The sequence below is a fragment of the Mesorhizobium sp. BR1-1-13 genome (genome assembly GCF_020165515.1).
In the GTDB taxonomy this organism is placed as follows: domain Bacteria; phylum Pseudomonadota; class Alphaproteobacteria; order Rhizobiales; family Rhizobiaceae; genus Mesorhizobium.
Map to the genome: position 1 here is coordinate 112215 of NZ_JAIUIH010000005.1, position 56670 is coordinate 168884.

The 56670-nt window shown below is 61.6% G+C and carries 58 protein-coding genes and 4 pseudogenes (2 of these 62 running past the window's edge); 25 read left to right on the forward strand and 37 right to left on the reverse strand.

The annotated features are described in order from the left end of the window. The 9 genes from xth to LB533_RS14150 all read left to right on the forward strand — a co-directional run. Positions 1 to 501 carry the 3' portion of an exodeoxyribonuclease III gene (gene xth, locus LB533_RS14110; RefSeq protein ID WP_224677647.1) on the forward strand. 276 nt of this gene lie to the left of the window's left edge, so only the last 501 of its 777 coding nucleotides appear in the window; its start codon lies off the left edge, out of view; it ends in the stop codon at positions 499 to 501. 34 nt (positions 502 to 535) lie between these two features. Continuing rightward, complete coding sequence (locus tag LB533_RS14115) at positions 536 to 1054, forward strand: inorganic diphosphatase (RefSeq protein WP_224677405.1); 519 nt, start codon at positions 536 to 538, stop codon at positions 1052 to 1054. Between the two features lie 5 nt (positions 1055 to 1059). After that, complete coding sequence (locus tag LB533_RS14120; RefSeq protein ID WP_224557416.1) at positions 1060 to 1674, forward strand: cysteine hydrolase family protein; 615 nt, start codon at positions 1060 to 1062, stop codon at positions 1672 to 1674. Between the two features lie 18 nt (positions 1675 to 1692). Then, positions 1693 to 2526, forward strand: coding sequence for an ammonia-dependent NAD(+) synthetase (nadE, locus tag LB533_RS14125; protein ID WP_224677406.1), 834 nt, complete (start codon positions 1693 to 1695; stop codon positions 2524 to 2526). A gap of 141 nt (positions 2527 to 2667) precedes the next feature. Next, positions 2668 to 3174: a ferritin-like domain-containing protein gene (locus tag LB533_RS14130; RefSeq protein ID WP_140642380.1), complete on the forward strand. Its 507-nt coding sequence runs from the start codon at positions 2668 to 2670 to the stop codon at positions 3172 to 3174. Between the two features lie 25 nt (positions 3175 to 3199). Continuing rightward, the gene (locus tag LB533_RS14135) at positions 3200 to 4753 is read left to right on the forward strand and encodes an FAD-dependent oxidoreductase (RefSeq protein ID WP_224677407.1); all 1554 of its coding nucleotides are present in this window, start codon (positions 3200 to 3202) and stop codon (positions 4751 to 4753) included. Further along, complete coding sequence (locus tag LB533_RS14140; protein ID WP_224677408.1) at positions 4753 to 5358, forward strand: cupin; 606 nt, start codon at positions 4753 to 4755, stop codon at positions 5356 to 5358. Before LB533_RS14135 ends, LB533_RS14140 begins: the two co-directional genes overlap by 1 nt. A 13-nt stretch (positions 5359 to 5371) precedes the next feature. Further along, entirely contained in the window at positions 5372 to 6376 is a 1005-nt protein-coding gene (locus LB533_RS14145; protein ID WP_224677409.1) for an ATP-dependent DNA ligase, read from the forward strand. 52 nt (positions 6377 to 6428) lie between these two features. Next, positions 6429 to 7379 carry a DUF72 domain-containing protein gene (locus LB533_RS14150; RefSeq protein WP_224677410.1) on the forward strand — a complete coding sequence of 317 codons (951 nt, stop codon included), beginning with the start codon at positions 6429 to 6431 and terminating at the stop codon, positions 7377 to 7379. A gap of 2 nt (positions 7380 to 7381) precedes the next feature. On the opposite strand, the gene LB533_RS14155 is transcribed toward LB533_RS14150, so the two are convergent. From LB533_RS14155 to LB533_RS14160, 3 genes are all read right to left on the reverse strand, one after another. Next, entirely contained in the window at positions 7382 to 8152 is a 771-nt protein-coding gene (locus LB533_RS14155) for a M20/M25/M40 family metallo-hydrolase (RefSeq protein WP_318012441.1), read from the reverse strand. After that, a complete protein-coding gene (locus tag LB533_RS29875) occupies positions 8044 to 8496 on the reverse strand; it encodes a hypothetical protein (RefSeq protein WP_263487510.1) in 453 nt (150 codons plus the stop codon). The genes LB533_RS14155 and LB533_RS29875 overlap by 109 nt, the downstream gene beginning before the upstream one ends. 72 nt (positions 8497 to 8568) lie before the next feature. After that, on the reverse strand, positions 8569 to 11949 hold the full coding sequence (locus tag LB533_RS14160; protein ID WP_224677411.1) for a DEAD/DEAH box helicase: 3381 nt from the start codon (positions 11947 to 11949) through the stop codon (positions 8569 to 8571). Between the two features lie 141 nt (positions 11950 to 12090). Here LB533_RS14160 and LB533_RS14165 point away from each other — a divergent pair, with 141 nt between their 5' ends. From LB533_RS14165 to LB533_RS14180, 4 genes are all read left to right on the forward strand, one after another. After that, the gene (locus LB533_RS14165; RefSeq protein ID WP_263487511.1) at positions 12091 to 12480 is read left to right on the forward strand and encodes a PAS domain-containing protein; all 390 of its coding nucleotides are present in this window, start codon (positions 12091 to 12093) and stop codon (positions 12478 to 12480) included. A 10-nt stretch (positions 12481 to 12490) separates the two neighbouring features. Further along, positions 12491 to 13723: an alpha/beta fold hydrolase gene (locus LB533_RS14170; RefSeq protein ID WP_224677412.1), complete on the forward strand. Its 1233-nt coding sequence runs from the start codon at positions 12491 to 12493 to the stop codon at positions 13721 to 13723. A gap of 381 nt (positions 13724 to 14104) precedes the next feature. Then, positions 14105 to 16207: an FAD-dependent oxidoreductase gene (locus LB533_RS14175; protein ID WP_224677413.1), complete on the forward strand. Its 2103-nt coding sequence runs from the start codon at positions 14105 to 14107 to the stop codon at positions 16205 to 16207. 70 nt (positions 16208 to 16277) lie between these two features. Next, a complete protein-coding gene (locus tag LB533_RS14180; protein ID WP_224677414.1) occupies positions 16278 to 17816 on the forward strand; it encodes a trimethylamine methyltransferase family protein in 1539 nt (512 codons plus the stop codon). Between the two features lie 67 nt (positions 17817 to 17883). On the opposite strand, the gene LB533_RS14185 is transcribed toward LB533_RS14180, so the two are convergent. The 3 genes from LB533_RS14185 to LB533_RS14195 form a co-directional block, all read right to left on the reverse strand. Then, positions 17884 to 18507, reverse strand: coding sequence for an HD domain-containing protein (locus tag LB533_RS14185; RefSeq protein WP_224677415.1), 624 nt, complete (start codon positions 18505 to 18507; stop codon positions 17884 to 17886). Between the two features lie 33 nt (positions 18508 to 18540). After that, positions 18541 to 18705, reverse strand: a complete 165-nt coding sequence (locus tag LB533_RS14190) for a Rieske (2Fe-2S) protein (RefSeq protein ID WP_224677416.1) — start codon at positions 18703 to 18705, stop codon at positions 18541 to 18543. A 211-nt stretch (positions 18706 to 18916) separates the two neighbouring features. Continuing rightward, positions 18917 to 20002 carry an amidohydrolase family protein gene (locus LB533_RS14195; protein ID WP_224677417.1) on the reverse strand — a complete coding sequence of 362 codons (1086 nt, stop codon included), beginning with the start codon at positions 20000 to 20002 and terminating at the stop codon, positions 18917 to 18919. Between the two features lie 167 nt (positions 20003 to 20169). Between LB533_RS14195 and LB533_RS14200 the strand changes: the two genes are divergently transcribed. Beyond that, the gene (locus LB533_RS14200; RefSeq protein WP_224677418.1) at positions 20170 to 21015 is read left to right on the forward strand and encodes a LysR family transcriptional regulator; all 846 of its coding nucleotides are present in this window, start codon (positions 20170 to 20172) and stop codon (positions 21013 to 21015) included. A gap of 72 nt (positions 21016 to 21087) precedes the next feature. On the opposite strand, the gene LB533_RS14205 is transcribed toward LB533_RS14200, so the two are convergent. The 11 genes from LB533_RS14205 to LB533_RS14255 all read right to left on the reverse strand — a co-directional run bounded on the left by LB533_RS14205 (position 21088) and on the right by LB533_RS14255 (position 32015). Continuing rightward, complete coding sequence (locus LB533_RS14205; protein ID WP_224677419.1) at positions 21088 to 21765, reverse strand: TetR/AcrR family transcriptional regulator; 678 nt, start codon at positions 21763 to 21765, stop codon at positions 21088 to 21090. Positions 21766 to 21808: 43 nt separating this feature from the next. Then, positions 21809 to 23356, reverse strand: coding sequence for an ABC transporter substrate-binding protein (locus LB533_RS14210; RefSeq protein ID WP_224677420.1), 1548 nt, complete (start codon positions 23354 to 23356; stop codon positions 21809 to 21811). Between the two features lie 16 nt (positions 23357 to 23372). Continuing rightward, entirely contained in the window at positions 23373 to 24401 is a 1029-nt protein-coding gene (locus LB533_RS14215) for an ABC transporter ATP-binding protein (protein ID WP_224677421.1), read from the reverse strand. Beyond that, a complete protein-coding gene (locus tag LB533_RS14220) occupies positions 24398 to 25363 on the reverse strand; it encodes an ABC transporter ATP-binding protein (RefSeq protein ID WP_224677422.1) in 966 nt (321 codons plus the stop codon). Before LB533_RS14220 ends, LB533_RS14215 begins: the two co-directional genes overlap by 4 nt. Then, entirely contained in the window at positions 25360 to 26247 is an 888-nt protein-coding gene (locus LB533_RS14225; RefSeq protein WP_411970886.1) for an ABC transporter permease, read from the reverse strand. The genes LB533_RS14220 and LB533_RS14225 overlap by 4 nt, the downstream gene beginning before the upstream one ends. Beyond that, entirely contained in the window at positions 26231 to 27181 is a 951-nt protein-coding gene (locus LB533_RS14230) for an ABC transporter permease (protein WP_224677424.1), read from the reverse strand. Before LB533_RS14230 ends, LB533_RS14225 begins: the two co-directional genes overlap by 17 nt. A 13-nt stretch (positions 27182 to 27194) precedes the next feature. Next, complete coding sequence (locus LB533_RS14235; protein ID WP_224677425.1) at positions 27195 to 29204, reverse strand: CocE/NonD family hydrolase; 2010 nt, start codon at positions 29202 to 29204, stop codon at positions 27195 to 27197. 826 nt (positions 29205 to 30030) lie between these two features. After that, positions 30031 to 30390, reverse strand: a complete 360-nt coding sequence (locus LB533_RS14240; protein ID WP_224677426.1) for a response regulator — start codon at positions 30388 to 30390, stop codon at positions 30031 to 30033. Further along, positions 30372 to 30545 carry a low affinity iron permease family protein gene (locus LB533_RS30135; protein ID WP_224677427.1) on the reverse strand — a complete coding sequence of 58 codons (174 nt, stop codon included), beginning with the start codon at positions 30543 to 30545 and terminating at the stop codon, positions 30372 to 30374. Before LB533_RS30135 ends, LB533_RS14240 begins: the two co-directional genes overlap by 19 nt. A gap of 5 nt (positions 30546 to 30550) precedes the next feature. Beyond that, positions 30551 to 30769, reverse strand: a complete 219-nt coding sequence (locus LB533_RS14250; protein WP_224677428.1) for a hypothetical protein — start codon at positions 30767 to 30769, stop codon at positions 30551 to 30553. 352 nt (positions 30770 to 31121) lie between these two features. Continuing rightward, positions 31122 to 32015, reverse strand: a complete 894-nt coding sequence (locus tag LB533_RS14255) for an NAD(P)/FAD-dependent oxidoreductase (protein WP_224677429.1) — start codon at positions 32013 to 32015, stop codon at positions 31122 to 31124. Positions 32016 to 32122: 107 nt separating this feature from the next. On the opposite strand from LB533_RS14255, the gene LB533_RS14260 reads away from it, so the two are divergent. Continuing rightward, positions 32123 to 32800, forward strand: a complete 678-nt coding sequence (locus LB533_RS14260) for a TetR/AcrR family transcriptional regulator (protein ID WP_224677430.1) — start codon at positions 32123 to 32125, stop codon at positions 32798 to 32800. A gap of 12 nt (positions 32801 to 32812) precedes the next feature. Here LB533_RS14260 and LB533_RS14265 read toward each other — a convergent pair. The 11 genes and pseudogenes from LB533_RS14265 to LB533_RS14315 form a co-directional block, all read right to left on the reverse strand. Beyond that, a pseudogene (locus LB533_RS14265) lies at positions 32813 to 33724 on the reverse strand (IS630 family transposase). Next, a complete protein-coding gene (locus tag LB533_RS14270) occupies positions 33639 to 34259 on the reverse strand; it encodes a hypothetical protein (RefSeq protein WP_224677431.1) in 621 nt (206 codons plus the stop codon). The pseudogene LB533_RS14265 and the gene LB533_RS14270 overlap by 86 nt, the downstream one beginning before the upstream one ends. Positions 34260 to 34264: 5 nt before the next feature. Next, on the reverse strand, positions 34265 to 35536 hold the full coding sequence (locus LB533_RS14275; protein ID WP_224677432.1) for an acetamidase/formamidase family protein: 1272 nt from the start codon (positions 35534 to 35536) through the stop codon (positions 34265 to 34267). Positions 35537 to 35931: 395 nt separating this feature from the next. Further along, complete coding sequence (locus LB533_RS14280; RefSeq protein ID WP_224677433.1) at positions 35932 to 36945, reverse strand: nitrilase-related carbon-nitrogen hydrolase; 1014 nt, start codon at positions 36943 to 36945, stop codon at positions 35932 to 35934. Positions 36946 to 37030: 85 nt separating this feature from the next. Beyond that, on the reverse strand, positions 37031 to 37459 hold the full coding sequence (locus LB533_RS14285) for a MarR family winged helix-turn-helix transcriptional regulator (RefSeq protein WP_224677434.1): 429 nt from the start codon (positions 37457 to 37459) through the stop codon (positions 37031 to 37033). Between the two features lie 106 nt (positions 37460 to 37565). Further along, complete coding sequence (locus LB533_RS14290) at positions 37566 to 38369, reverse strand: XdhC family protein (RefSeq protein WP_224677435.1); 804 nt, start codon at positions 38367 to 38369, stop codon at positions 37566 to 37568. A gap of 56 nt (positions 38370 to 38425) precedes the next feature. After that, positions 38426 to 38581: pseudogene (locus tag LB533_RS30140) on the reverse strand (XdhC family protein); the annotation flags it as partial. A 59-nt stretch (positions 38582 to 38640) separates the two neighbouring features. Next, entirely contained in the window at positions 38641 to 39882 is a 1242-nt protein-coding gene (locus LB533_RS14300; RefSeq protein ID WP_224677436.1) for an MFS transporter, read from the reverse strand. A gap of 216 nt (positions 39883 to 40098) precedes the next feature. Further along, positions 40099 to 40293 (reverse strand): hypothetical protein, encoded by a 195-nt coding sequence (locus LB533_RS14305; protein ID WP_224677437.1) that lies wholly within the window; start codon positions 40291 to 40293, stop codon positions 40099 to 40101. A 52-nt stretch (positions 40294 to 40345) separates the two neighbouring features. After that, complete coding sequence (locus LB533_RS14310) at positions 40346 to 40978, reverse strand: FAD binding domain-containing protein (RefSeq protein WP_224677438.1); 633 nt, start codon at positions 40976 to 40978, stop codon at positions 40346 to 40348. A 402-nt stretch (positions 40979 to 41380) separates the two neighbouring features. Continuing rightward, the gene (locus LB533_RS14315) at positions 41381 to 41989 is read right to left on the reverse strand and encodes an FMN-dependent NADH-azoreductase (RefSeq protein ID WP_263487513.1); all 609 of its coding nucleotides are present in this window, start codon (positions 41987 to 41989) and stop codon (positions 41381 to 41383) included. Positions 41990 to 42528: 539 nt separating this feature from the next. On the opposite strand from LB533_RS14315, the gene LB533_RS14320 reads away from it, so the two are divergent. From LB533_RS14320 to LB533_RS14350, 8 genes are all read left to right on the forward strand, one after another. Then, entirely contained in the window at positions 42529 to 43944 is a 1416-nt protein-coding gene (locus tag LB533_RS14320; RefSeq protein ID WP_140640826.1) for a PLP-dependent aminotransferase family protein, read from the forward strand. 114 nt (positions 43945 to 44058) lie between these two features. Continuing rightward, on the forward strand, positions 44059 to 44544 hold the full coding sequence (locus tag LB533_RS14325; RefSeq protein ID WP_263487545.1) for a GNAT family N-acetyltransferase: 486 nt from the start codon (positions 44059 to 44061) through the stop codon (positions 44542 to 44544). A gap of 244 nt (positions 44545 to 44788) precedes the next feature. Continuing rightward, positions 44789 to 45241 carry a carboxymuconolactone decarboxylase family protein gene (locus LB533_RS14330; RefSeq protein WP_140640825.1) on the forward strand — a complete coding sequence of 151 codons (453 nt, stop codon included), beginning with the start codon at positions 44789 to 44791 and terminating at the stop codon, positions 45239 to 45241. A gap of 74 nt (positions 45242 to 45315) precedes the next feature. Then, a complete protein-coding gene (locus LB533_RS14335) occupies positions 45316 to 45636 on the forward strand; it encodes a DMT family transporter (RefSeq protein ID WP_140640823.1) in 321 nt (106 codons plus the stop codon). Positions 45637 to 45770: 134 nt separating this feature from the next. Continuing rightward, positions 45771 to 46163 carry a mismatch-specific DNA-glycosylase gene (locus tag LB533_RS14340; protein WP_224677441.1) on the forward strand — a complete coding sequence of 131 codons (393 nt, stop codon included), beginning with the start codon at positions 45771 to 45773 and terminating at the stop codon, positions 46161 to 46163. Further along, positions 46082 to 46267 carry a hypothetical protein gene (locus LB533_RS30145; RefSeq protein WP_411970890.1) on the forward strand — a complete coding sequence of 62 codons (186 nt, stop codon included), beginning with the start codon at positions 46082 to 46084 and terminating at the stop codon, positions 46265 to 46267. Before LB533_RS14340 ends, LB533_RS30145 begins: the two co-directional genes overlap by 82 nt. Positions 46268 to 47373: 1106 nt before the next feature. Continuing rightward, the gene (locus LB533_RS14345; RefSeq protein WP_224677442.1) at positions 47374 to 47781 is read left to right on the forward strand and encodes a GIY-YIG nuclease family protein; all 408 of its coding nucleotides are present in this window, start codon (positions 47374 to 47376) and stop codon (positions 47779 to 47781) included. A gap of 318 nt (positions 47782 to 48099) precedes the next feature. Next, on the forward strand, positions 48100 to 48555 hold the full coding sequence (locus LB533_RS14350) for a hypothetical protein (protein ID WP_224677443.1): 456 nt from the start codon (positions 48100 to 48102) through the stop codon (positions 48553 to 48555). Between the two features lie 41 nt (positions 48556 to 48596). Here the strand turns inward: LB533_RS14350 and LB533_RS14355 are convergent, their stop codons facing one another. After that, positions 48597 to 48890, reverse strand: a complete 294-nt coding sequence (locus LB533_RS14355) for a hypothetical protein (protein ID WP_224677444.1) — start codon at positions 48888 to 48890, stop codon at positions 48597 to 48599. A gap of 126 nt (positions 48891 to 49016) precedes the next feature. Here LB533_RS14355 and LB533_RS14360 point away from each other — a divergent pair, with 126 nt between their 5' ends. Further along, entirely contained in the window at positions 49017 to 49529 is a 513-nt protein-coding gene (locus LB533_RS14360; RefSeq protein ID WP_140640813.1) for a ferritin-like domain-containing protein, read from the forward strand. Between the two features lie 76 nt (positions 49530 to 49605). On the opposite strand, the pseudogene LB533_RS14365 reads toward LB533_RS14360, so the two are convergent. The 7 genes and pseudogenes from LB533_RS14365 to LB533_RS14395 form a co-directional block, all read right to left on the reverse strand. Continuing rightward, positions 49606 to 50318 (reverse strand): annotated as a pseudogene (locus LB533_RS14365) (SOS response-associated peptidase). An 80-nt stretch (positions 50319 to 50398) separates the two neighbouring features. Beyond that, positions 50399 to 50620 carry a hypothetical protein gene (locus tag LB533_RS14370; RefSeq protein WP_224677445.1) on the reverse strand — a complete coding sequence of 74 codons (222 nt, stop codon included), beginning with the start codon at positions 50618 to 50620 and terminating at the stop codon, positions 50399 to 50401. Next, positions 50617 to 50799, reverse strand: coding sequence for a hypothetical protein (locus LB533_RS14375; RefSeq protein ID WP_224677446.1), 183 nt, complete (start codon positions 50797 to 50799; stop codon positions 50617 to 50619). The genes LB533_RS14370 and LB533_RS14375 overlap by 4 nt, the downstream gene beginning before the upstream one ends. A gap of 79 nt (positions 50800 to 50878) precedes the next feature. Continuing rightward, a complete protein-coding gene (locus LB533_RS14380) occupies positions 50879 to 51121 on the reverse strand; it encodes a hypothetical protein (RefSeq protein ID WP_224677447.1) in 243 nt (80 codons plus the stop codon). Next, a pseudogene (locus tag LB533_RS14385) lies at positions 51118 to 51952 on the reverse strand (ATP-dependent DNA ligase). Before LB533_RS14385 ends, LB533_RS14380 begins: the two are co-directional and overlap by 4 nt. Before the next feature lie 513 nt (positions 51953 to 52465). Next, positions 52466 to 52648 carry a hypothetical protein gene (locus LB533_RS14390; protein WP_224677448.1) on the reverse strand — a complete coding sequence of 61 codons (183 nt, stop codon included), beginning with the start codon at positions 52646 to 52648 and terminating at the stop codon, positions 52466 to 52468. A 700-nt stretch (positions 52649 to 53348) separates the two neighbouring features. Next, positions 53349 to 53705, reverse strand: coding sequence for a hypothetical protein (locus tag LB533_RS14395; protein WP_140640805.1), 357 nt, complete (start codon positions 53703 to 53705; stop codon positions 53349 to 53351). A gap of 895 nt (positions 53706 to 54600) precedes the next feature. Between LB533_RS14395 and LB533_RS14400 the strand changes: the two genes are divergently transcribed. Further along, positions 54601 to 55662, forward strand: coding sequence for an aromatic ring-hydroxylating oxygenase subunit alpha (locus LB533_RS14400; RefSeq protein ID WP_224677449.1), 1062 nt, complete (start codon positions 54601 to 54603; stop codon positions 55660 to 55662). Positions 55663 to 56295: 633 nt separating this feature from the next. On the opposite strand, the gene LB533_RS14405 is transcribed toward LB533_RS14400, so the two are convergent. Then, on the reverse strand, positions 56296 to 56670 hold the final stretch of the coding sequence (locus LB533_RS14405; protein WP_224677450.1) for a thiamine pyrophosphate-binding protein. It continues 1470 nt past the right edge of the window; only the last 375 of its 1845 coding nucleotides appear in the window; the start codon falls outside the window, past its right edge — the gene reads right to left on this strand; its stop codon occupies positions 56296 to 56298.

Below are 56670 nucleotides of genomic sequence, written 5' to 3' on the forward strand. Positions count from 1 at the left end.
ATCGAGGCCGAGATAGACGGGTTGATCATCGGATGCCTTTACCTGCCGAACGGGAACCCGGCGCCCGGCCCGAAGTTCGACTACAAGCTGCGCTGGTTCGAGCGGCTGATCAGCTATAGCAAGGCCCTGCTTTCAGACGGCGCACCGACCGTTCTTTGCGGTGACTACAACGTCGTGCCAACCCCCATCGACGCGATGGTTCCGAGGCGTTGGTTGGGGGATGCCGTCTACTTCCCGGAAAGCCGGGGAGCGTATGCGACGATGATGCAGGATGGCTGGATCGACGCCATCAGGCGCATTCATCCCGAAAAGGGAATCTACACCTATTGGAATTTCTCCTACCGCGGCGGCTACGATCGCAGCTCCGGACTGCGGATGGACCATCTGCTGCTCAACCCATCGCTTTCGGGCCAACTCCGAGGCGCGGGCGTGGATGTCGAGACGCGCGGATGGGAGAAGCCGAGCGACCACGCTCCCGCCTGGATCGATATCGAGCCATGATGAACACGGGGCCTCGATCGGAGTTATGTGCGAAATGACAATCGAAATCGACAAGATCTCGCTGCATGCGCCTGACGGCTACAACGTCGTCGTGGAAACTCCAAAGGGCAGCCGTAGCAAATTCGCCTTCGACCCCGAGACCGGCTTGTTTCGAGCGAAGAAGTTGCTCGCCATGGGTTTCGCCTTTCCATTCCCGTTTGGCTTCTTTCCTTCGACGAAGGCGGAGGATGCCGATCCGCTGGACGTATTGCTGGTGACCGACGCTGATCTTCCCACGGGCTCGCTAGTTCGATGCCGGCTTCTCGGTGGCATTGCGATGGAGGAGACGAAAGAGGGCAAAGCCGTCCGCAACGACCGCTTGCTTGCTGTGCCGCTTCTACTGCACCAGGATCGCCCGCCCTTTGAACTGTCGGATATGCCGGCGGCTGAGCTGAAAGACATCGAGGATTTTCTCGTCGCCTATCAAACTGCCGACGGCAAGCAAGCAAAGGTCGTCGGTCGTCTGGACAGGACCGAGGCGGAGAGTGTGGTCAGAAAGGCTGCCCAACCTTGACGAAATTGGAGGAAGGCCTGCGCTTTGGACCGCTTCGAGGGCGCTGGGTTCACCTTTGCATCGACATGCAACGGATGTTCGCGGAGCCGACGGAATGGCACACTCCCTGGATGGAGCGCGTCTTGCCCAACGTCATCGCCGTCGTCGAAGTTGACCCAGCACGGACAATCTTCACCCGCTTTATTCCTCCACGATCTTCGGACGATATCGGCGGCGCCTGGCGCCGGTATTGGCGCAAATGGGATTCGATGACGCGTACCCGGCTCGACCCAGGACTCATTGATCTAGTCCCCGACCTGTCCCGCTTCGTGCCGCCAGCCAGGATCGAGGACAAATCTGTTATGTCGGCATGGCACGGATCTCTGCATGCGCGGCTTCAGTCGGCTGGCGTCGATACGCTTATAGTGTCCGGCGCCGAGACGGAGGTTTGCGTGCTCGCCACCGTCATGGGCGCCATCGACCTCGGCTACCGCGTCATCATAGTCGCGGACGCGATCTGTTCGGGGGCAGACTCTACCCATGACGCCATGATCGAAATCTATGAAAGTCGCTTTGGCATGCAGGTCGAAACGGTGACCGCCGCCGACCTCGTGGCGGCGCGGATAGATGGAATGCTTTAACGTCAGGAGCGCAGCCGCATGACCCAACAGAAACTGATTGTCGATGCCTTGGGCGTGGCTCCAAGCTTCGACGTCAAACGGGAAGCGCATCGGCGTATCGAATTTCTCGCTGCCTATCTGCGGGCGTCGGGTCTTTGCAGTTATGTGCTTGGGATCAGCGGCGGAGTCGATTCCCTAGCTGCTGCGCTTCTTGCTCAACGCGCTGTCGATAGGTTGCGAGCGACGGGATACGAGGCAAAGTTCTTGGCCATTCGGCTGCCCTACGGCGCCCAAGCCGACGAGAGCGACGCGCAGCGGGCCTTGGACACGATACAGGCCGACGAAGTGCGCCGTGTCGACATCAAGCCGGCCACCGACGCCATGCTGGGTTCGATCAAGCGATCCGGCACGGATCTCGGTGACGCGGGACGCGAGGATTTCCTGCTCGGCAACATCAAGGCGCGTCAGCGTATGATCGCCCAGTTCGCACTCGCCGGCGCGAACCGGGGGCTGGTCATCGGCACCGACCACGCCGCCGAGGCATTGATGGGCTTTTTCACGAAATTTGGCGACGGGGCCGCCGACATCCTTCCTCTTTCAGGGCTCAACAAACGCAGAGTTCGCGCCTTGGCCGCGCATTTGGGTGCTCCGCCGGATCTCGTCGCCAAGGTGCCGACGGCAGATCTCGAAAACCTAGTCCCGCTTCGTCCAGATGAAGATGCCTATGGTGTTACGTACGATCAGATCGACGATTTCCTGGAAGGCCGACAGGTCGACGACGCAGCTTACAGACGGATACTTCACATGTATTCGAGCACCGCGCACAAGCGCGCGCTTCCGGTCGCGCCTATCGACCTGCCTTCTTCCGCCTGATCAAAGCCGAAACCCGCATACCTTTATCGCAAGAAGACGGCAGGGCCGACACTCATTCGTCGGATCGAAGGGGACCGGAACGGCTGGTAGATTCGCGCGTTCTTAACAGATCTTCCAGAAACGCAAAACAAGGAGCGCGCCGTGGGGCTGTTCACGAAAGACATTAAGACGATGGACGATCTGTTCCTGCACGTCTTGCAGGACATCTATTATGCGGAGAAGCAGATTTTGAAGGCACTGCCCGACATGGCGGAAAAAGCGACCAACCGGGACCTGACAGACGCTTTCAAAACGCACCTGACCGAGACCGAAAAACACGTCAAGCGCCTTGAGCAGGCCTTCGAGCTGATCGGCGAAAAGCCCAAGGGAACGACCTGCCCTGCGATCGACGGCATCATCAAGGAAGCAAATGAGATTGCCAGCAACGTTGCGGAGGAAAAGGTGCTCGACGCGGCCTTGATCACTGCGGCGCAAGCAGTCGAACACTACGAGATCACCCGCTACGGAACCTTGATCGCCTGGGCGCAGGAGAGCGGCAATGAGGCTGTCGCACGGCTTCTCACCACGACACTCAGCGAGGAGAAGGCGGCCGACAAGAAGCTGACCACGATCGCCGAACGAAAGGTCAACCAGAAGGCGTCCGGTTGACCGGCAGTGGTCCGAAGGTATCGGCATGAACGCGCTTGACGAACAAACCCGATCGCTCTGGATGAAGGTCGACGTCTATCGTGATGCGCCGCGATTCAGCGGCAAAGAGAGCTGCGACACCGTCATCATCGGGTCCGGGATCGCCGGGTTGTCAGTGGCCTACGAGCTTGCCAGCGTCGGTCAAAAGGTGATGGTCATCGATCGCGGCCCGATCGCCGGCGGCATGACATCGCGGACCACGGCGCACTTGGCGCCAATTTGCGACGACGGCCTGAGCGCGCTGATCAACTTGCGCGGCGAAGAGACGGCGACACTATTTCAGAAAAGCCAGGAGGCAGCGGTAGCGCGCATCGAGCAGAACGTTGCCGAGTTGGGGATAGATTGCAATTTCCGCAGGCTGGACGCCTTTCTGTTTCCGGCGATGGGGGTGGACCCCAAGGAGGCCCGCGATCAGCGACAGGAGGAATTCGAGGCCGCCCAAAAGGTTGGCGCGGCCGCGGAACTGGTCACCGGCGTGCCGCTCAAAGGTTTCGAAAAGGCGCCTGTGCTTCGTTACGCCAATCAGGCGACCTTCCATCCGCTGCGATATCTCCGGGGATTGTCCACGGCAATCCGCGACAAAGGCGGACGCATCTTCGCCAACAGCCCCGTGATCTCGGTTGAAGAATTGCCGGAGGGCGGAGTGCGCGTCTCGACCGAAAACGGTGGTGTGATTGAAGCGGCGACTGCCGTTGTCGCCACAAACTCGCCGATCAACGATCGCTTCGAACTGCACACCAAAATGTCGCCCTATCGCACTTATGCGATGGCCTTCGCCTTACCGCGCGGCGATCTGCCCGATGCGCTGTTCTGGGATACCGGCGACCCCTATCACTACGTACGGATCAATCCCGGTCCGGGCTCAGTCGATTATCTGATCGCCGGTGGCGCCGATCACAAATCCGGCGAAGCCGACGATGGCGACATACGTTTCGAGGCGGTCGAGGCATGGATCCGTGCCCTCATTCCGACCCTCGGCAAAAAGGTGAACCGCTGGTCGGGGCAGGTCCTCGACACGATCGACTACTGCGCCTTCATCGGGCTCAATCCCGACAGCAAGTCAGTCTATGTTGTCACCGGCGACTCCGGGCAGGGCATGACGCATGGCGCGCTTTCCGGCCTGCTCGTCAGGGACCTAATCTTGGGTAACGAGAACCCGTGGACGTCGGTTTATGCGCCATCGCGCAAAACGCCCTCCGGCGTACTTAACTATGTTCGGGAAAACCTGTCCGCAGTCAAAAATCTCGGCCGCTATCTGCTGCCGGGCGAATTGAAGTCACCGGACGAGCTGGCGTCTGGACAAGGGGGGATTCTTCGCGAAGGCCTCCACAAAATCGCCGCTTGCCGCGACATGGGCGGAAAGCTTCATCTTCATTCAGCCGTCTGCACGCATTCCGGATGCGAAGTGGCCTGGAATTCCACCGAGCAGTGCTGGGACTGCTCCTGTCACGGGTCGCATTTTGCTTCCGATGGGACCGTACTCAACGGCCCTGCGGTCGCCCCTCTCCGCCCAGTCGACGCGCCGACCGGAGAGACATGATGTCCATACTCGAAAGCGCAAAGAAGATCGTCGAGAAGATGACGGGCTGGCAGCGGCCCTCGAGCGACGATTTCGATCGGTTGGTCCGCTCGCCCAAGGCGAACACTTTCGGTTTCGAGGATGACGGCATCATTCCCAACCACCCGTCATGGCCGCTGATCGTCTATCGCGGCGTGGCGATGTTGCCTGCCGATTTCGATCCGGCCGCAATCTTTGAGGACCTCTTCGCACGCAATGGCTGGCAAGGGTCCTGGCGAAACGGCATCTACGACTATGTGCATTACCATTCCCGTATTCATGAGGTCCTTGGGATCGCGCGTGGAACGGGGAAGGTGCAGTTCGGCGGCAAGCGTGGGCGCTCTCTGACAATCAAGGCAGGCGACGTCGCCATCTTGCCGGCGGGCACGGGCCACGAGTGTCTCGACGCCAGCGACGACTTTTTGGTCGTCGGCGCCTATCCGCCGGACGGGACCTACAACGAATGCAGCAGCAGCGAAGACCATGCCTGCGCGGTCAAGACCGTTCCGAAAGTCGCGAAACCCCGACAGGATCCCGTCTACGGTGGCGACGGTCCGCTTATCGACCTTTGGAAAGCACCTCGCTGAGCGCGGACGACAGATGAGCACCTCGGCCCCATTTCCCCTGCCGACCGACACGGCTCCCATGGAAGCCAAACGTGCTGACGCCATCCCGGATGATCAGGGTGTCTGGCAATACGAGCCCAAGTGGGACGGATTTCGCTGCCTGGCGTTCAAGGCTGGCGATGCGGTCGACATCCGCGCCAAGTCCGGAAAGCCGCTCGCACGGTATTTTCCTGAGCTTGTCGAATTCTTACGCAACCTGTCGGGGGCGCAAATCGTCATCGACGGCGAGATCCTGATCGGATGCTGCGGCGAGTATTCCTTTGACGCCTTACAGATGCGTCTTCATCCGGCCGAAAGCCGCATTCGCAAACTTGCGGCCGAGACGCCCGCCAAGCTGATGCTGTTCGATATGCTGGCTGATCAAACCGGACAGATTCTCACCGACCGGCCGCTCTGCGAGAGACGTGCCGCGCTGGAGGCGTTGGTCAAATCCATAGGAAACGCGGGTATCGAACTTTCTCCTGCGACTTTGGACTTAAAACAGGCCCAAAAGTGGCTGCGGGACTCAGACGGCAAGACCGACGGTGTGATCGCGAAGCAGCTCGACGGTCCATATCTGCCTGGCGAGCGAGCCATGGTGAAGGTTAAGCGGATGCGGACGGCCGACTGCGTCGTCGGCGGCTTCCGCTATCTTGCGGAGAGGCGTGAAGTAGGATCCTTGCTGCTCGGTCTCTATGACGAGGACGGCAAGCTCGACCACGTCGGCTTCACCTCGACTATTTCCAACGACGAACGGGCCGCGCTGACCGGCCGTCTGGAGGCATTGCGCGAATCGCCAGGTTTCACGGGCAACGCGCCTGGCGGGCCGAGCCGCTGGAGCACGGAGCGCAGTAGCGAATGGGAGCCGCTGCGGCCGGAACTGGTCGTCGAGGTCCGTTTCGATCATGTGACAGGCAACCGTTTCCGGCATGGCACGAAGCTGCTGCGGTGGCGACCGGACAAGGCGCCTCGCCAGTGTACGTTCGACCAGTTGAGGTAAGACAACTCGGAGCTATTGGCCCTATTCCCGTTGAGAGGGCAGAGGTCATGCAATGGGCATCAGCGCCGCGAAGAGAGAAATTGGGCTCGAAGAGCGACGCGAGCGCCGCCGGCTGCGCCGTGAAAAGCAGCGCGCCGACAACATTGGGCGCGCGGAGAAAATGCACCTCGCGCGCTTGGCGGCGAAAGAGCCGGGCAGCTCACCTACGCAACTGGCGAACTCGTATTATGTCGGCTGCTCCGGATGGTTCTACTGGAAATGGCGCGGGAATTTCTATGCGGCCGAGATGTCGACATCTGAATGGTTCAATCATTATGCGCAGCAGTTCGACACGGTCGAGATAAACGCATCCTTCTATTCCTGGCCGACCGTCGCAAACGTCAAAAGCTGGCTTCGTCAGCCAGGATCGCGCACGTTCGTCTACACCGTAAAGGTCTGTGAGTTGATCACACATATCAGGAAGTTCGAGGACACCGAGACCCTGGTCAAGGACTTTGGACTGATTGCTGACATCCTTAGCGAACGGATGGGCTGTTTCCTATTCCAACTCCCGCCGAGCTATCATTTCACCGAGGAAAGGCTCATCGCCATTCTCGGCCAGCTTGATCACACACGCCGCAACGTCGTGGAGTTTCGTCATAAAAGCTGGTGGAACGAGACCGTCTATTCCGCTTTCCGGGAGAAAGGCACGATATTCTGCTCTTGCAGCGGTCCCCGACTTCCGGACGTTCTGGTTCGCACAGCCGACGAGATCTACGTGCGAATGCACGGCCCGGAGCGCTGGTACCGGCACGACTACACCGACAGCGAGCTGATCGAGTGGGTCGAGCGGATACGCAAAAGCGGCGCGCGGAGAGCCTGGGTCTATTTCAACAACGATTACGAAGGCTTCGCGCCCAAGAACGCTTTGACCATGCGACGACTGCTCGGACAGGCAGGCTTCGATCAAGGCCGAACCGATTCCTACATCGCGTCCGCCGATAACCCGCTCACCACGGTGTGAAATCAAGTATCCGGACGGACCCGTCGACAATACTCGCAAACCAGCCGGATGGTCGCTTCCACGTCATCGATGCAAATTACTTCGGAGGGCGTGTGCCTATAGCGCAAGGGCACCGAGAGGAGCCCCGTCGCCACGCCGCCCCGATTCGTTTGGATCAGACGCGCGTCGGTCGGGCTTTTGTCCCCATAGGCCTGGAGCTGGTCAGGGATTCCGTCCTCGTCTGCTGCGGCTTTCAACAGGTCGAACACGACGGGATTGGTACTGGGGCCTTGCGAAATCCCGGGGCCCCTTTCCCAAATCCAGACGACCCTGATCTTCGGGTCTGGCACGTGGGTAGTCCATGGCAACCCCATATCGATCGCCAGTGCCGTATGAGGCTGCAGATTGAACGCTGCCGTCGTCTGGGCGCGCCGCAAACCTATCTCTTCCTGCACTGTACCCAGCGCGTAGAGGCCGACATCCGGATGCAGACCGCCTTCTTCCCTTAAGCGGCGGACGACTTCGCCGCCAATGAAGAGACCTGCCTTGTTATCGAAAGCACGAGCTACGGCTCGATTACCCATCAACCGGGCAAACTCGGCTTGCAATGTGACCGGACTGCCGATTTTGACGACGGTTTCAGCCTCCTCCCGTGAGGTCGCGCCAATATCGATCCAGAGATCCTTCAACGACGGCGTTTGGCTGCTGTCGGCCTGTTTGAAGGTCTGAATGGCTTTGCGCCCGATAATCCCTTGCAGCCGCTCGCTACCATAGACCCAGACCCGTTGTCCGATCTCGGTGGCGACGTCGGTGCGCCGATCGTATTGAAGAACAGGAAACCGTCGTCGTGGATGTAATGAACAATAAATCCGATCTCATCCATGTGCCCAGCATACATGATCCGCATGGACGCCTCGGGGTTGATCACCGCCGAAACGTTGCCCATGACATCGGTCGTCACCTTGTCTGCAAATGGTTCGACGTAGTCTCGGTGCAGCTTGGCGACAGGTTGCTCGAAGCCGCTTGGGGATGGCGTCGCGATGATCGCCTTCAGGAAGTCGAGTGAATGATCGATCGTCGTAAAGGCTCCTACCAGAGCCCCAATTCTCCACCCTGATGTTAGTTCCGCTGGACGCAAGGACGGCGCGCTGTGGCCTAGGTTGGGTCAGACAAGGCGTTGAGGATCCTCAGGCAGTTTTCGGGCGCTGTACTACGATGACGCGGGTTCGCGTTTCTTGCCCTGCGTTGCCCCGATTGCCTCAGCTTTCTTACCCACCAGCGATGCTTTCACCAAGTCCACTGCCGCGGAGAGCCGCTCCGGTCCAGGTTTGCTGGCAATTCGAACCACAAAACGATTGCCCTTTCGCGTGCAGTCGGGCCGCTTCTCCAGCCGGGCACGAACATGCGGGTCGACGCGCGCGAACTCGATGGCAATCGCGACAGGTCCGGCCCCAATTTTGACGATGCCGGCCGCGGCCGCGGAAAGCTTCAGTCGCGCAAGATCAAGGAGCGTGATCGCTTCAGGCGGCAGCGGCCCAAACCGATCCTCAAGCTCGTCCGCGAAAGCATCGATCTCGGCCATGCTCTCGAACCGCTGCAGGCGGGAATAGAGGTTGAGCCGGACCACCGGTTCGGGAACATACGCGCTCGGAAGAGTGCCTGAAAACTCCAGATCAATCACCGGCTTCAGGATCGAGCGATCCTTGCCGCGGGCCTTGTCGACCGCGAGCGCCAGCAGCCGTTGATAGAGGCTCAAGCCGATCAGCTTCATATGACCTGCCTGTTCCTCGCCAACCAGATCGCCGGCACCCCGCAGGTCGAGGTCGCGTGCGCTTATTGCAAGCCCGGAGCCTAGACGGTCGAATGCGAGAAGCGTCGAGAGTCGTGAGCGCGTTTCAGAGGAGATATCCTGGCCCGGCTCGGTCAGCAGATAGGCGTGGCCTTGCGCTCTGCCTCGTCCGACCCGTCCTCGCAACTGGTGCAGTTGCGCCAGGCCGAACCGATCCGCGCGAAAAATGACGATGGTGTTGGCGCGCGGCACGTCGAGCCCATTCTCGATGATGTTGGTCGACAAGAGTATGTCGGCATTGCCATTTGCAAAGGCGACCATCGCCTCGTCCATCTCTGCCGCCTTCATGTCACCATGCGCAACGAGAAGCGAGAGATCCGGCACCAAACGGCGCAAAACGTCTGTTGTCGGTTCGATGTCCTCGATCCTGGGGACGACACAAAAACTCTGACCGGACCGCCGATGCTCGCGGATCAACGCCATCTTGACCGACGCGGCATCGAAAGGAGCCAGCTCGGTTCGAACGGGCCGCCGTCTTGCCGGCGGCGTGGCGAGAAGGCTGGCCTCCTGAACACCCACCATGGCTGCCGCAAGCGTGCGCGGTATCGGCGTGGCGCTCATCGACAGCACGTGCAGTCGGGAAGCAAGGGCGCGAAGTTGCTGCTTCAGCTTGACGCCAAAACGATGTTCCTCATCAATAACCAGTAACGCCAGGTCGTTGAAAACTACGTCCTTCGCAGCAATCGCCTGTGTTGCGACGACAATTCTGATTGAACCGTCGGCGAGGCCCGACTTGACCTTTTTTGCCTCGGCATCGCCCACGACGCGCGAAAGAAGCGCGACACTCACTCCCATGTTTTCAAACCGCCGGGAGAACGTTTCGAAATGCTGGCGCGCCAGCACTGTGGTCGGGGCGACGACGACGACCTGTCCGCCATTCAGCGCGACGATCGCCGCGGCGCGGAGCGCCACCTCGGTCTTGCCGAAGCCAACATCGCCACAGATCAGCCTGTTCATCGCGCGGCCAGACGACAAATCGTCGATCACGGAGGCGATCGCCGCGGACTGGTCCGTGGTTTCAGGATAGGGGAAACGGGCAGCGAACCGAGCATAGCTGCCCCGTGGCGGATTCATGACGCGAGCTCCGCCTTCATCGCGTTCGTTCGCCAACCGAATGAGCTGTTGCGCGGCCTCTTCAATCTCGCCATCCAATTGCTGGCGGCGCCTTGCCCAGCCGTCTCCCTTCAGCCGATCAAGGGTGACGGCTTCCTCATCCGCTCCGTAGCGCCAGATGCGCCCGAATTCCTCGACGGGCGCCAGAAGCGTGGCGCCGCCGTTAAACTCGAGCCGGACAGTGTCGGTGACCGTGCTGTTCACCTCGACTGGTTCCAGGGCTCTCAGCACCGCAATGCCGTGATCTTCGTGGAGGACCACGTCGCCGATCCGCAATTCGGCTTCTTCCGCTAGCGTCGCTGCTTGGAAGTCGGTCTCGTTCAGACGCGTCCCGAGAACATTCACGGTGGCCAAGACGGCGACTTTGTCAGATTGATCGACGAAGCCACCATCTATATCGACTTCGAATTTCACGACGCTGCCGGGCTTGCCATCGAGCGCCTTTGTCCAGCTTTCGGCCACGCCGACTTCCAGCTTCGTGCGACGGTCCAACGCCTTCTCAAGACGGCCAAGTTCAGAGGAAGTGCCAGTCAGTACGACCCGCTGGCCTTGCTCCTGTTTGTCGCGGACGAACTCCGCCGCCGCCTTGGAGGGACTGACCTCAACGACAAAGTTAGGCACTGCCGAGACGCCATCCAGGTCCAGTTCGGCGCGACGATGCTTGATTGCCGGGTCCAAATCAGAGCGATTAAGGTAAAATCGCTCAGCGGTGGGCTTCCTTCCCATCTGCTTGTCGCGGGCATGCCGGGCATCATCGATCAACGCGATGGCGGCATCGAAACGCTCTTCTACGCCCGGACCGACAACAATCCGAGACGTGGGCAGTATACCGAATACGCTGTCCAGTTCGACGCCTGCGCCCAACATCCGCGTTTCGAAACTCTGCGCCGATTTGGAGGCTTCCTCAGTTGTATGAGGCAGACACTCCGTTGAAGGTGCGAGAACGATGGCTTCGATGAGCGTGTCGGTGCGTTGGCTCAGCGGATCGTAGGAGCGGATACTGGCGATAGCGCCATTCTCCAACAAGATTCGGTACGGCTGTGGCGCACCAGGAGGGAAAACGTCCAAACCTTGACCCAGCAATGCAAACTCGCCGGGCTCGTCGACCCGGTCATCCATCAGATAGCCGGACGCCAGCAACTGATCCCGAAAAGCCTCAATCTCCAGGGGCTCGCCGGTGGTGAGAGTGACGAACCCGCGGGCGATGGCATCGACGGGTAGTATACGCTGGAGTACTGCCTCTGGTGACATGACGACCAAGCGACCCCGAGGACCTGCTTGTTCAGACATACCGACCAGCGCGGCGGCCCGTCTTCCCATGCTTTCGCGCGATGGCTGGATCCGATCATAGGGAAGACAGTCCCAAGGTGGCAGTAGGATAACTTGCACATCCGGCATGAAGGATTTGAAAGCGGTCGAAACCTCCTCGGCCTGGCCTTCGCTCCGCGCGATGAACACCAAGCCGTCAGGTCCCGCTCCCTGGACGTGTCCGATGAGCCGCGCGGCAAAAGCCGAGGCAGGTAGACGAGAGGATGCTCCTGGTCGCTCAACCGAGGGGAAGCCCGCTCTCGAAAGCGTGGGCGAACCGGTCGCGCCGACGGCCAATCCTGTCGATTTCTTCCGCTTCATGGACATCTCATTCGAGTAGGGCCGGCTTCAACAAACTTCCCGGCGATGTGTTCCCGCAGTTGAGTGAACTGTCGCTCTGAGTCGTGAAACGTTTTGGGCCTCTCGGCGTTCAACATGGCTGCTTTCAATTGAGAATCACCCATGCACAAAGAAGGCCATTCCACTGTTCACGGCGATACCCCTGCCGCGATGACAGAAGATGCGATGCTTGATCGAGAGAAATTGGCCGCCACGGCATTTCAGCGGACCCGAATGCCCATGGTCGTCACGGATGCCACCCAACCCGATTACCCAATTGTGCTAGCGAACCAGGCCTTTCTGAACCTCACAGGCTACGAGGCGAACGAAGTGCTCGGACGCAACTGTCGCCTTCTTCAAGGTCCTGCTACTTCGCCTGCCGCGGTCGCCGAAATCCGCACAGGGCTGCAGGAAGAGCGCCAGGTAGATGTCGAGTTGATCAACTACCGGGCGGAGCGGGACGGATGTTCAGTATCGTGTTGTGGGACTTCTATTTACTGGAACGGAAAATGAGGTTTGCGAGATGAACCCGCTTTTCATCACCATGGCCAATAGGCGGTCAGCCGTCATCGTCGTTGCCTTATGTCTGTTGCTGGCTGGCAATCTCGCTGCGCGAGCGCAGGACGCGTTTTATCAGGCTTCGCCGCAAGAGGTCCTGGGACCCCCTGGAACCATTATCCGGCAAGAGCAGCTGTTCGCTGGCCTTTTCCTTTCGGCGAAAGCCTACCGCGTGCTCTACAGATCGACCGGGCTCAAGGGCGAACCGATCGCAGTCTCCGGCACGATCGTGGTTCCGACGGGAGCAGCGCCCGCCGCCGGAAGGCCGATTGTGGCGTGGGCGCATCCGACCTCGGGCATTGTCCCGCGCTGCGCGCCATCGCTCGCGTTGTTCAAGTTCCAGCAGATACAAGGTCTGCGCGACATGGTAATGCACGGCTACATCGTGACGGCGACCGACTATCCGGGTCTCGGCACGCCCGGTCCCCATCCTTATCTCGTCGGAGTGAGCGAAGGCCGCGCGGTGCTAGATTCTGTGCGTGCGGCTCGAAACCTATCGGGCGCGCAGGCCGGATCAAATGCTGCAGTCTGGGGGCACTCGCAAGGCGGCCAAGCCGTTCTGTACGCTGGCCTTTTGGCGAAGCGATATGCGCCTGAGCTGCGCCTGGTCGGGGTTGCGGCGGCTGCACCTGCGACTGATCTAGGAACCCTACTGTGCGATGATTTCGCGACGCCGGGCGGCAAGAACCTTCTCGCCATGACGTTGTGGTCCTGGGCACGCGTCTTCGGCGCGCCCATCGACAATGTCGTCCTTCCAGCAGCACGGCCTGTGGTCAACCGCCTCGCCGAGGATTGCATAGAGTCGCCTATTGACATCAAGCCGCGGGCTGAGATCGGCAAAGAGCTTCAGCAGCGCTTTCTGCGGGTCAAGAATCTGACCAGCCTGCAACCCTGGCGGTCGCTGCTTGCCCAGAATACAATCGGCATTCTCCCCGGCAATATCCCGATTTTTCTGGCGCAGGGGGAGGCCGACACCACCGTCGATCCCGGGGTAACCCAACACTACGCAAAGCGGCTTTGTGCGGCCGGCAACCCGGTCCAATTGGTGATGATGCCGAAAGTCGGGCACGCGCTCGCTGCCGATAGAAGTGCTAAAGCGGCGGTCGAATGGATGTCCGATCGGTTCATGGGGGGAGCCCCGCCGAACAACTGCGGAGCTGACGGCAGTCTAACCGGGTGCACAAACTCGTGTAAGTAAACTAGCCGTGCCCATGGAGCTCTGTGCCCTCGGTGGAATCCTTTTCTTTTGGAGAACGGGTTTCATAGGATTTCGAGTCTCTCGGTCATGACTTTGTTCGTATAGCAAGACCGCTGCACATCGAGAGGGAGCCGGCGCACACCGGGGCTCCTCTTTCGATCTACATCTGTTGCCACCGTGACATATCCGATAATTGTCGGTCAAACTGTCTGTTGTGATGCTGATGGTTGGCGACGGCAGCGAGCAATGCTCCTGTGAAGACGGTCGCGCCAGCGGCAATTGACTGAGCTCGCGCGACGGGCTCGCTTTGACCATTGCGTTCGAGAACGATCTCGATTACGTTGTTGAACGATCGTTCAACAGTGCATCCGAGACGCCGCAATGCCGTGCAACCCCCGTTACGAAATCCTGTTCGAGCCGGTAACAATAGGGCCTGTCACCGCGCCGAACCGCTTCTATCAGGTGCCGCATGCAAGCGGGATGACCAACGCGCTGCCGCGCGTTCGCGCGGCATTTCGCGAAGCCAAGGCCGAAGGCGGATGGGGCGTGATCTGCACGGGGGCCTGCTCTATCAATCCGACATCGGACGATGCGCCGCTGCCTTTCGCGACGCTATGGGACGACAACGACATCCGCGCTCACGCGCTGATGACGGAGGCCGTGCACCGCCATGGATCTCTTGCCGGCGTGGAGCTATGGCATGGCGGCGCATCGGTGATGAACCGGACAAGCCGCCTGCCGCCGCTGTCGCCATCCGGCATTCCGTGGATGGCCACGCATGTCGGCTTCATGGGCAATCTGCGGCCGAAGACGATGGACAAGGCCGATATCAAGGAGGTGCTGAGATGCCAGGCCGAAGCGGCACGCAAGGCGCGCACGGCCGGCTTCGATGTTGTCTATGTCTATGCCGGGATGGGCTATCTCGGCTACGAGTTCCTGCTGCCGGAATACAATCATCGCGTCGATGAATATGGCGGCTCGATCGCGAACCGTGTCCGCTTCGTGCGCGAGATGATCGAGGTGACGAAGGATGCGGTGGGCAAGGATTGCGGTGTCGCGCTTCGTGTGAGCCTCGAAGAACTGCGCGGCCGGCCCGGGCGCAACCAGCCTTCGGAAGCCCATGAGCTGATCGAACTTCTGGCCGACCGGCCCGACCTGTTCGACGTGAAGATGGACTCAAGCTCGACGGATTGCTCAGCCTCGCGCTTCACCGGCGAAGGCAGCCACGAGCCGGTGATTGATTTCGTCAAGTCGCTGACGAAGAAGCCCGTGGTCGGCGTTGGGCGCTTCACCTCGCCGGACACGATGGTGTCGCAGATCCGACGCGGTGTGCTCGACTTCATCGGCGGCGCGCGGCCGTCGATCGCCGACCCCTTCCTGCCTGCCAAAATCCGTGACGGCCGCGAAGTCGAGATCCGTGAATGCATCGGCTGCAACATCTGCATTTCGAGCTGGCACGACGGCGTGCCGGTGCGGTGCACCCAGAATCCGACCGCCGGCGAGGAATGGCGGCGCGGCTGGCATCCCGAACGCGTCGGGCGCGCCGGCAGACCCGAACGCATCCTCATTGTCGGCGGCGGACCGGCCGGGCTCGAATGCGCCATGACGCTCGGCCGCCGCGGCCATGAGGTGATGCTAGCCGACGCCAGCCGCGGCTTCGGCGGGCGGCTGATCTTCGAGAAGACGTTACCAGGGCTGTCAGCCTGGAATCGTGTCGTCGAGTACCGACTGGGCCGCATCGGCGAGATGAGCAATGTCTCGCTCTATCCCGAGAGCACGCTCGGCTCCGACGAGATCATCGATCTGGCACCGGAGCGCGTGGTGCTGGCGACCGGCGCGCGCTGGACGAACATGCTCTATTCCTCGATGGAAATCCCCGTCGGCCGGCTCGACCATCAGCGCGTGCTCACACCAGACGACATCGCCGCCGGCAGGATCCCAGAGGGCCCGACGCTGGTCTTCGATTTCGACAACTACTACATGGGCGGCGCCCTCACCGAGGATCTGGCAGCCCAAGGCATCCCGGTCAGCTATGCGACACCGTCCGGCCAAGTGTCGGCATGGACCATCATGACCAACGAATTGCCGCTGGTGCACCGGGCGCTGGCGCGCCGCAACGTGCCGGTGACGACGCTGCATCTGCTGAAATCCTTCGACGGCGAGACGGCGACGCTGGCGCATCTGTTCACCGGCGAAGAGACCCGCATGGCGTGCAGCTCGGTGCTGATCGTCGGCCTGCGGTTGCCGCGAAACGAGCTGTTCGAAGCGCTCACCGAAAGGGCGGACGCGCTCGCGGCGGCCGGCATACAGAGCGTCGATCGCATCGGCGATACGCTGGCGCCCGGCGCCATCGCGCACGCGGTGCACAGCGGCCACAAGCTCGCCCGGGAGATCGGCGCAAAGATCCGCTGGCAGCCTTACCGCCGCGACACGCCGATCGTCGATGCGGTGGCAGATTTCGAGATGCGGACGGCAGCCGAATAGAGCAATTCCAGGAAAGGCGTGAGGCGCTTTTCCGTTGGGAATTGCGTCAAACAGGGAGGTCCAGAAAGCCATGGAGCGTATCGCTGCACGTCGCAGGCCCGGTCGCCCGCAGCGCGAGGTCGGCGGCATCGCGCAGCGACCGTGGAAGCAGCTGACGCGGCCCTACGCGCCGATCGAGGTCCTCTCTGCCGACCAGGTGCAGGCGATCCATGAAATGGGGCTCACCATCCTCGAGGAGATCGGCATGCGCGTGCTGCAGCCGCGGGCGCGCCAGCTCTATCGTACCGCCGGCTGCACTGTCGATGAAGGCGAGATGCGCGTGCGCTTCGACCACGCCATGGTGATGGAGCGCGTCGCCATGGCGCCGTCATCATTCGAGCTGCGCGCCCGCAACCCTCAGAAGAACGTCAAGGTCGGCGGGCGGCACTGCATCCTGTCGTCGGTCGGCGGGCCGGCCTATGTCATGGACAATGACCGCGGCCGCCGCCCCGGCACCTACGCCGAGATGTGCGACTACCTGAAGCTCATCCAGTCGTTCAACGTGCTGCATCAGGAAGGCGGCGGACCGTTCGAACCGCTCGACCTGCATCAGAACACCCGCCACCTCGACCTCTACTATGCCGAGATCACCTTGCTCGACAAAAACTGGCAGCCGCAGGCGCTGGGTCATGGCCGCGCCGTCGACGCGCTGGAAATGGTGGCGATTTCGCTCGGCACGACGCGCGAAAACCTGACGCGGGAAACGCCGGTGTTCACCGGCATCATCAACACCAATTCACCGCTGCAGCTCGACGAGCCGATGGCCGAAGGGCTGATCGCGCTGGCCGAGCACGGCCAGGTCAACGTCATCACGCCCTTCACGCTGGCCGGGGCGATGAGCCCGGTGACGCTTGCCGGCGCGCTGTCGCAGCAGCATGCGGAGGCACTGGCTGGCATCGTGCTGACGCAGATCGTTCGACCAGGGGTGCCGGTGATGTATGGCGGCTTCACCTCAAATGTCGACATGAAGACCGGAGCGCCCGCCTTCGGCACGCCGGAATACACGCAGGCCGCGCAGATCACCGGACAGCTCTGCCGGCTGATCGGCGTGCCGTTCCGCTCAAGCAACGTCACCGCCGCCAATGCGGTCGACGCGCAGGCGGCTTACGAGAGCGCGATGTCTCTGTGGGGCTGCCTGATGGGCGGCGCCAACCTGGTGCTGCATGCGGCCGGCTGGCTCGGCGGCGGGCTGACCGCATCGTTCGAGAAGCTGGTGATCGATGCCGAGATGCTGCAGATGATGTCGGCCTATTTCGATCCGCCGGTCGTCGATGTCGACACGCTAGCGCTGGACGCGGTGCGCGAGGTCGGTCCAGCCGGGCATTTCTTCGGCGCGGCACATACCATGCAGCGCTACGAGCGCGCCTTCTATTCGCCGCTGGTGTCCAATTGGGACAATTACGACACCTGGATGGAACGCGGCCAGATCACCGCGCGTGAACGGGCCAACGTGATCTGGAAACGCATGGTCGCCGAATACGAGCAGCCGCCGATCGATCCCGGCATCGACGAGGCGCTGCGCGACTATATGGAGCGGCGCAAGCGCGAAGGCGGATCGCCCTTGAACTAAGGGGAACCTTCCGGAGAAAAGCGGCGAGACTGGCCTGGGCACTCTCCTGGAAAATGTCTCAGCCTCGCTACATGCCCGACCGCTCGGCGGCGGCCGCGTCATCCGACATCGCAATGCGCATTCCGGGCCTGACGACAGCGGGATCGTGGCTCTTGCGGGCGAACACTTCCCGCACCAGCGGCGCGAAGAAGTTCAGTGGCCGCGTCGGATAATCCGGATCGAAGCTCGACTGGTCCCACTTCTCGCAGAACTCGGCGCAGTCGTCGAAATAGGCGTTGTCCCTGAACGCATCCCGCTTGTGCGGATTCGCACCGACATGTGCGCCATAGTAGATCAGCTGGAAATCGCCATGCTTTTCCACCACCCGGGCGCATTGCTCGCGTACGAATGGACGCAAGATGGCGGCCGCATGTTCGTCGTGATTGTAGGGCGCGTAGATGTCGCCGATGTCATGCAGGAGCGCCGACACCACCCAGTCGATATCCGCGCCGGCATTCCAGGCACGCGTGGCGGCCTGCAGCGAATGGCCGAGTCGCGTCACCTTGTAGCCCGATAGCGATTTGTCGAGTTCGACCATCGCCGCCAGCAGCCGGTCGGCCGTGCCGGCGGCGTATTCGGTCTCATGTTCGGTCAGGAAGGCATAGTCCTCGCGGTCGCCATCCTTCATCTGGGTGAACTTCACGGTTTCCATTGTCGAAACTCCAAAGTTTACGGCACATTGCGGTCAGCGGCGCATTTCGAGATAGAGGTCGTCGCCATCGACATGAACGGGAAAGGTGCGCGCCCTGAGCTTCTCGTCGACAAGGCATTTGCCGGACCGGATATCGAACTCCCATCCGTGCCAGGCGCAGCGAATGAGCTCTCCGGCGCGCTCATAGACGAATTCCATCTTGTCCGTTTGCCGATTGGTGCCCGATACCGGCCCCTCGCATAGATTGCCCGCCCGATGGGGGAGATGTTGAGCAGCGCGGCATAGCCACCCTCGAGCTGGAATATGCCGACGCGCATGCGGCCGATGGCGACGATCCTGGGTTTGCCCGCAGCGACCTCGGCGGCCTTGCAGGCAAAGGTCCGCGCCGCAGCGGTTGCGGCGGCGCTCATCAGGCGACCCTCACGGCCGCCGCTGGAACCTCGATGCGCTTGTAGACCTCCAACGCATTCAGCCCCATGATCTTATCGCGCCAGCCCGATGGGATGTGCAGATTGGTCGGCGCGTCAAAGTCCCAGTGCGGGTAGTCGGAGGCGAAAAGCAGCGTGTTCTGGCCGTCCATGTGCTCCAGCGTTTCCCACAGATGCCTGACGTTCTGGGGTTGCTCCAACGGCTGGGTGCTGAAGCGGATGTTGCGGCGGCAATATTCCGAGGGCAGCATCTTCAGCCACGGCGTCTCCTTTCGCAGCGCCTTGAAGTTGGCATCAAGCCGCCACATGAGCGAAGGCACCCACGACACGCCGCACTCGATCACGACGAAATAGAGGTCGGGATATTTTTCGAACACGCCGTTGGAGATCATGCTGACCACATGGGTCATCGCCGGCTGGCTGAGCAAGGCGTGCGTTTCCCAATAATAGGTGGTCGGGCCGCTGGCGACCGCGTTGTGGTTGACGCCGCCCTGCCCGCCGAAATGGATGGCGAAGGGCAGCCCGACCTCGGCGCAGGCTTTGTGGATCGGATTGTAGAAGGGATCGCCATAGGGACGTTGCGAGCCGTGGCTCGCCAGGACCTGGACGATGTCCTTGTGGCGGCCGAGACGCCGAATCTCGGCCGCGGCGCCATGGGGATCGGTAGGCGAAATGATGATCGATCCCTTGAAGCGGCTATCCTTCGGCAGCCACCAGTCGATCATGTAGTCATTGTAAGCTTTCACCAGTGCGTTGGCATAGTGGTAGTTGGCAAGAGTCGAGGCTTCCAAGGGCTCGTCGGCGGTGAGGATCGCAACATCGATGTCATAGAGATCGAGGTGCTTCTCCTTCATGATAAGGTAATTGTCGTCCTCGGTCTCCGGGCGGATGTCGTGCCTCGAGAACCCTTCCGGGTGCAGCCACGGACGGTGACCATGCGGGAAGCTTCCCCTGGGTCCGGGCTTCTCGCCGCGCATCAGGAAATCGCGCCAGTAGGGTTCGAGATAGGGCAGCAACACCTCGGCGCTGGACCAGTAATTGTGAACGTCGGCGTCGACGATGAACATGGATGTCTTGCCTGGGTGGGACGAGAGTTGCGGCAAACGTGCGCCTCCCAGGCAGAGCCGGCAACGCAGCCAGCGGCGGGACGTTAATCGAAGAATCCGATTACCCGTTGTCGAACCGGCCCGAAAAACGTTAGCCATGAGAGAATTGCTGGCGCTGGATAGCCGAGATGCAGATTGAACTCTTGGACACATTCCTGGACCTGATCGAAAGCCGCAACTTCAACAGGACGGCGGAGCGCCTTGGCATCACCCAGTCCACCGTTTCGAGCCGCATCCGCACGCTTGAGACACTGCTGGACAAGCAGCTCTTCATCCGCGGCAAGAGCGGCACGGAGCCGACCGTCGCCGGCCTGAGGTTCGAGGAGCATGCGCGCGCGGTCAGGCTGCGCTGGCTCGACGCCCGCCGCGAAATCCAGGCGGTCGGCCAGTTCGACCGGCTGATCCGCATCGGCATCCAGTTCGAGCTTTATGAACGCGTGCTGGAACGATGGCTGGAATGGGTGCGTGCGACGCTGCCCAAATTGGCGATCTATGTCGAGATCGACTACTCCAACCAGATGATCCTCGATCTCACAACCGGCAGCCTCGATCTGGCGGTGCTCTATTCGCCGCAGCACCTGCCGGACATGCATTACGAGCAGATCGCCGAGGAGAATTTCGTCATGGTATCGACGCGCGGCCTTACCTTCGGCGCAGTCACGCCGGCCGACTATATCCGGGGCAACTACTCGGCCTTCTTCAACCGGGCCCATCGGCAGATGCTGCCGGAGCTTGAGAACACCCCCGTCTCGACCGGAAATGGCGGCGCCGTCGCCTATCTCCTGCGGAGCCGGGGCGGCACCGCTTTCGTCACCGAGACGGTGGCGACCAGATTGCGGAAGGAGGGCGTGGCGGAGTTCGTCGCCGATGCGCCGAAGATTTCACATCCCATCTATTCGGCCGTTCATGTCAGGCACCATCATTCCCACACCCATGTTCGCCTGCTCAAGGCGCTCAGGCAGATGACCGGATAGCCGCTGTCCAAGAAGCAAGAAAGGTTGAGGCAGCCTTGCGCGGGAAGGTGCAAAGTAGCGCTGCCCTCACATTCAACTGTCCCGCAGCGGTCCGACCTGTGCTTCGAGCATCTCGAACCCTGCCGCCTCCGCCGCCTGCGGCGTCACCACGCTTTCGTCGAGGCACCATTCGAGCCAGAGCCCGTCGACCAGCGCAATGAAATTGCGCGCCAGCGCGGGAGCGTCGACCTGCCTTCCGCGCTCAACGGCAACCGCCGCGATGTCCTCGGCAAGTTCCGCGCGGTAGGCGTCATAGAGCTCGCGATGCGCCTCCTTGAGCCGCGGGTTGACGGCGATCTCACCCCACAGCGACAGCCAGATCAGCAGGTTCTCGCGGCTGAAATATTCCGGTGCGAAGTTGGACCGCACCAGAGCGGCCAGCGCGGCCTCGGGAGGCCAGCCGGACGCCTCGGCGCGGCGGCGCTTGGCTTCGTCGATCTGGTTGTTGACGCTGGCATAGAGCGAGGATTTGTAGACCTCGACCAGCAGCCCATCGAGGCTTTCGAAGTGGTGGTTGATGAGACCGCGCGAGACGCCGGCCTCCTTGCAAATGCGATCTATGGTGAAGGCGCCGATGCCGCCCACGGACAGGCACCGCGTCGCCGCCTCGATCAGCATGGAGCGGCGCACATCGGCCTGTTCGCGGCTGAAGCGCGGCGCCTTCTTCGCACCGCGCTTCGTTTTTGCAGCTTCCGGTTGGGCTTGCGTCATGCAACCCAGCTAATCGATTGCGCCGATCCTGTCCATCGAGCGTTCACGCCGTCTTCTTGAACAGCACAGGATTGGGGTGACCGTCCGGATAGATGACGGGTTCGAACGCGGTCTTATGGATGGCGACCAGCGGCTGGTGACAGATAAAGACGAATCCGCCGGACTGTTCCATCAGATCCTCCATGCGGTTGGACAAGGCGATGCGCTTGGCCTCGTCGCTTTCTCCAACCAGTTGCTGATAGCTGGCCTCGAATTCGGGACTGTCGAAGCCGGACCAGTTGTAGGCGCCGATCTGGTCGGGGCGGAACCAGACCAGGTTCTCGGATGGATCGACGCCGCCGGCGAAATCCATCAGCGCCAGGTCGATGTTCTTGTAGCCGTCGCCTTGCGTCTTGTCGCCTACGCCCCAGAAGGCGGCTTCGTCGTAGGGCTGGATCTCGACCTTGATGCCGGCTTGCCCGAGGCTGGCCTGGATGATCTGCGCGGTTGCAGTGCGGATGGAATCATTCATCACCGTCAACGTCAACGTCAAGTCGTTCACGCCTGCCTCGGCGAGCAGCGCGGCGGACTTTTCATAGTCGGGCGCCGCGATCAGATTGCTCGGGCGCGCGAATTTCGTGCCGGGCTGGACCACGCCTGTGGAGCGCTTGGTGAGGTCGTCATAGACGCCGGTCAGGATCTGTCCGACATCGACGCCATACTGCACGGCTTGCCGCACCTTCAGATCCTTGAGGCGCGGGCTCAGCATGTTGATCGTTAGCCAGACATAGCGGGTCGACTGCGCCTCGATCAGTTTCGTATTGGCGGGCGGTTTGGCCTTGACGGCCTTGGTCGCCGAAATGGCGATCTTGGTATAGTCGAAGGCATCGGCCTCGTAGGCCAATTGCGCCGCCTGATCGTCGGCTACGACATAGATCTCGACCTTGCCGAAATCCGGCTTCGGTCCCGGCCAGTCCGGATTCGCGGTCAGCGTCACCTTCTGCTTCTGCTGCCAGTCCGAGAAGAGATAAGGGCCGCAGGTCGCCGGGGGCTCGGTGGTGAATTTGCCGCCCGCCTTCTCGGTGCCGGCCCGGCTGATGACGTGGCCGCCATAGTAAGGCAGGCTGGTGACGAAGATCGGCTGGTAAGGATCCTTGAGGTGGATGATGCCGGACCTGGCGTCGGCGACCTCGACACGGTCCAGCTTCTCGAATTGATAGGCCCAGGGCGACGACAGCTTCGGGTCGGCTATGCGCTCGTAGGAGAATTTCACGTCTTCGGCGGTGACCGGGCCAAGGCCGTTCGACCATTTCAGCCCATCGATCAGGGTGAAGGCGATGGTCTTCGGATCCTTCAGCTCGAGTTTCTCCGCGCCCCAGAGCGACCACGGCGAACCTTGCCTGAGATCGCCGAGCCGGTTCAGCGACACATAGATGCCACGCATCATGACGTCTTCGATGCCGCCGATCATGAAGGCGGGATCAAGCGTCTGCAGGTCGCCTTCCATGCGGATGCGCAGCGTGTCGCCGGCCGCCGACCAGGCAAATCCCGGCTTCATCGTCAGGCCGGCGCCCAACACGCCGGCGGCTTTCAGGAATGCACGTCTGTCCATGGTCCATTTCGTCATCTCAGTTTCCCCTTTGGTTTGCGGAAGCCCGTGTGACGGCCTCCCGTTCTTGCCCGCCGGTCTGCAGCGGGAAATGGCATCGCACCAGGCGATCGGCGCCCATCGGCCGGTAGACCGGCGGCTCGGTCTTGCAGCGGGATTGCACGAGCGGACAGCGCGTGTGGAATTCGCAGCCGGAAGGCCGGCGGAACACGCTCGGGATTTCGCCGGTAATGGCAAGATTGTGGCTGCGCCGGCGTGGATCGGGGATCGGCTCGGACCGGATCAACGTCGCGGTGTAGGGATGCAATGGGGCGGAGAAGACCTCTTGCGTCGGTCCTGTCTCGACGAGCCGGCCGAGATACATGATGGCGAGCCGGTCGCTGACATGGCGGATCATCGCCAGATTGTGGGTGACGATCATGGTGGCGAAGCCGAGCTCGCGCTTGAGTTCGCCGATCAGGTTGAGCACATCGCCCTGCACAGAAACATCGAGCCCGGCGGTCGGCTCGTCGGCAAGCAGCAGATGCGGTTTCATCGCAAGCGCCCGCGCGACGCCGACCCGACGGGCCTGCCCGCCCGACAGTTCATGCGGAAAGCGGTCGACGAAGGAGGCCGGCAAGCCGACCAGCGCCAGCAGGGCTTTCGCCGCCGCGCGCCGGTCCGGTATCGGCAGCCCCTGGATGACCTGCGGTTCGGTGAGCAGCGTGCCGACACGCAGGCGCGGGCTGAGCGAGGCGACCGGATCCTGGAACATCATCGCCGAGCGCCGGCGCATGGCGCGAAAATCGGACCGGGTCGCGACCTCCCTCCCCTCGAAGACGATGCGGCCGGCCGCAGCCCGGACGAGGCCGAGAATGGTGCGGGCAAGCGTCGTCTTGCCGGAGCCGGATTCGCCGACCAGCCCAAGCGTCTCGGCCGGCATCAGCGACAGCGTGACGCCGTCGATGACGTTGAAGCCCGGCAGCGGGAGCGGATTGACCAGCCGGTCGAGCAAGCTGCTGCGAACGAAGCTGACCGACAGGTCCTCGACGGCAAGCAGCGGGCTCATGGCGTCACCGCATGGCAGCGGGCAGCATGGCATGCGGTGAGCTTCACCAGCGGCGGCGCGATGGTCTTGCATGGCGCGAAGGCCCCGCCACAGCGCTGCGCGTAAACGCATCCCGGTGGTGGTTGGGTCAGGCTCGGCAATGACCCGGGAATGGTCGGCAGCCTGTCCAGCCGATCATGGAAGCGGGCGGGATCGCAGGCGAGCAGCGCCTGGGTATAGGGATGGCGCGGATCGTGGAAGATCGCATCGACCTCGCCGCCCTCCACCACCTCGCCGGCATACATGACATAGACACGATCGCAGAGCTCGGCGATGACACCGAGATGATGCGAGACGACGATGATGATGCCGTTATATTCGCGCCTGAGCTCTCGCAGCAGATGGATGATCTGCGCCTCCATGGTGACGTCGAGCGCGGTCGTCGGCTCGTCGGCGATGAGCAGGCCGGGATCGGTCAGCAAGGCGGCCGCGATCGCCACGCGCTGGCGCATGCCGCCGGAAAGCTCGTGCGGGTAACTGCGCATGCGCCGTTCGGCATCGGCGATGCCGACGCGACCGAGCATGGCGGCGATGCGCGCCCGCTTTTGCGCGCGGCTGAGATCCTGACGGTGGTGCTGGAAATCGATGAGCTGGTCGCCGATGGTCAGCACCGGGTTGAAGGCTGTCATCGGGTCCTGGCCGACCAGCGCGATCTCATCGCCGCGCAGCAGCCGCTGGCGATGCGCGTCGAGCTTTGCCAGGTCGACGCCGTTGTAGCGGATCGCCCCGTCGATGCGGGCGTTGGCCGGCAACAGGTTGGCCAGAGCGGTGACCAGCGTGGACTTGCCGCAGCCGCTCTCGCCGACAATGCCGATGACCTCGCCGGGATGCGCTTCGATATCTACATTGCGAAGGGCGTGCACGCTACCGTGCGGCGTCTCATAGCGGACGCTTAGACCGCTGGCGGCAAGCGAGCCGCTCATGCCGGCCTCCGCAATTGCAGGCGCGGGTCGAGATAGTCGCGCAGGCCCTCGCCGAGAAAGGTGAAGCCGAGCGTCGCCAGCACCAGCGGCAGACCGCCGAAGATCACCATGAACGGTGCCGAGCGGATGCTGGTATAGCCGTCATAGAGGATCGAGCCCCAGGACGGCGTCGGCGGGCGCACGCCGAGGCCGAGGAAGCTCAAGCCGGCCTCGACCATGATGACGACCGGAATGTCCATCGACAAAAGGATGATCAGCGGACCGACGACGTTGGGCAGGAGGTGGATGAAGATGATGCGTGCCGCACTCGCGTCGAGCAGACGCTCGGCAAGGATGTAGTCGCTGTTCTTCAGGGCCAGCGTCTGGGCCCGGATCAGCCGCGCGTAGCTTGGGAACGACGTCGCGGCGATGACGATGATCAGCGTGCCGGTACCGGCGCCGAGCACGGTGATGATGGCAAGCGCGAACATGATCATCGGCAGCGAATTCATGCTGTCGAAGCTGAGCACCAGAATGGCGTCGAGCCAGCGCGGACCGTAGCCGGCGACGAGGCCGAGCAGCAGGCCGACGGCGCCGGCTATGGCCACCGAGACCATGGCGATGGTGAGCGCCGTGCGCGCGCCATAGATGACGCGCGACAACAGATCGCGGCCGAGATGGTCGGTGCCAAACCAGTGCTCCGACGATGGCGGCTGCAGCTTGTGCAGCACGTCGATCTTGACCGGTGAGTAAGGCGCCAGCCAGGGCGCGAAGATCGCGGTGACAAGGAAGCCGGCAACCAGGATCAGCGCCACGCGGGTGAAGGGGTCGGCGAGCAATGCGCGCAGCAGCACAAGCCGTTGTCGATCGGGCCTGGATGGAGAGGCCTCAGCCACGGAAGACATCACGGACCCTAGGGTCGAGCCGCGCGATGAGAAGATCGGCAGCGATGGTGATGGAGACGTAGATGGCGGTCATGATCAGCACCGTGCCCATCACGACCGGATAGTTGCGGGTGCTGACGGCGTCGGTGATCAGCTTGCCGATGCCGGGCCTGGCGAACACTGCCTCGACGAAGACGGCGCTGGACAGGATGCTGCCGAGGCCGACCGCGACCAGCGAGATGGTCGGGATGATGGCGATGCGCAGCGCATATTTGGAGACTATTTTCCATTCCGGCAGGCCGAAGGAACGCGCGGTACGGATATGGGGCTCGCCCATCACCTCCATCATCGAGGCGCGCACCATGCGGGCGATATAGCCGATCCAGCCAAGGGCGATCGCCGCCGCCGGCATGACCAGCGCCTTGGCCTGGCTGAAGAGATCGCCGGCCTCGCCCGCCCCGATGGCCGGCAGCCAGCGCAGCGTGACGGCAAACAGGAGCAGCGAGTAGATGGCGACGACGAAGGAGGGCACGGCGATGACACCGACCGAGAGCACGCCGATGGCGGCATCGGCGGCCGTGCCGCGCCGCATCACCGACAGGCAGCCGAGCGGCACGCCGATCAAGAGCGCCACGGTGAGCGCCGTCAGCCCCAGGACAAGCGTGTTCGGCAACGCTTCCAGGACCAGCGTGGAAACGGGCCGGTTCGACCAGACATCGTAGCCGAGATTGCCGGTCAGCGCGTTGCGGAAGAATTCGACGATCTGCCACCAGACCGGCTGGTCGAGCCCCATGCGCTCGATCAGCAGCCGCTTCAATTCCGGCGTGGCGCGCGGACCGAGCGCCACGGTCGCGGGATCGCCCGGAACCAGGAAGACGGCAGCGTACATGGCGACCATGACGAGGACGAGGATGAGGAGACCGAGACCGATGCGCTTCACTGCGTATGCGAGCATGGCCTCCCCTCCTTCAGGCGAAATCGCGCCTGATGCGCCGTGTCGCCGAGGCGCTGTGCACGAGCTTGCCTCGTTCTCGGGCTTCAAGGCGCCAACTGAGGTCGAAATGCGTTTCATCGGCCGTCAGCTCGGTCACCGCCCTCGCTTCGGTATCGGCATCGGCGCTGGCAATCGCCCATCGATATTCGGTGACGAGCTTTGCCGAGAGGGGATCGCCGCTGCTGATGCTCATCGTATCGCTGTTGGCGGAAGACACGGTGATGGCGCGATCGACATAGCGCCTGCTTCCATGGTCCGAGGTCAGGGCGATGATCTGCAGGCTTGAGCCGACGTCCTCGGTGACGATGCGACGGTCGAAGCCCTCGTTCAGCGTGCTGGTCGGGACCGGCGGCGCGGTTTCGGCCGGCTCGAAGCGGGCGTCGCGGTCGCGCGGCGACGGTGGCCGCACCGGCAGAACCAGCTTGCTGTCGCCGCTCGAGACCGACAGCACCGAAAGTTTCGGTTGCGGCCACAGGATCGGCCAATGCTGGTTGGCCAGCGCCAGCCGAACGCGGTGCCCCTCGGGTATGGCGCGGGCGAAATCGTTGAGCTTGAGCTTGACGCGGAACGGCGTTCCGATCGGACAGGGCGTCGGATGCTCGTGGCTGTCGCGATGACTGAGGTTGAGCACGCCATAGGTCATCAGCGCCGAGGTGCCGTCGGGATAGACGTCGCAAAGGCGGGCGGCAAGGTTGACATGCGGCTGGTCGACGCTGACGAGCAGATCGAGCTCGGGCGCGCCAAGCAGGGTCAGGTCATCTTCGAGCGGCAAAGTGTCGAAGCACAGCGCCAAACCGTCCTCGCGGCGCTGGTCGATGGGCATGTCCGGGCACGAACCGCCGTAGCCGCCCCAGCGGCCGCAGTCCCGGCCGGCGGTGGCGGGAGAGCATACCGACAGCGTGGCGCCAGGCGCCGGTTGGCCGCTCAGTCCGGCGGCGTTCAGATGCAAGACGCGGCGCTCGACACGTGGCGACGGCCATTGGTCCTCCGCCGCCCAACTGCCGGCATGATCCGGAAGATAGAAAGGCTGCGGCCGCTCCTCGCCGGTGATCCAGACCCGATAGAGCGGCTCGTCCATGATGCCGGTATCTTCGGCGCAAAGCCAATGACGCCACCAGCGCAGCGCCTCCTGCAGATAGCCGATCAGCGGACCCGGCGCGCCGCGACAGGGATAGGCATGCGACCACGGTCCGACGATGCCAAGCTTCGGCCCCGGCAGATGTTCCAGCAGGCGCGGCACGAAGTTCGAATAGCTATCCTCCCAACCGCAGACGGCCATGACGGCGCAGTCGATCGCGGCATGATCCTCACAGACCGAACCCTGCCGCCAGTAGCCGTCGCGACGCTGGTGGGCGAGCCAGATTTCCGACAGCGAGCGTGTCGCTTCCAGACGGCTGATCCACATGGCGCGCCAGGCGTCACCGACAATCTGCGGGTCGGGTGCCATCGCCTTCTTCACCAGCATGAAGTTCGACCACATCTCCTGCTCGGTGAGCAGAGCGCCGCCCATATAGTGGATGTCGTCGGCGTAGCGATCGTCGGTGGCGCAGTTGGCGATGATGGCCTTCAGCGCCGGCGGCCGGCGCGCCGCGACCTGCAGCGCGTTGAAGCCGCCCCAGGAAATGCCGGTCATGCCGACATTGCCGTTGCACCAGGACTGCGCCGCCAGATGGGCGATGATCTCGCAGGCGTCCTCCTGCTCGCGCGGCAGATATTCGTCGGCGAGATCGCCGTCGGAATCGCCCGAGCCCCTGATATCGATGCGGGCGCAAGCGATACCGTGGCCAGCGAGCCATGGATGGATATCGATGTCGCGCGCAACGGTGCCGTCGCGGCGGCGATAAGGCACCATCTCGACAACAACCGGCACCTTGGCGTCGGTGCGCGGGCGCCACACTGTGGCGGCGATTCGCGTGCCGTCAGCCAGCACGATCCAATAGGGATCGACGGTTTCGAGGGCAAAGGGAAACTTGGTTCGTACCACGGCAGGTGCTCGTTAATGCTTGTTGAACGTTCGTACAACAAGAGCATTCCGGATGCAATCCCTGTGAGCGAGTTGAGCGGGGAGGGAAAGAAATTGTATTCACCCTTCACGACGCACCTTGAGTCGGTTCGGGGCCGCTGAATAGCGGATGTGTCGTCTGAGAGACGGCGGAAAGGCACTATCAGCTGCCAGTGCCTCCTACGGCGCCGCGACCGAGGGTGAGTGTCGACTCCGGCGGTCTAACCAATTGGGGTGTACAACGATCGCGCCGGGCAAGTTCTCCAGACTGGCCGTTTGGTCGTCGACCGCGAGCGTGACGAGAAGCGGTAGAACATTCTGTTGTCTTGCCGGGGACGATGACGTGGCTACCCTCAAGAGGTGCGTTGACGGACGAATTTCGTTTGGAGAACCGCGGCGCATAGCAGGACTGGACTTCACTTTGGGGCGCCGCCGTTGGGGATGACCTAACGCCGGTCCAAATCGTTGTCTGGGCGGAGGAGCGCGTAGCGCGTGTTCTGGTTCAAATGATCCTCTGGTGAGACCTGCCTTCTGTTGGCTCGAGGGCGGGCCGAAGGTCAAGGTGGCCGTGACGAAGGTGTATGGTTCGCGCAAGGAGAGAGCAATTCACCCGAAGAGGCGCTCAGGCTGGCCTCTGCAACATACATGGCCGGAGCCAAGCTAGTGAACATAACAGCGGCCTTGACGTGAAGTCGTCGAGAGCGCGGTCGGCACGCCGAATTAAGCGGCCCGGAGCGCACTCCCCATTTGGTGGTATTTCCCGGAATTAGCCAGGCGGACGAAACACTGGTCCCGATAAGGGTTGCAGTCAGCTCGCCTTGTCGAGCTCGTCAAAGGCATCCCGAATGGCTGCGATCACAGTTGCGATCGAATAAGGCTTCTGAACCCAACGGAGCGGCATGGCCGCTTCAGCCCGAAGTCTCACCTCGCGGTCGCCATGCGCCTTCGTAAAGATGCAGCGTATCCCAAGATCGCGATACAACTCCAGGGCCGCATCGATGCCGTCCCGCTTGCCTAGGAGGCGGATATCCATCAGGACGAGCGCCGGCTTGACCGAACGCGCAATGCTAATGGCTTCGTCCGCGCTGGTCGCCGGGCCCGCTACCGCCAAGCCAGCGGCCGCTAAGCCATCCTCCATGTCAAGCGCAATCAGGTAATCGTCTGCCACGTCTCGGAGTAATGCATGACGGGGCCGGAAATCCCCCACACCACCAGAGATAAGGGACAGAGCGCAAAGGCCCATGGGCGTCCGGACGCGCGGGCCACACTGCCGGCCAGCCGCCTGAAGGTCTTTTCCAGCTGATACCCTGTCTGCTCCGTCATGGCCGTCACTGAGCAGGGCTGGTCGGCTTCTTCCTGGTACGCCTTGGTCGGCTTGCCCTCAAGCGCATGGCTCTGACGAACGCAATTGCGCCCATGTCGCAGCCATGACGGGAAGGACCGTTTGAGCTGATGATGATTTTGGCTTGTTGGACGGTGAGCCCGTATTTGCGGGCGAAGGTCACTATGTCGTAGGCGTCGGCCCAGTTCTCGATATCTTTGCTCATTCTGCCCCATTTGACGGCTGGAGGTTCGTCACAACGTTGCATGAGGTAGGAGGTTTCAAAGCCGTTGCCCGGGAGAACAACGGGGATCACAGCAACGCAGGTCGTCCGGGCAGAATACGGTCAGTCGCCCGCCGGAACACAGGAGACCTGATGGCCGTCACGGGTTCTAACGCAGCCGAGGCGCCGACAGGTTATCAATGGAAAAGGTGAGCCCAGGTCAGCGAATGCGATGTCTCACCTCTTCAGCTTCGACTGCAGCGCACAGAGGACTGACCGCTTTCAGGCGGCGCTTTAGATCAGATTGGAGCGGCGCCGCTGGGGTTGACCAATTGGGACCGGAGAAACTCTGCTCTCAAGCCAGCATCGACTGCTGGGCGAAGATGCCCGCCATCGCGCCTTGCCATGATGCCGTGGTGACCGAGGGTATGAGGGGGTTGGTGAGGTCCCCGGCGGCGTAGATGCCGGGCATGCTGGTTTCGCGGCGCTCGTCGACCTTGAGGACGATGCAGAGAGGTGTATCGAGCGTGGCGAGGCCCAGTGATTCATGCAAGCTTGCGGACGGCTTGCTGCGCGGATGCGCGAACAGGATGTCGACAGCCACATCGGGGCCCGTATTGAGCCTGACGGTGGCATTATGGTCCCCGTGATGGGCGATTTCGGCGATCCGGCCGTCAACGATAGGTGTGTTGCGACGCGCCAGATTGGCCCGGGTATCGGGTGGAATGTCGTGACCATCGGAGAAGACCGTCAACTTGTCGGTCCAATCGTGGAACAGCCTGACCTGATTTTGCGACTGCGGGCCGGACCAGACGAGGCCCCAATGCTGGCCGGCGACTTCAAAGCCGTCGCAATAGGGACAGGGCACGATGGACGTGCCCCAGCCTTCGGCGAAGCCCGGCACATCAGGCATCTGGTCGGTAATACCATAGCTTAGGATCAGCCGGCGCGCCTTTAGGCTTTCGCCATTGTCACTGAGAACGGAAAAATCGTCGATGCCGCCGGAGATGCTGTCGGCGCGGGCATTGACTAGCGTGATCGCCGGATAACGCGCCAGCTGCTGCCGCGCCTCGGCCAGGATGTCGAGCGGCGGCTTGTGATCGTGGCCGAGCAGACCATGCGAGTGGCCGGCGAAGCGATTGCGCGACAGGCCGGTATCAAGAACAGTGACCTTGCGGCGGGCACGGCCTAGCTGCAGGGCGGCGGCGAGACCGGCAAAGCTGCCGCCGATGATGATGACGTCATTCATGGTGACGGGCTCCGTGTTGTTGATGGAGGGGCTCGGCTAGGTCCGGTTGAAGCCTATCCAGTGGCTTGCATATTTTAGGAACTGCGTGGTATCGTAATTCGATAATTATGATACTGTCAAGGACTGGAATTGTGGTGACCGACAAAAACACCCAGGCCCGACGCGGCCGGCCCGCTAACGAGGCGCTTGCACAAACGATCGTCGACACGGCGGGCGAACTTTTTGCGGAACTGGGTTTTCAAGCGACGACATTGGACAAGGTCGCCCAGCGGGCGAAGATATCCAAGCTCAGCATCTATCGGCACTTCGAGAACAAAGAGGCGCTGTTTGGCGCGGCGTTTGCGGCCTGCTGCCAGCAGTTAATACCACAGGCCCTTTTTGAAGGCGTCGAGGGTTCGGCCCAAAATCAGCTCATGGCGGTGGGATCATCACTGCTTCGCACGCTGTTGCGCCCGGATGTCCGCAATGTCGAAGCGATGGTCATGGCCGACATCACGAGCCAAAAGTCGTTAAGCAAGCTTCATTACGAAGCTGGACCCGCCCATATCATCGCCCAAATCGAGGCCCTGTTGCGTCAGTTGCACGCGAAGGCGGTTCTGAATGTGCCCGATCCTCTCCAGTCCGCCCGCTTGTTTGCCGCGCTTTTCAAAGGCTCCGATCTTCTGATTATCGCACGCTTCGATGAGGCAAGAGCAGAGGACGACAACGAAATCGAATCCTATTGTCGGTCGGCCGTCGCCATGTTTATCGCCGCGCACGGTGGCAACGACCACGGGGGCGGATAGCCTAGGAGCCTTTCAGGTTTTGACGGAAGCGTATCCAGCGTTGTTGAAGTAGTTTGAGCATTCGTTGGGTTGTATGGTTGCGACGAGGTGTCCGATGTGTCGCCATGTATCGGTGATGGTTCGCTTTTGGGCGGCTCGCATCCAGTGCTTGATCTTGGCGAAGGCCTGCTCGATCGGGTGAGATCGGGCGAGTAGGGCGGCAGGTACCAGAGCCTGGCGCCTGCGGAGCGGATCATTTGCCGGATAGCGGCCGACTTGTGGGAACCGAGATTGTCCATGACGACGATGTCGCCGGGTTTAAGCACGGGCACGAGCTGCTGCTCGACATAGGCTCGGAAGCGCTGGCCGTTGATCGGCCCGTCGAAGACGCAAGGTGCAGTCAGCCGATCGCAGCGCAGCGCTCCGAGGAAGGTCAGCGTGCGCCAATGGCCATGCGGAGCCAAGCCGCGCAGGCGCTTGCCCTTCGGCCCCCAGCCTCGCAGCGGCGCCATGTTGGTCTTGATCCGGGTCTCGTCGATGAAGACTAACCGTCTCGGGTCGAGGCCGATCTGCCAGGATCGCCAGCGTTGACGCCGCCGCGCGACGTCGGCGCGAGCCTGCTCAAGAGCGAACAGTGTTTTTTTTGAAGCTTAGGCCCTCGCGCCGCAGGAACCGCCACACCGCGTCGTGCGACACCTTCACACCACGCGCCGCAAGCTCATCCTTCAGGCGATGCAGCGACAGATGCGGCGTTTGGTTGATCCGCTCTGCGATGAAGGCCCGGTGTGGCTCCAAGACACGCTTGCGTCCAGGACGTCCGCGCCGGTCTGCCAGACTTCGAAACCACCCCGAAAGCTTACTAGCCCTTCTTCTCCTCCTGGTCGTCGGGCCGATCCCTTCCGTCGAAGAAGGCTGCGGCACCTTCATGTCCAGGAACGATCCCATCCGGCGCGCTGGCGGGCTGGGGCAGCAGCTCGCCATGTGCGTTCAACGTCTTGGCCAAGAGATAGGCGTGGCGCGCCGCAAAATCCGTCCGGCACACCAAGAGGTAGTCCCCAAACGAGACAATGGTTCTCAAGGGCACATCCCTGACATCGGCGAAGGGCGGCATGGCCCGGAAGAGCGCTTCCGCGCCCTGCCTGGTCATGATGCCGATATCCTGCTGGCGGGTGCCGATCAGGATGCCGACACGGCGGGTGTCGGCGGCGCGTATCAGGGTCGAGCGCGAGTCTGGCAGAAATCTGGCCAACACGTCGACGGCTGCCTTTGCCACGCCACCAGCTCTTTCATCGTCCCGCTGGCCGATGATCAAGAGACGGTAGCGCCGATAGGTCTTGGCCATGCCGTCCGGCTCCAGATCGGCAAGCCGGAAGGGCTCGCCGGTCTTGGCTATTCCGGACGCAGGTGGCAAGGGCCTGAACCCGGTCAATGCCGATACGGCCAGACCCGCGCCCAGGGTCAACAATACGCGCCGCTCCATCGCCGTCAGTCCTTGAACACGTCGCGATTGAGGATCGCGGTGACGCCGACATTGGGGAAATCGACAACCTGGGCGACATTGAGGTCGGCTGCCACGCTGGTGAGCACATAGGCCTGCTCGCGGGTCAGCCCCTTGGTCTTGACCAGGTAGTCGATCATGTTGAGGGTGGCGTTGCGCGCGGCAAGCGTTAGGTCCTCGGACATGTTGGCGAGCGGGGCAATCTTCTTGCCGCCTAGATAGGTCTCGAAGACAGGCACGTCGCCCTTCTGCTTGATCGGCAGACCGGAGACCGCATAGAAGCTGGACGGGGCAAGCTTCTTGAGCTCCGCACCTCCTTCGAACTGCACTGTCGGAAGCGCTGCCGCGCCGCCGCGCGTCACCTTTGCCCGCAACGTTACGCGAGCCCCCATCTCAATGGCGGTCCCAGCGACTTCGCCGCCGCCCATGGCGAAATGCACGTCGCCGGCGAAGAGGCCGCACCCATCGATATAGCAAGGAAAATGGATGGTCGTGCCGACAACCGTTTCCTTGGTGTCGAGATTGCCGCCGTTCTCGCGCGGCGGAACGGTGCGCACACATTCGTCCTTGTTGGTGCCGTCGACCCCGCAAAGATCAGCGGGCAGCGCCTCCACCGGCTGCGGCGTCAGCACAGCACCACCAGCGTCGGCCAGTTCCTTCTCACGCTTAAGCCACTTGTCGAGCTCCGGCTTGTCGGGGAGCACACCGACCGTGCCCATGAAGGCATTCATGGGAACCGAGATTCCCGGCATGTCCTTGGAACGGGCCTCAAGTCGATTGAGGTTCCAGTGGACGATGTAGGGATCGCGAAACACGTCGCGCAGGAAGCCGAAGCCGGGAACGATCGTTGTGGTGCCGAAATCATCAGGAGCGATGTCGACGACGGTCACATCGAGCGAGTCACCGCGCTTTGCGCCATCGACATAAACCGGTCCCGTCAGAGGGTGGCAGCGGTTCAGATCGACGGCCGCCACGTCCTCGGGCGTCGACTGAAAGTTCAAATCGGAATCGAGCCCGTCGCGGGTCTCCAGGATGAAGAGCTGGTCCGGCTGCACGTGAGCCACCGGCTTTACCGCATAGTGGATCCGGTTGAAGCAATTGGGGTCGTCTTTGCAATGTTCGCCGGACTTCGCAATCACCACTGGCGCGGGGCCCTTGACCGAGCTCGTATCGGCAAGCGCGGCGCCCGCGCAGAAGATCACAAACAGCGCTGCGACCGGCAGGGCCCAAATTAATTTTGATTTCAGTTGATGTCTCATAACGTCTCCTTCTGAGGCACCGGCAGCCGGCGCCTGTCAAAATGCAGCCTCCTAAGGGGTTGCAGCGACCGATGAGCAGGCGATCGCGCCCAATGCTTTCATCAGGAGCGCATCTCTGATTTCGAGATGCGCACAGCGGCAACTTAAGGACCTTCTTGGCCTATCAATAGATGCATATTGTAACGAATTGACTAGTCCATGATGGTCTGTGGATGCTCAGCAAAATCATGCACCGAGCATGGCAGGTCCGCGGAACACATCGGTACCTGAGGCCAGCCCGCGCGCCCGCGACGGAGACCGCTGGAGGCAAAGGAGAGAACGAAAGATCGTGATCCCCTCGGCGCCGCTCAATGCGGCGTCGAGGCAGTTTCTGGGCGCACCGGCACCACCTTGGCCTAGACCACTCCAATGTCGGCAGAATCCTTGGGCTGGCTCTCTGTGCCAGGCTTTTGGACAGCTGCCTTCGGATGGGCGTCCCGCTCGTGCAGGTGCTGAACGGGCGTGCGGTCGATCAAAAGGCTGAGCAGTTCGGGACGACTGTAGTGGCCGCGCGAATCCATCATCTGTTTGCGGCGATCGATCATTGAGAGATCAAGATCCGCAATCACCTCTCCCTCACCGGAGCGCAGCGGCTCTCCGATCAGCATGCCTTCTGGCGAAACGATTGCCGTGAAGCAGCCGCCCGAAATCGGGCGAGCGCTGGAATAAGAGGTGTCCTTCAGGATCTGGGCCTGCTGGTCGGCGTCCAGCCACGCCGTCGCGTTGACCACGAAACAGGCCGCTTCGAGCGCGTGCTGGCGGATGTTGACCTGGATCTGCTCGGCAAACACGTCACCCGCAAAGGAACCGGGATACATGGCCGAATGGATCTGCTCGCCATCGGCCATCAAGGCATAGCGCGCCAGCGGGTTATAGTGCTCCCAGCACGCCAACTGGCCAATGCGGCCGACGGCGCTGTCAACGGCGCGAAGACCCGATCCGTCGCCCTGCCCCCAAACCATGCGTTCATGGTAGGTGGGGGAGATCTTGCGCCGGCGCTGGATCAGCGTGCCGTCCGCATCAAACAGCAATTGCGTGTTGTAGATGGTGCCGCCATCGCGCTCATTGACGCCGATCGACACGACCATCTGCGCCTGCCTGCACGCCTCGCCAATGGCGCGCGTCTCTGCCGAGGGTACGGTTACCGATTCCTGCAGCAGCCGCAGATGCTCGCTACCGATCCTGATGTCGAAAGGCGCCTGGATGAAAGAGAAATAGGGATAGTATGGGATGACCGTCTCCGGAAAGGTCGCGAACTGGACGCCCTGCCGCCCGAGCTCCTGGATCTTTTGAATGACTTTCGCAACGGTTCCTTCCCGGCTGTAGAGCACGGGGCTGATCTGGACAGCTGCGGCCTTGACTGTGTTCATCGAGCGATTCCTTTTCTCACTTTTTGGTCAGCGCCGTCATTGTTGTATATGCAACATTGGCGGCAAATCTTTCGGATGCCCGTGATCATGTCGGCAACCGATCGGCGATTCCGGCAACCACGGCAACGGCATCCTTGCCGAGCAATTTCGTCGCTCTTGCCTGGGCCTTCCGCCAGCCCGGAACCGCCTCACCCAGCAAATCCCTTCCAGCCTTGGTCAGCTCGATTGGTCTGCCGCGTCCCGCCGTTTGCGCAATCTCCTCGATCCAGCCTTGCGAGAGCAGGAGCTGAAGGTTGCGGGTCAAGGTCGAGCGATCCTGATGGTTGGCCCGGCCGATCTCGGCCCGCGTGGTGACGCCCAGACGGGCGATCAGGACGAGCAGGGAGAACTGCGGAGAGTTGACGCCGAAGGGGCGCAGCTCCTGGTCGTAGATGCCGGTCAGAACGCGCGATATCCGACGTGTGCGCGTCAGAAGGCAGTTTTGGGTGACCTCCGAAGCCACGGTGCTCGCCATCAGATGCTCCTTTCCTGCTCATATGTTGTATATGCAACATAATGTCAACAGCGGCCAGGGCAATGTGATGCCGCGAGCATGCGACGCTCCTCTTCAATAGCAGGGATCAAAGGGGCGAAAAAGCGAGCCCCACGCGCCAGGCGCGTTGCCGGCCAATGCCGGTCTCAGCCTCAACGGCTAAGGCCGGCCCGATGTCTATAAGGCTCGAACTGTTCATGCCACGCTCAAGCTGCATGATTTCAGCAAGGATCGACATGGCGATATCGGGAGCACTCTTGGCCCCCGAGAAGAGCCCGGCCGGACCCCGGATGCGGCCGAGCTGGACAGGATCGACCCCTTGCCCGCTCAAAGTCTCAAGCCTTTGCGCATGGGTTCGCCGGCTGCCCATGGCTCCGACATAGAAGGTTGCCGACTCCAGTGCCTTGGGGATCAATCGTCTTTCCCAGGCGTGGTCGTGGAACATGAACACAATGGCCGAATTGGCGTCGGCTTCGAATACGGGGATGGCTGACGTGCTGTCGATAGCGTGGGCAACCGATCCCCCGATTTCGCAGATGCGGATCGTCTCCCGATCGGGGGAGTATAGAACGGTTTCAAATCCAGACATCTGCGCCAGCCGCGTCAGGTGGACCGTGGCCGGCCCAACGCCGAAGACGAGGAGGCGGCGCCTGGGGCGATATTCCCGCAGCATCCCCGGCTGGCCCTCTTCGCTCGGGACGGGCAGGCGGGCCGGCCTGCGGGCCTTCAAGCTGCTGTCGATCGCCAAGACGTCGCACAGAGCGACCTTAACGTCAAAGACCAGTTCGATCGCGCTACCGCAGGGCAGCTGGATGTCCAGATATCGGGAGCCGCGACCGTAGCGCACGCGCCGGTTTTGCCCCTGCGCAATTGCGGCGAGCGCCTCCGCCACGACCGCCCGCTCAATGCACCTCCAGAAAGGTAACCGACCCAGTCCCCATCCTCCGAAACCGCCATCTGCGCCCCCACGGGCCGCGGTGACGAGCCTTCGATGTGGACCAGGGTGACGATGACGACCCGCTCGCCAGCCATCATGCGCTCGCGCACGAAGTCGATCACATAGTCGTCAAACCGTTCCAAGCCATCGACTTGCTGTCCCAGCATCTGGGTCCCTTTCCTGGTTCAATCCCCCGGTGCGAGCGAGCCCGCAGACTGGCTTGCACTCAATGTACTCTGGTCGGCACGGCATTCGGCAGGGCCGCCGGCGTCAAACCTCTCCTGAATTCCAGATAGCTTTGCGGCGAATAGCGCAGCACAAGCAGGATACCCGCGACGATGCCTGCCGCCATCAGCAGCCAGCCTGGCGAGAGGCTCCCGAAGGCGTCTCTCAGCGCCCCGGCGACAAGCGGAAAGACGCTTCCCGCCATGTAGCCGCCGCCTTGCGTGAAGGCCGTGAGATCGCCGGCCAGCGTCGGATCGTTGACGTGGTCGATCGAGACAATAATCGACAGCGGAAACAGGATGCCGATGCCAACGCCGAGCAAGATCACCGCGGGGATGGCGAGCAGGATCGGAGAGAGCAGCAGACAGGCGAGGCCAGCCAGCACCAAGACAAGCGACGTGATCAGGGGCCCACGTCGATCAGGAAAATGATGGACGAAGACGGCGACACCGAGCGCCGTGAAGGCCTCGATAATGGTGAGCGCGCCGAGCAGATAGCCGGCAAGCTTCGGCGATTGGCCGAGCTCGACATAAAAAGGCGGCAGCCAGGCCACAACGATCACGAACGCCCCGGTGCCAACGGCAAAGAAGATCAACAACGACCAGCCACGCGGGTTGCGCCAGAATGTGACCTGGCTAGCGGCGTGCGCCTGCCCGGAGGGCGATCGCTGGTCAGAGGCCGCGTTGCGGCTGGCCACCATCCATAGCGCCATGGCCAGAAATGCGGGGATCGCCCAGAAGGCGAGCGCAGAGGCCCAGCCAAGGCGATCCGCCAACATGGCGGCGCTCGCCGATCCGACAGCCGCCCCCGCCACGATCGCGGTCGAGTAGAGACCGATGGCGCGGCCGGTGTTTGCGGCAAAATTGCGCTTGATGAACCCCGGGACAAGCGCCTGGACGATCGCGATGCCAACGCCGGCGCCGGCCGCCGTCACCAAGAGCCCCGGTCCGGTCGGAAACCACATCCTTGCGGCACATGCGCCAGCTATCACCAGGGCGCCGAGTCCAATGCCCATCTTCTCGCCCAGCGCCCGGCGAACCCGGCGCACACTCATTGCCGCAAGGCCCATCAGGAACACCGGTAGCGTGGTCAAAAGCCCAATTCCTGTCGACCCCATCTCGGTGTCGCTGAGGATTTGGGCCGTCAGCGGCCCGATCGCGGCAATGGCAGGGCGCAGATTGAAGGAGATGAGGAGGATGGCCAGCATCAGGAAGGCGCCGTTCACCCCTTGCGATTTCGTCATTCCAGACATCTCCAAGATGGCCGGCCAGCCAAAGGTCCCTGCCAGCCTATGCGCGTCGGTCAACGCAGCCTGCCGCTGCGCCGGTGGTCGCGGCCAGACCCTTACCGTCCGGGCACAAGGCCGATCCAAAAAGGTCCATGATCTGCCAAACGATCTGGGCCATGAGGCGGACCACCGCACGGATCTTTGGCCGCGGCCAAGGCCGCCCGGGCCCCATCAGTGCGTCCACCACCGAGCAAATTGCTCCGCAACGACGTGCTCGTAGGGGACATCCACGTCGAGGATGTCGACGTTGCGGGCAAACGTGTTCATGCCCGACACAAAGTCCGTTGAGAGGGCTGTCTGGTAGAACGGGACATCTCGCCGGATGAGCTCGACGATATGGTCGGCTTCCTGCGGAAATATCTTCATCCCGACCGTATGCGCCCGCGTCGGTCCTCGACCAGCTTGCGGTTCGCGGCCGCTATCGCCCGCACGGCTCCGGCCGCGGCCTCGGGTCGCGACTGGATGAACGCATCGGTGGCGGCCAGCGTCGCCATGGTGAAGTTGAAGGCCCCTTGCGGTCCGTCACCACGGCGCGGGCCGAGGGCGAGAGCGCCGGGATGGTGACTGAGACGAGGATTTCTGCGTCGGCGAGCGAATTCTCGAAGGCCGCCAACATGAATTGCTTTAAGGGGATGTCGCGCCCCTTCCCGTCCGGCCCGACGGCGTGGCCGGTAGCGCCGAGCGCGGCCAGCGTGCAGACCCAGTCGGCCGCCGGATCGGCATGGCACAGGCTGCCCCCGATCGTGCCCCTGTTGCGGACCGCCCTGTAGGCGATCCCGCCGGCAATGCGGGGCAACACGGGAACGGACGCGGACGGGACGCGGCCATCTTCGATATCGGCCGCTGTTATGGCTGCGCCGACGGTCAGGCCGGCGCGATCTTGCTTCACCTGCGTCAGTTCCGGCAGGCCGGCGATGTCGACCAGCAGGCTTGGCTGGACGAGCCGCAGATTGAGCATCGGGCCGAGAGACTGTGCACCTGCTATGACTTTTGCGCTGCCATTGGCGGAAAGGAGAGCCTTTGTTGCCTCGGCGACTGTGCGTGGGAACATAATCGAAATTGGCAGGCTTCACTGTAAGGCGACCTTCGCTTTCAACCGTTGCCGGGCGCCCAGGATGGCGTCGAGGACCATGTCGGGCCTGAGCGGCAGATCGTGAACTTCGACACCGAGCGGGCGCAAGTTGAATTTGTGGGCTCGCCGCGCTGGAGCCGGACAGCTGCCGCTGCAAGTCTAGCGGAACGGAGATGGCTGGCAGCAGGGTGCGGAGCGGGCGGCAGGCCATTTGCTGGCCGTTGGCTACCTGGCCCGAGGCGCCGGCCCAGCGGCGCGCCCGCAGCCGCAAGGCCTAAAAAAAGGTGGCGCGCAACCGGCCGCAGACGGAGAGCCATCTACCATCAACCCATTCAGTCGGTTGCGCGCCGCGCATGGCCGGTGTGCCGACCATGCGATCGTTTAAGCAGCAGCAGAAACCCCGGCAAAGTGCTCTGCCAGTTCCTGATGTGTGTGTGCCCGCGTCTCGGCGGTAACCTCCGGACCAGCACCAGTGCCTTGAACGGAGAAGAATCTCAGGTCATGCAACCCGGCAATGCCCAGCACCGCCTTCAGATAGGGCGTGAGGAAATCGGGTTGGCGAGCCTTCTCGCCAGAGAAGCGGCCGCCAGAGGCGATGGCGATGTAAACGGGACGATCCCGAAGCGTGCCGATCTTGCCGGCGGACGTGATGTTGAAGGTGCGGCGAGCACGCACGATGTGATCGATCCACGCCTTCAGGGCGGACGGAACAGTCAGATTGTGCATCGGCGTGCCGATGACGACGATGTCGGCTGCCTCCAGCTCCTTCACCAGCTCTTCCGAGCGCGCCATCGAGCCGTCCTCGGAGACGTCCGCGGCCGAGCCTTGTGAGATCGCGTAGTTTTCATCGACATGCGCAATCAGCCCATCGCCGAAAGTGTGGTGGGTGACGGTGGCGCCAGGCTCCTTTTGCAGAAGCAATTCGACGATCTTCGCTGACAGCTTGTAACTTTCCGAGTTTTCGCCCCTCGGGCTGAAGGTCAGGCGCAAAATCTTGGTCATCTTTCTCAACACTTCCGATCAATCCATTGCTGCAATCGGGCAGCGATAGCGCGGTAGTAACGTGCCTCATGGTCCATCTCCAAGGTCCATGAAGTGAAACCGTAACTGGTCCATGAGCGGCACAGCCGTGGCGCAGTTGACGACGGCCTGGGAGCAAGACGCGGTTAATCAGGGTGAGTCACAAGCATGCCTGCGCTAGACAGCTCAGTCCGTGAAGCGGGGACTTTTCCAGCGCCTGAGAAAAATCTCCGTGCACGTCAGACGGCAAGGTATAGATTTCTCTTATCCGAAACGTCGCTGGCGCATGGACTTGTCAACGACTGGGCAAACCGGCACTTCGCCCAACCCCATTGGGCCCCGGCAATCGTTGGCTCGTGAGATGTCCTACGCCGCAGCGCGCGAGGGCACACAGTCGGCAATCATCCCGCGGACCCCAGCCATTTGCCCGCGAATGCTGCAGAAGGAATGGCCAGACACCACCAACATGGTATAGGCTCAAGTGACAAAATTACGAAAGTCACTGGTCCATGACTCAAACCAAAACCAATTTCGTTGCGTCCCTTAACCCGGCTGGCACTGTCCCTCTCTACCGGCAGATCTACGACCGCTTTCGCGATTCAATCGCCAGCGGCGTACTCAAGCCCGGCGATCGCATCCCGTCTGCCCGAGCCCTGACCAAGGAACTCGGCCTGGCGAGGGGCACCATAGATACAGCCTACTCGCTGCTGGCGGCTGAGGGCTATATCCAGGCACGGGGTCAGGCCGGGACGATTGTAACGCCAGACCTCAAACGTGCGCCTGTCGCAAGCCCCCCACCACAACCCGATGTCGGCCTCTCCACCAGCTTTCGCCCGGATTCGATCCTGCCCTTCCAGATGGGCTTGCCGGCGCTCGACGCCTTTCCGCGCAAAATCTGGGCCCGCCTTGGCGCCCAGTGCGTGCGGGCCATGCAGCCGGCCGACATGGTACACCCGATCGTCAACGGCCTGCCGGAACTGCGTGCCCGTATCGCCGCCTATCTGCAGGTCTCGCGAGGTATAAGCTGCACGGCTTCACAGATTTTCGTGACCACTGGGTACCGCCATTCGATCGAGCTGATCTGTCACGCCCTCATGCGGCCCGGCGATCGCGTCTGGCTGGAGAGCCCCGGCTATCCGCCGACGCGCCAAATATTAGGACATATGCGCATCAACCCGGTCTCGGTGCCGGTCGACCGTGACGGCGTGATGGTGTCGCAGGGCATCAAGCTTGCGCCGCGTGCTCGCGCAGTCGTCCTAACCCCGGCCCATCAATCCCCGCTCTGCCTGTCGCTGTCCTTGTCACGGCGCCTGGAGGTGCTGGACTGGGCGGCCAGGAGCGACGCCTGGATCATTGAGGACGACTATGATGGCGAGTATCGATATGTGAGCCGCCCTCTGCCCGCACTGAAGAGCCTCGATCGGGACGGGCGGGTTCTCTATGCCGGCACCTTCAGCAAGGTTCTGTTTCCCAGCCTGCGGCTCGCCTATCTCGTGGTGCCGGAAGCTCAGGTGGAGCGGTTTGAGCAGATCAGCGAGGCCTTCACCGGCGGCAGTCCGGAACTCACCCAGGCGATCGTCACGGCCTTCATGACGGAGGGCCACTTCGCGCGGCACATCCAACGCATGCGCAAGCTTTACGGTGAACGCCGGGAAATGGCAGTAAACGGGCTCGAAGCCGTCCTTGGCAAACACATGCGGGTCGATACCCAGCCTGGTGGGATGCATTTGATCTTGCGACTCCACGGTCAGCAATCAGACCGCGCCCTTGTTGCACGCATGCGCGGCGCCGGGCTCTATGCCGAAGCCCTCAGTGACTGGTCGACAGAAAAAGAAGCTGCGTCTGCCCTGCTGTTGAACTTCACCAATGTCGACTCGCAAAGAAACGCCGAGACCTTGGCAAAACGCATCCTCAACCTGCTCTGACGGCGCCCGGCGCTCCCACATGGCCTACTGGATATGCCCGATCATGGCCCTTCGAGCCTAGTTCAAGAGGTGTAAACTTTGAGGTTGTCACCGGGGGCGGAGACATCTCCAGGAATGACACATAGGTGGTGTCGATCGGAAATGAAGAAGATGGGTCAGGGCGTGGAAATCGAGGATGTTGAAGGCTTCGCCGATATTGCGGCTTCCTACGCCACGATGCTGGAGCTGCGTCCAAACCTCGGAAATGTGGAATCCTTTGTCCAGCAGGTGATCCGCCAGAAGGCGCAAGGCTACCGCTTGACGGCGGCCTGGTCGGACGGCGAGATCGTTGGGCTTGTCGGCTACCGATCCCAGGAAAGTCTTTTCTACGGCCGCTACGTCTTTGTCGACGATCTGGTGGTGAATGCCTCGTTCAGAAAGAGCGGCATTGGCGCGCTTCTGCTCGACGCCGCCCGCAAATACGCTCGCGAGCTTGGCTGCAAGCAGCTGGTCCTGGAGACCGGGCTGCAAAAGGTCCTGGCCCAGCGGTTCTATTTCCGCGAAGGCCTCCTCCCCCACGCGTTGGGTTTCACCGAGTCGCTCGGCGATCGGACCCACTAGCGCAACCCTTTCCGGCAAGCCGGGTACTGCCCTGAAGGCAAGATTTCGGTCTCGCACCCGTTCGCCCCAGTGCTTTTCCCCATTCGGATCATATCTCCTTGGGCCCGGGTTGCTCGACATGTCTGCTTTTCGACCGCTCCAAGGGGGAATTATGGCCTATATCCATAACCAGATTATGGCTCTTCAGTTATAGGCCAAGAACCCTCATCTTGGCGTTCTCAACTAATGGAAGCAGGAATTCATTATGTCTAACCGCATCGACTACGCCACCGCGTCCCCCGAGGGCTACAAGGCCTTCGGGAACGTCTACGTCACCTTGCTGAAGAGTGGCCTTCCCAAGGACCTGATCGACATCGTCTATCTGCGCGTGTCCCAGATCAATGGCTGCGCCTTCTGCATCGACATGCACTCGCGCGATCTCCTCAAGTCGGGGCTGACGATCGACAAGCTTGTCCTGGTCCCCGTGTGGCGTGACGCCGGCAAGATCTTCAGTTCGCGTGAGCGGGCGGCATTGGCTTGGGCCGAGACGGTCACCCGTGTCGCCGAAACCGGCGTGACGGACGAGGATTACGCGGCTGCCACTGCCGAGTTCACGGACAAGGAACTCGCCGACCTCACCTATGCGGTCGGCCTGATGAACGCCTTCAATCGCTTCGGAATCTCGTTCCGTTCGACGCCGGCCGCCGCGAAGGCGTGACCTCCGACCCGTGGGTGCCGCGGCCAGCACCTGACGGCGGCGCTCACATCAGCTGAAGAACACGGAGAACCCATATGGCATGGGCATTACTCACTCTGGCCGGCGCATTGGAAATAGCGTTTGCCTTCTTCCTCAAATCATCGGTCGGCTTCACGCGGCTGGTGCCGTCCTCGCTTACCGTCATAGCTGGTCTCTGCAGCGTCATTTTGCTCTCGGTCGCCCTGAAGTCGATCCCGGTCGGATCGGGCTATGCGGTCTGGACAGGGATCGGTGCGGCCGGAACGGCGATCGTCGGCATTGCCTTTCTCGGCGACTCGCCCTCGCCTTTGCGGCTTCTTTGCATCGCGCTCATCCTGGCCGGCGTCATCGGGCTGAAGCTGGTCTCGCAATCGTGATGGCAACGCTCGACAGGCACGCGGCAATAGCAGTGCATCAGGGGCTTCACAGCGGCTCGCTCAGTGAAGCCCGTGGTGCAGGGCGCCCAACGTGTTGCCAAAACCCTACCGACATCGATGACAGGGGGCGACAAATGACCACGACCTTACCCGACCTCCTGGCCGATAACCTCTCCGTCGTGTTTTGCGGTCTCAATCCTGGACTGGACGCGGCACAGACCGGCCACCACTTCGCCGGCAAGGGCAATCGCTTCTGGCAAGTGATCCACCAGGCGGGCTTTACGCCGACACAAATCGAGCCCGAGGACGACGCGTCCATCCTTTCGTTTGGCCTCGGCCTCACCACGGTCGTCGATCGACCGACTGCCGCCGCGATTGATGTCACGCAATTGCCGCGGGCGGCGTTGAGCTCTCTCGCAAAATTGCTCGTTACAGACCCCGCAATATCGCCTTCCTGGGCAAACCGGCTTACACTGCAATCACCCGCAACCGCAACGTCGGGTGGGGCCGCCAAGACGTTCGGATGACTGGCGCGACGATCTGGATCGTGCCAAACCCGAGCGGTCGGAATTTTGGCTTCAGCCTCAAGGAACTTGTCGAGGCCTACAGCACTCTCCATCATGCGCTGTAGCATGGCCAGACAGGCTCCGGTCTTTCAGACAACACCAAGAAGCGCGCGGGCATGTACTCCAAAGTGCCCGCCGATTGGTGTGTGGAGGCCGCGAGACATGCTAGCTTTCGGTGGGTACGTCCGGACCTGCAAATTGAAGGAACACGAGGAGCAAAGCTGCCGTTCGCGTCATGGACAGCTTTCGGGTCACATCCCCGAGACAGGTCGATCACGCCCGGCACTGTAGCTCTCTGAGTGGGGGGAAAGGCGGTAGCGCTCCTCAGACTCGAACCCCCGATAGCGAGCGAACGGCTCGATGATCAAGTTTCTCCCAATGCGTGACATGAAGTCCCAATCTCTTTCATAAGCACACGCAATTCGGCTGGAGGAGCAAGACAGAAAGTTCGAAAAGCTTCCAAGAACCCCAGCCAAACCGGATCCTGGGCAGCCAACTTCACTCCACGAGCCTCTTGTCCGGCGACCGTACGCATTCTGCGTCGGCTCCACTGCAGTTCGATAGTCCAAGCTTAGGAGAGCGGTTGCAGCGTTGATCATCAACCAACAGAGGGGATAAATCAGACAAAGGGACCACCAATGACCAACCAAACTGATACCCGCTCTGCCGAACTAGCTGGGTTAACCGTCGACATTGTCTCAGCATATGCCAGCAACAATCCATTGCCGGGTATCTGGCCTGCCGGATCCAGTCACCTGCTACGCGCAGTTCGACGTCGCCATCATCTTCGACGACCTTGCACACGATCATCTATCCCGATTCCAGACCATAGCGCTCGCCCGCTTCGCGGAATCGCGCGTAAGGAGCGTCGGTCAGATCGGAGCGCGTCCGGCGGACGCGTCATCACGAACATCCGCTTCTGTGCCGCCGACCAACGTTCTCGAATGTCAGAAATTGGGCGCAAAGCTGCCATTCGAAAGAGATGAATGCGGTCAGCGAGTGACTGGATCAGCTTCTTGAATCAATATGGGCGAACCGCTTTGTAACCCGTTGGCAAGTAACGATTATGTTAGTCGCTGAGGGACTCGACGAACCGCGCAATTCTGCCGTTTCATCGCCTGGGTTAGACAGTATTGTTCCCGTATCGTTCCGCATTATTCCGCGAGGCAATATGGCTAGCTATTTCGAACAGCGCATGGCCGAGATCAATGCAGCAGAGGAAGCCCGCCGCGCCTCATATGTGCCGCCGCCAGTTCCCAAACGCCCGTCGCCGCCGGCTGAACATGGGCACGTCTATTTCATGAAGGCTGGCAACGCCGTCAAGATCGGCCGCTCGACCAACCTTAGAAGTCGGTTCAAATCCCTCCAGACTGGCAGCGCCATCGATGCCCGAATCGTTAAGATCCTTCCTGGCGGTAAACGTCGCGAGAAGGAGTTTCACAAGCGTTTCGCGGAATACCGCCTCAGAGGTGAGTGGTTCGATTTACGCGGCTCGCTCGCTAAATATCTGGAGATGTGCATTCACGCGATTGACCTGCCTGAACCCGACCCAGAGCCGGAGGAGGACATTCGGCTATGAGGCCAGCGTGCGCCGAATCTATGGAGTACCCTATCGAGCTACTCCCAAGGTTCCCTCACAGGAGAAGAGCAATGGCCGCTAGGTCCCCGGAGACGTGAATCTCATCCTCACCCTCGCCTTCATCTTTGCGGTTGTCGCGGCCACCGCCCAATTGGGATATCGCGCTTTGGTCTGGCTCGGCTATTTGGGATAGTCCGCCTTCACCACAATGCGCGTATAGGCGCGCTCGACCTGGAACACAGCTTCAACCCTGGTGTCAGTCGATCCTCTGGCCACGCCAACGAAACAGGACCAGAACCAGCGGCCGGCGGATGGGCCGTGAAGCTCTTTCTTGATGCGCCCGACGCTACGCCCCTGAAAGTCGCCGCAGAAGTCAAATGGCGACGGCGGGCCGCCAATGACCGTCCGGCCCCACTGGAGACGAACGCGGGCGCCTCGATCCATGACATACCGAAATGCGCCTTCCTTCGACTCAAATGTCCCAAGGATCGTACTACCGTCCACGACCTGCCAACCGCGTTGATCGGCGAGACGAACGGTGAGGCGATCGGACGCCATCAAGCCGATTTAGTGCAGGCTAGGTCAGTCCGCCAAGCCAGCGTCCTGGTAGACGACCGCATCGAGAATCGTATTGTAAACGCTGACAGTATCTTCCTCGATTCCGGCGTAGCTAGAAAAGCCCGCGCCACTTTGCCGGTGAGCGCGGGCCGATCGGAGGGCCGATCTTCAGCAGGCGATCGGTGGCACCACCTGCCGCACCCCATCAATCGTTAGCCATACCTAATGTTCCGTCACGCTGTATCGGGGGGATGTTGTCATCCGCGGAACCGTTCGGTGTGCCAGGTGATCTTGCCGCCGATCTTCATCGGCTTGTGGATCATGAGTCGTTTCGGCAGGTGCTCGGGATGCACCTCGAGCAGCGTGACCTTGATCTCAGGCTTGCAGCGGTTGCAGTCGAATTTCAGCTTCAGCGGGTCGACACCACCGCCATACACCATCATCAAATCCGCCGACCGGCAGTAGCGGACATTCCCGCAACTGCATTCCACCTTCACAAGCATGTTGTGCCGGGTCGCCTTGCCCAGCGTGTCTATCGGGTCGTGCGCCACGAGAACGAATAAGGAACATTTTCCTTGCCCGTCACGAGCGCATTCGAACTACCGGCAACGCACGCGCGGTCGGAACAATCCTTGATTCTCGAGGTTCGTTTTATTTAGCAAACTCAGGAGGCACCTATGTCGTCAGAATCGCGCGAATGGATGATCCAGTGGCTGAGAGACGCGCACGCCATGGAGGAACAGGCCGAGACGATGCTCTCGGGACAATTGAGCCGTATCGAGAATTACCCGGAGCTCAGTGAGCGCATCCGTCTACATCTCGAAGAAACAAGGCAACAGGCTGCCCGGCTGAAGACCTGTCTTGACGGGGTCAGCGAAGGATCGTCCACCATGAAGGTCGCAAGCGGCAAGCTCACGGCGCTCGCACAATCCATAAGTGGGGTATTTGCCGGCGATGAGGTGATGAAGGGCTCTCTAGCCAGCTACACATTCGAGCACATGGAAATCGCATCCTATACAATCCTAATCGCGGCCGCCAACGCCGAGGGCGAAACTCAAATCGTGCAGGCTTGCGAGCAGAATCTGCGCGAAGAAGAAGCAATGGCGGAGTGGCTGAAGAGCCATCTTGGCCAGACGACGCAGACCTTCCTGTCGCGTGCCGCCGCTGATAGTGACGACGCAAAACGGTGATTACTAGGCCACGTCGAGGCGCTGTTGTGTGGTGCTCTGTCTCGCCGGCTACGGCGAGTTCCCAACCCCGGGCCGATCAGATGTCGAACAGGTCGGTCGGCCCGCGGCCGATTTCATCAATGATATCGGGGGTATTGTTGCGCGGCGATCCGACCTTGCTGTCGATTGGCCACATCTTCATCAGGTCGGACGGGAACGGCTTCATCAAATCCCGTGGGTCCAGCTCGGGCCCGAGCCAGCGCATGTAGTCGCCCGGCGCCAGGATCACTGGCATGCGGTCATGAATTTTCGCCATGAGCTCATTGGGCTCGCACGTGGCAACTGCGAAGGTGCGGATCAGCTCGCCCGTCGCTCTGTCGGAATATTCCTCCCAGATGCCGGCCCGCGCGAACGGCTCGCCCGACTTCATAGCGATGGCGTAAGGCTGTTTCTGGAGGCGTCAAGCTTCTGCTACTCGAAATAGCCGTCTATCGGCACCAGGCAGCGGCATGAGGCATAGGCCTTCTTGAAAAGGCCGTTGGTGGCGATCGTCTCGCACCGAGCGTTGACAGGCGGCGGCCGGCCACCACCGTCGCGCGCCCAGCCGGGGACCAGTCCCCAGCGCGCGGAGACAAAGCCCGCCATGCTGGTCGACAGCTCCTCACGGATGATGATCGGGTATGTCAGGATGGGCGCGCCGTTCCAGAGCGGAAAGCTGTTGCCCAGCCGCTCGACATCGCCAGCATGGGCGAATTCAAACCGGCGAACCATATCCGGGATTGTCGATTTAACGAAAACACGTCCACACATTAGGCCAACCACACCTCACGTCAGCGAAGACCAAAATGGGAACAAGGCGGGAACCAGTCAAGCCGTCGGGTCGCGATCGCTCATTCCGGACGCCCTGCATCGTAGTGCACGATGGCGTCGAACATTGTGCGATAAAGGCTGTCGACTTCCTCATCGATCTCGTCTCGCTTGATCCCAAGCGACTTGGCGTCGGCAAACAGCTGATGGGTTAGCTCGTGAACGGAGATTGCATCCGATTTCGTTGTCTCGGGGATGTTATTGGCGATCCACCGATCGAGGAAGTTGATGCCGCGTGTGGTCATTGAGCTTTAAGCTTCGTCGCCGGCTTAAGTTCCTGCACGCGCAACTCCATCGCTTTAAGCCGTTGTTCTCGCAACCTGGCCGTTTTTTCGTACCGCGCCTTTCGCTCGGCATCGAGAACAAGCTTGCATTCCCGGTCTGTCCTTTCGATTTTTTCGCGATCGATCTTACGTTGCGACATGACAGCCTCCTTTTGTCTGACACGCCAAAGAAGAGCCGGCTTCCAGAAATGTTCCCCGCGAAATGTTTGAGGCGAAACCTCAAATGTTATTGTGCGGGCGTGATGCGGATACTGCGTCTTCATCAGCCTCCGCTTCCATCGTGGTGGCAACGGGCTTTATCTCGCCCCCGATCGGCAAGCCGTCGTATCCCTGAAGCCAAGCTTCGGCATGCTCCTGCCAGAAGTCGGGCACGGCGCGTTCCTTGCCATCCTTGCGGGCCTGTGCGCCGTACATCGACGCGTAGGTGACGCGCTCCTGATCCTTCTTGGCTACGGCCATCATTCATCCTCTCGGTAGTCTAGCAGCTTCGCGTGGCGCAAATTCTCTTCGCCCTTCAGGAACTTCACCCTTCCGACCAGACCTGGCTTCAGCCATTCGGCCTTGTCCTTCTTATGCCCCTTTCGCACCGGCCCCCCAACCTTGCCCTGCACCCTGTCCCATAAAGCCTGTCGTTTGTCGGCTTGAAGGTGACGAAGGCGCCGCCGCGATAGTGGCCCTTATCGGCCATCAAGACCATGGCTGGCTTGCCCCGCTCTCGCTGCACGCCGATGATGTCCATGTCCTTGACGTCGTAGCACTTGATCTTGCGCCAGTTCATCGTCGGGCCGCTGCTGTAGTGCTGCCCTTCCGCTTCGAGACCATGCCTTCAAGGCCTGCCTGGTCGACCAGGTGGTAAACAGCGCCGCCGGTGCCGGGCAGCGCCTCGCTGAACTGTATCCTACCGCCGGTCGGGATCATCTCGTGCAAGATCTCGCGACGGTCTTCCAGCGGCATGTCGCGCAGATCGTGGCCGTTGATGTGCAACAGATCGAAGGCGACGAGATAGAGATCCTTCGGATTGCGGCCGGCGACGGCCGATTGCAGGGCGTGGAAATTGGACATGCCCGCTTCGTTGACTTTGATGGCTTCGCAATCGAGGATGAAGCTCCCCGCTTCGATCGCCGCAACGTCGCCGGCGAGACTGCGATACCGATCCGTCCAGTCGTACCCGTTCTTGGTGAAGAAGCGGATGCCGTCGACGTCTTTTATGACCTGGGTGCGGTACCCGTCGAATTTGACCTCATGGCTCCAGTCGCCGCCCTCTGGCGGGCGCTCGACGAGCTCGGGCTCCATAGGCTCGATGAACTTCAGCCTGCCCTCACCGGAAAGCTTAGGCAACTGAAAGACCCCACGCCACAGACGCGACTCAAGCCGCGACGCCCGATTCAGTTCCGGAACATTTTAGCTGAATTGAATGTTTGACCGGTTGAGGAGGTGCTCATGCTGATCAACTGTCCGCAATGCAAAGGCAAAGGCTTCTGGAGGCTCCCGGTCGAAGACATTGACGATCGCTACGACCTTGCGTTGGCGACCATGATCTATGCTGATGGGAAGCGTTGGCCCGGTATGTCGGAGGGACCGATTTGGAGAGTTCCCACAGGTGACCCCGTCACCTACGAATTCCCTTGCTTCAGGTGCCGCGGACTAGGCGAAATCGACCTGTGATAGCTGAAACGCAAAAACCCGCCGGCTGAGCCAGCGGAGCGCTGTATCGGGGGTCTTGTCACTTCTCGGGAAGCGCTCGGTGTGCCACCGGCGCCCAGCATCAAGGCATAGCCGAGGAGCAACCGGACAGTGCGTCGGAAGCTAACTGGCAGAGCCCTTTAGGTCTTTCCAAATCTTGGCTTCGCGAACCAGGGAATTCCAGTCGGGGCCGATGAGCTTGATCAGGCCACGCGCCTCTGCCTCGGAGATGCCCACCTCTTTAGCCAGGCGCCGGGCAAGGAACTGGATGCCCGGATCATCTTCGCGTCCGTCGCCGGTAGTCATCGGAGCCTCCTTTGGGATCCGAACTTGCCGGAGATGGTTTGGTTTCGTGGGCGATAAAAAAAGCCCCACCGTCGTCGAGACGGGCCTTGACCCGACAGTCGCTTGCCCCTGAGCCCTCGCCTCGTTCAAGATGTTCCTTGACAGCGAGATCAAGGAGGATCGCGAGAAGCAATATACGAACCGGGACAGGTGGCGGGCGGCCAGGCATGGCCGGTATAACAAATGTTAAGCTTGATTGTTCCGCACCGCCCCTGCAAAAAACCCCATCGGGCGGGGGAAATGCCGGTTGAGTGCGCCGTCAATACCTATGATAGACTGCCCGCTCGAACGCGCTACTTTGGCAGCAACGTTCGGGAGCGATACGATGTCACGCACTGAAGCCAAGCCCATCGACGCAGCATTGACCATTGCGGAACTGGCAGTCCCGAGTGAGCGGTTATCGCCGCGATCGAGCTTTACGGGCAGGATGCTGCGACCGCCGTCGCTTGGTGCGCTAGACGCGAATCTAGCTGGTCGAAACGCCGACTACCGCTTTTGGTGTCACGTCTTTCGAGAACTGACCGGCGCAAGCACGAAGCAATAAAAAAAGCCCCGCCGGCCGGAGCCAGCGGGGCATCTGCATGAAAGTGCCCAGTCTTAGCGGAATGGCGTTGGTCAACCGGCTAGGCGCCCCGAGACAAACGAGCCGTTCCAGAACCAACTACGGCGAGGCCGGCTGTGACGGTTGGGTACCTTGTTGATCGCCACCAGTGGTCGATTGGGGTGTTGGGTTCTTGTCCACCTTTGGGTTCTTATCGACCGGCTCGGCATTCATATTGTCGGTTTTGGACTTAACGGGATCGCTTTGCGCAGGATTCGGGCTGATGGATGCCGGCGCCTGACTATTCTCCTGTGGCGCGGGCTTCTCCTGTGTTGCCGGCGTCTTGGCCTGCTCGCCATAGATTTCAGCAATGCCCCACGCGATCATTGCCAATAGCAGTCCACAGAGCAAAACAGCGAGAGCCGGAAGTCCGCGCCCGCCCTGACGAGCTTTCTTTTCGGGGATATCATTGGTCATAGAAACACCATTCTGGAGAGAGGATGGCCCGCGCCAACTCGGGGGAAGCGCGGGCCGACCAGGATTGGGTCCTTGGTCGGCGACCCGGCCGCTGAAGCACCTGCCGCCGCTCGGCTAACAAGCCATTCCCGATGAAGTTCCGAAGGGACACGAAAAAGCCCGCCCCGGCGCGGGCCGAGGCGGGCAATTTGAGCCGACGCCGACGGAGGGCGGAGGGGGAGGCATCGGCCAGACGCCTAACCTCTCACGGCGCTGGTCGTTCCGGGTCGAATGAAAAAGCCCGCCACCCTTCGGCAGCGGGCGAGTGTCATAGAGGAATTGCACTGGATGGGAACAGTGCAAGGGCCGAAGCTCTTCAGCGCGATTATGTTCCACGAGGCTGTTTGTGCCGGCGCTAGAAGGCCGGCTAGGATGGCAGCAAGGGTCTGTGCTGGATCAAACCAGCGTCGGCCAACGAGCGGCGGCGGGTTGGTTGCGACTTAGAGCAGGCCGCCGATATGCGCCTTGTCCTTTGGCACCACAGCTGGGTTAAAATGTACGACCTCGCTCTTACCATCGCCATAAAGCTGAAGGGGAACTCGGGTGCCGCTGGGTCCGGACGCTTCTTTTTGGAGCTCTTGTCGGGTTTGGAAGATTGGCGAAAAAACTCCCGTGAGACATGCCCCAGCGATGGGATAACTGGGCGCTTTCCGTTGAACCATCGCTCGATTGAAACGATCTGCAATCTCGGCAAGTGACCATGAGCGGTATCGACGAATTGGAAATGAACCGCAACTCCAGCAAATCTGCGGTAGAGCAAAATTGCACGCCGGCTTACAGGCTGTGCGCAGCAGAGCCCATTCCCTTGCGATGTCGCCCCGCTTACGACAGGATGGCAGCAACTCGAGGTTAGCCTATGACGCCAGACACCTTGCGGCCCGACTACCTGCCACTTGATACTCCGCCCGTGCAATACCTGAACCTGGACCCTTCGCTTTATGTCCGCGATGATATCTGGCAGCAGGAACGGGGCAACATCTTCGCGCACACCTGGCAGTTCATGGGGCCGGTCGCCTCGGTCGCGACGTCCGGTCAATACCTTGCCATCGACATCGCCGGCACACCGATCTTCGCCATCCGGGGCCGGGACGGGACCTTGCGCGGATTTAAGAACGTCTGCCGCCACCGGGGGGCGAAACTTCTGGCCGACGGCGCGGGCAAATGTGGGCTGATCGTTTGTCCCTATCACAAATGGTCCTTCGCCGACACCGGACGGCTGGTGCAGGCCCCGTGGTATGGCAAGGATCCCGCGATCATCGCCGAAGACTGGCCGCTGGAGACGGTGCAGTTGGCCGAATGGCGCGGGCTGCTCTTCACGGCACTCGACCCGAAGGAAAGTCTTCTGGATCAACTTGGCTCTCTCCCCGCCGAACTGGCGGACGAGCCGTTGGAGACCTATGCCGCCACCGATCAGGCCACTGTCAGCTTTGCGGCGAACTGGAAGATCTACACCGACAATTTCGTCGAAGGCTACCACATCCCTGGCACACATCCCTCGTTCTACGCTGCCATCGACTTCGAAGCTTTCCAGACCTCCGCCCATCCCGGTTATGTCCGGATGACCGCACCGCCGAAAGACGGTCTGTTCTATCGCGGCAAATGGCTTTGGATGTGGCCGAACTGGACGCTGTCGCTTTTCGATGGCGGCATGAACGTTAGCCGGATCAACCCGACCTCACCGCATCACACAGACCAGCACTACCATTTCTTCTTTGCCGACACCTCTGCAGAAGCATCCGAGAGCAGGGCGAAATCTGTGCAAGGCACGCTGGCCGTGGTACGCGAGGACTACGCCATCTGCGCCGATACGCATCGCAACTATGCCGCAGGGGCCTATAGCTCCGGCCCGCTTTCGGGGCGGCATGAGCGGGGAGTGCAGTATTTCCAAGAACGGGTCGCTGCGGCACTGGGGCTGTGACCGCCCCTGGCGTCCTTGTCCGCCGGATAGTGCGCCGGCTTGCCGCCGGCACGAGAGCCCCCCGGCCATTCGAGGGTATAGGGCGGGCACGGAAAGACGAGTTATGAGCGTCGCGGCAATCGGAGCCCGCTCAATACGGAAAGCAGATCGGCGAACGCGGCTTTGACGATCAAGTTTAGCGGGCGCTCTTACCGGCCGGACCCTTGACGGCTGAACGGGAGCCGGAAGCGAACGTCCGGTTCCGGCGCGGCGGTGTAAGGGAGAGGTCATTCGGTTGCCGATCTCAAACACACGTAAGAAGCTAACTGCCACGCCGATCAAGAGGTCGCCCTACCCCAGAAAGATCGAAGGTGGCGGCGGTGGTGAACGAGGTTTCTTCGGTTGCCAGCCAACAGAAGGTTGGCGATATCAACGGTCAACAGCTGCACCCGCTTACGATCGGTGAGGCGTGCTTGCAAATGCGAAAGAGTCGTTCGTTGCGATCCCAGATCGAAACTGAACCTCTATTCGCCAGCATCAATTCGGCAACGGCTAGGCCGATTCCCTGTCCGCCGCCCGTGATGATCGCAGTTCGATTGTGGAAATCGTAGCCGTTCACGATGTCCTCGCTGGTGGATCCGTTGAGAGCATTTTTCAGCCTGCGGTTTTCTGCATGCTTTGAGTGGTGTTCGCGTCATATCCAGGCAACACCCGTGCATCCACGACTACAACTTGCCCCTTTTGAACAGCGGCGACAGCTTCCGCAAGGCAACGGCGAAGTTCGAGAAGATCCCTAGCTGGTCCAATACCGGTCGCGCCCTGGGCGCGCGCGACCATGGCGATATCGATGTCGGGATCGGCCATGCGCTGGCCAATCCATTTGTTGCCGACAACGCGGTCACGCTGGCGAGCCATGCGCTCTTGATGCAGCTCATCGTTGAAGAACGAGGTATTGTTCGCCACCACGATCATGACAGGGATGCGGTAGTGAACCGCAGTCCAGATCGCCGTGGAACCCATCATGAAGTC

Coding starts and splice junctions, on each gene's coding strand:
- LB533_RS14115 (WP_224677405.1), top strand. CDS start 536: ATGACAATCGAAATCGACAAGATCTCGCTGCATGCGCCTGACGGCTAC.
- nadE (WP_224677406.1), top strand. CDS start 1,693: ATGACCCAACAGAAACTGATTGTCGATGCCTTGGGCGTGGCTCCAAGC.
- LB533_RS14135 (WP_224677407.1), top strand. CDS start 3,200: ATGAACGCGCTTGACGAACAAACCCGATCGCTCTGGATGAAGGTCGAC.
- LB533_RS14140 (WP_224677408.1), top strand. CDS start 4,753: ATGTCCATACTCGAAAGCGCAAAGAAGATCGTCGAGAAGATGACGGGC.
- LB533_RS14145 (WP_224677409.1), top strand. CDS start 5,372: ATGAGCACCTCGGCCCCATTTCCCCTGCCGACCGACACGGCTCCCATG.
- LB533_RS14150 (WP_224677410.1), top strand. CDS start 6,429: ATGGGCATCAGCGCCGCGAAGAGAGAAATTGGGCTCGAAGAGCGACGC.
- LB533_RS14160 (WP_224677411.1), bottom strand. CDS start 11,949: ATGAAGCGGAAGAAATCGACAGGATTGGCCGTCGGCGCGACCGGTTCG.
- LB533_RS14165 (WP_263487511.1), top strand. CDS start 12,091: ATGCACAAAGAAGGCCATTCCACTGTTCACGGCGATACCCCTGCCGCG.
- LB533_RS14170 (WP_224677412.1), top strand. CDS start 12,491: ATGAACCCGCTTTTCATCACCATGGCCAATAGGCGGTCAGCCGTCATC.
- LB533_RS14175 (WP_224677413.1), top strand. CDS start 14,105: ATGCCGTGCAACCCCCGTTACGAAATCCTGTTCGAGCCGGTAACAATA.
- LB533_RS14180 (WP_224677414.1), top strand. CDS start 16,278: ATGGAGCGTATCGCTGCACGTCGCAGGCCCGGTCGCCCGCAGCGCGAG.
- LB533_RS14185 (WP_224677415.1), bottom strand. CDS start 18,507: ATGGAAACCGTGAAGTTCACCCAGATGAAGGATGGCGACCGCGAGGAC.
- LB533_RS14190 (WP_224677416.1), bottom strand. CDS start 18,705: ATGGAATTCGTCTATGAGCGCGCCGGAGAGCTCATTCGCTGCGCCTGG.
- LB533_RS14195 (WP_224677417.1), bottom strand. CDS start 20,002: ATGTTCATCGTCGACGCCGACGTTCACAATTACTGGTCCAGCGCCGAG.
- LB533_RS14200 (WP_224677418.1), top strand. CDS start 20,170: ATGCAGATTGAACTCTTGGACACATTCCTGGACCTGATCGAAAGCCGC.
- LB533_RS14205 (WP_224677419.1), bottom strand. CDS start 21,765: ATGACGCAAGCCCAACCGGAAGCTGCAAAAACGAAGCGCGGTGCGAAG.
- LB533_RS14210 (WP_224677420.1), bottom strand. CDS start 23,356: ATGGACAGACGTGCATTCCTGAAAGCCGCCGGCGTGTTGGGCGCCGGC.
- LB533_RS14215 (WP_224677421.1), bottom strand. CDS start 24,401: ATGAGCCCGCTGCTTGCCGTCGAGGACCTGTCGGTCAGCTTCGTTCGC.
- LB533_RS14220 (WP_224677422.1), bottom strand. CDS start 25,363: ATGAGCGGCTCGCTTGCCGCCAGCGGTCTAAGCGTCCGCTATGAGACG.
- LB533_RS14225 (WP_411970886.1), bottom strand. CDS start 26,247: ATGTCTTCCGTGGCTGAGGCCTCTCCATCCAGGCCCGATCGACAACGG.
- LB533_RS14230 (WP_224677424.1), bottom strand. CDS start 27,181: ATGCTCGCATACGCAGTGAAGCGCATCGGTCTCGGTCTCCTCATCCTC.
- LB533_RS30135 (WP_224677427.1), bottom strand. CDS start 30,545: ATGACGGAGCAGACAGGGTATCAGCTGGAAAAGACCTTCAGGCGGCTG.
- LB533_RS14250 (WP_224677428.1), bottom strand. CDS start 30,769: ATGAGCAAAGATATCGAGAACTGGGCCGACGCCTACGACATAGTGACC.
- LB533_RS14255 (WP_224677429.1), bottom strand. CDS start 32,015: ATGAATGACGTCATCATCATCGGCGGCAGCTTTGCCGGTCTCGCCGCC.
- LB533_RS14260 (WP_224677430.1), top strand. CDS start 32,123: ATGATACTGTCAAGGACTGGAATTGTGGTGACCGACAAAAACACCCAG.
- LB533_RS14270 (WP_224677431.1), bottom strand. CDS start 34,259: ATGGAGCGGCGCGTATTGTTGACCCTGGGCGCGGGTCTGGCCGTATCG.
- LB533_RS14275 (WP_224677432.1), bottom strand. CDS start 35,536: ATGAGACATCAACTGAAATCAAAATTAATTTGGGCCCTGCCGGTCGCA.
- LB533_RS14280 (WP_224677433.1), bottom strand. CDS start 36,945: ATGAACACAGTCAAGGCCGCAGCTGTCCAGATCAGCCCCGTGCTCTAC.
- LB533_RS14285 (WP_224677434.1), bottom strand. CDS start 37,459: ATGGCGAGCACCGTGGCTTCGGAGGTCACCCAAAACTGCCTTCTGACG.
- LB533_RS14300 (WP_224677436.1), bottom strand. CDS start 39,882: ATGACGAAATCGCAAGGGGTGAACGGCGCCTTCCTGATGCTGGCCATC.
- LB533_RS14305 (WP_224677437.1), bottom strand. CDS start 40,293: ATGAAGATATTTCCGCAGGAAGCCGACCATATCGTCGAGCTCATCCGG.
- LB533_RS14310 (WP_224677438.1), bottom strand. CDS start 40,978: ATGTTCCCACGCACAGTCGCCGAGGCAACAAAGGCTCTCCTTTCCGCC.
- LB533_RS14320 (WP_140640826.1), top strand. CDS start 42,529: ATGACTCAAACCAAAACCAATTTCGTTGCGTCCCTTAACCCGGCTGGC.
- LB533_RS14325 (WP_263487545.1), top strand. CDS start 44,059: ATGACACATAGGTGGTGTCGATCGGAAATGAAGAAGATGGGTCAGGGC.
- LB533_RS14330 (WP_140640825.1), top strand. CDS start 44,789: ATGTCTAACCGCATCGACTACGCCACCGCGTCCCCCGAGGGCTACAAG.
- LB533_RS14335 (WP_140640823.1), top strand. CDS start 45,316: ATGGCATGGGCATTACTCACTCTGGCCGGCGCATTGGAAATAGCGTTT.
- LB533_RS14340 (WP_224677441.1), top strand. CDS start 45,771: ATGACCACGACCTTACCCGACCTCCTGGCCGATAACCTCTCCGTCGTG.
- LB533_RS14345 (WP_224677442.1), top strand. CDS start 47,374: ATGGCTAGCTATTTCGAACAGCGCATGGCCGAGATCAATGCAGCAGAG.
- LB533_RS14360 (WP_140640813.1), top strand. CDS start 49,017: ATGTCGTCAGAATCGCGCGAATGGATGATCCAGTGGCTGAGAGACGCG.
- LB533_RS14370 (WP_224677445.1), bottom strand. CDS start 50,620: ATGACCACACGCGGCATCAACTTCCTCGATCGGTGGATCGCCAATAAC.
- LB533_RS14375 (WP_224677446.1), bottom strand. CDS start 50,799: ATGTCGCAACGTAAGATCGATCGCGAAAAAATCGAAAGGACAGACCGG.
- LB533_RS14380 (WP_224677447.1), bottom strand. CDS start 51,121: ATGATGGCCGTAGCCAAGAAGGATCAGGAGCGCGTCACCTACGCGTCG.
- LB533_RS14390 (WP_224677448.1), bottom strand. CDS start 52,648: ATGACTACCGGCGACGGACGCGAAGATGATCCGGGCATCCAGTTCCTT.
- LB533_RS14395 (WP_140640805.1), bottom strand. CDS start 53,705: ATGACCAATGATATCCCCGAAAAGAAAGCTCGTCAGGGCGGGCGCGGA.
- LB533_RS14400 (WP_224677449.1), top strand. CDS start 54,601: ATGACGCCAGACACCTTGCGGCCCGACTACCTGCCACTTGATACTCCG.